The sequence below is a fragment of the Serratia sp. Sp408 genome (assembly GCF_057180665.1).
In genome coordinates this window covers 1-57,671 of record NZ_JBXUFT010000010.1, presented here as the reverse complement: position 1 = coordinate 57,671, position 57,671 = coordinate 1, and the positions used below count along the sequence as shown (strand labels likewise).

Annotated in this window: 42 protein-coding genes, 1 rRNA gene and 1 pseudogene (1 of these 44 running past the window's edge); 20 read left to right on the top strand and 24 right to left on the bottom strand. The window is 55.3% G+C overall.

Going from position 1 to position 57,671, the window contains the following annotated elements:
* The 3 genes from coaBC to slmA form a co-directional block, all read left to right on the top strand.
* On the top strand, positions 1–646 hold the 3' portion of the coding sequence (gene coaBC, locus AC2AXP_RS21130; protein WP_182646430.1) for a bifunctional phosphopantothenoylcysteine decarboxylase/phosphopantothenate--cysteine ligase CoaBC. The gene continues 572 nt to the left of window position 1, outside the view; only the last 646 of its 1,218 coding nucleotides appear in the window; its start codon lies off the left edge, out of view; the stop codon is at positions 644–646.
* Complete coding sequence (gene dut / locus AC2AXP_RS21125; protein WP_004956733.1) at positions 624–1,082, top strand: dUTP diphosphatase; 459 nt, start codon at positions 624–626, stop codon at positions 1,080–1,082. The genes coaBC and dut overlap by 23 nt, the downstream gene beginning before the upstream one ends.
* 252 nt (positions 1,083–1,334) lie before the next feature.
* Positions 1,335–1,931 (top strand): nucleoid occlusion factor SlmA, encoded by a 597-nt coding sequence (gene slmA / locus AC2AXP_RS21120; RefSeq protein WP_004956735.1) that lies wholly within the window; start codon positions 1,335–1,337, stop codon positions 1,929–1,931.
* A gap of 47 nt (positions 1,932–1,978) precedes the next feature.
* On the opposite strand, the gene pyrE is transcribed toward slmA, so the two are convergent.
* On the bottom strand, positions 1,979–2,620 hold the full coding sequence (gene pyrE, locus AC2AXP_RS21115) for an orotate phosphoribosyltransferase (RefSeq protein WP_004956738.1): 642 nt from the start codon (positions 2,618–2,620) through the stop codon (positions 1,979–1,981).
* A gap of 84 nt (positions 2,621–2,704) precedes the next feature.
* Complete coding sequence (gene rph, locus AC2AXP_RS21110; RefSeq protein WP_039991437.1) at positions 2,705–3,421, bottom strand: ribonuclease PH; 717 nt, start codon at positions 3,419–3,421, stop codon at positions 2,705–2,707.
* A gap of 123 nt (positions 3,422–3,544) precedes the next feature.
* On the opposite strand from rph, the gene AC2AXP_RS21105 reads away from it, so the two are divergent.
* A complete protein-coding gene (locus tag AC2AXP_RS21105) occupies positions 3,545–4,408 on the top strand; it encodes a YicC/YloC family endoribonuclease (protein WP_198773847.1) in 864 nt (287 codons plus the stop codon).
* 64 nt (positions 4,409–4,472) lie between these two features.
* Here AC2AXP_RS21105 and AC2AXP_RS21100 read toward each other — a convergent pair whose 3' ends face one another.
* On the bottom strand, positions 4,473–4,871 hold the full coding sequence (locus AC2AXP_RS21100; protein WP_081445061.1) for an SDR family oxidoreductase: 399 nt from the start codon (positions 4,869–4,871) through the stop codon (positions 4,473–4,475).
* Between the two features lie 221 nt (positions 4,872–5,092).
* Here AC2AXP_RS21100 and AC2AXP_RS21095 point away from each other — a divergent pair, with 221 nt between their 5' ends.
* Positions 5,093–6,277 carry a NupC/NupG family nucleoside CNT transporter gene (locus AC2AXP_RS21095; protein WP_004956749.1) on the top strand — a complete coding sequence of 395 codons (1,185 nt, stop codon included), beginning with the start codon at positions 5,093–5,095 and terminating at the stop codon, positions 6,275–6,277.
* A gap of 40 nt (positions 6,278–6,317) precedes the next feature.
* Here AC2AXP_RS21095 and AC2AXP_RS21090 read toward each other — a convergent pair whose 3' ends face one another.
* The gene (locus AC2AXP_RS21090) at positions 6,318–6,758 is read right to left on the bottom strand and encodes a DUF3574 domain-containing protein (RefSeq protein WP_039991438.1); all 441 of its coding nucleotides are present in this window, start codon (positions 6,756–6,758) and stop codon (positions 6,318–6,320) included.
* Positions 6,759–6,942: 184 nt separating this feature from the next.
* On the opposite strand from AC2AXP_RS21090, the gene AC2AXP_RS21085 reads away from it, so the two are divergent.
* On the top strand, positions 6,943–7,560 hold the full coding sequence (locus AC2AXP_RS21085; protein WP_039991440.1) for a trimeric intracellular cation channel family protein: 618 nt from the start codon (positions 6,943–6,945) through the stop codon (positions 7,558–7,560).
* Here the strand turns inward: AC2AXP_RS21085 and ligB are convergent.
* Complete coding sequence (gene ligB / locus AC2AXP_RS21080; protein ID WP_484381915.1) at positions 7,554–9,254, bottom strand: NAD-dependent DNA ligase LigB; 1,701 nt, start codon at positions 9,252–9,254, stop codon at positions 7,554–7,556. The genes AC2AXP_RS21085 and ligB overlap by 7 nt on opposite strands.
* Positions 9,255–9,537: 283 nt before the next feature.
* Between ligB and gmk the strand changes: the two genes are divergently transcribed.
* The 5 genes from gmk to recG are packed head-to-tail and all read left to right on the top strand — an operon-like array spanning position 9,538 to position 15,395.
* Complete coding sequence (gmk, locus tag AC2AXP_RS21075; protein ID WP_004956760.1) at positions 9,538–10,161, top strand: guanylate kinase; 624 nt, start codon at positions 9,538–9,540, stop codon at positions 10,159–10,161.
* Between the two features lie 54 nt (positions 10,162–10,215).
* On the top strand, positions 10,216–10,491 hold the full coding sequence (gene rpoZ, locus AC2AXP_RS21070; protein ID WP_004956763.1) for a DNA-directed RNA polymerase subunit omega: 276 nt from the start codon (positions 10,216–10,218) through the stop codon (positions 10,489–10,491).
* A gap of 19 nt (positions 10,492–10,510) precedes the next feature.
* Positions 10,511–12,616: a bifunctional GTP diphosphokinase/guanosine-3',5'-bis pyrophosphate 3'-pyrophosphohydrolase gene (gene spoT / locus AC2AXP_RS21065; RefSeq protein WP_004956765.1), complete on the top strand. Its 2,106-nt coding sequence runs from the start codon at positions 10,511–10,513 to the stop codon at positions 12,614–12,616.
* Between the two features lie 5 nt (positions 12,617–12,621).
* Complete coding sequence (gene trmH, locus AC2AXP_RS21060) at positions 12,622–13,317, top strand: tRNA (guanosine(18)-2'-O)-methyltransferase TrmH (protein WP_039991442.1); 696 nt, start codon at positions 12,622–12,624, stop codon at positions 13,315–13,317.
* On the top strand, positions 13,314–15,395 hold the full coding sequence (gene recG / locus AC2AXP_RS21055; protein ID WP_371902178.1) for an ATP-dependent DNA helicase RecG: 2,082 nt from the start codon (positions 13,314–13,316) through the stop codon (positions 15,393–15,395). The genes trmH and recG overlap by 4 nt, the downstream gene beginning before the upstream one ends.
* A 63-nt stretch (positions 15,396–15,458) precedes the next feature.
* On the opposite strand, the gene gltS is transcribed toward recG, so the two are convergent.
* A complete protein-coding gene (gltS, locus tag AC2AXP_RS21050; RefSeq protein ID WP_004956770.1) occupies positions 15,459–16,670 on the bottom strand; it encodes a sodium/glutamate symporter in 1,212 nt (403 codons plus the stop codon).
* Positions 16,671–16,911: 241 nt separating this feature from the next.
* Here gltS and AC2AXP_RS21045 point away from each other — a divergent pair, with 241 nt between their 5' ends.
* Together AC2AXP_RS21045 and AC2AXP_RS21040 are read left to right on the top strand one after the other, a co-directional pair.
* Positions 16,912–18,306: a nucleobase:cation symporter-2 family protein gene (locus tag AC2AXP_RS21045; RefSeq protein WP_198773849.1), complete on the top strand. Its 1,395-nt coding sequence runs from the start codon at positions 16,912–16,914 to the stop codon at positions 18,304–18,306.
* A 130-nt stretch (positions 18,307–18,436) separates the two neighbouring features.
* Positions 18,437–20,095 carry an AsmA family protein gene (locus tag AC2AXP_RS21040; protein ID WP_484381914.1) on the top strand — a complete coding sequence of 553 codons (1,659 nt, stop codon included), beginning with the start codon at positions 18,437–18,439 and terminating at the stop codon, positions 20,093–20,095.
* Positions 20,096–20,251: 156 nt separating this feature from the next.
* Here the strand turns inward: AC2AXP_RS21040 and AC2AXP_RS21035 are convergent, their stop codons facing one another.
* The 10 genes and pseudogenes from AC2AXP_RS21035 to typA all read right to left on the bottom strand — a co-directional run bounded on the left by AC2AXP_RS21035 (position 20,252) and on the right by typA (position 41,384).
* Entirely contained in the window at positions 20,252–20,605 is a 354-nt protein-coding gene (locus tag AC2AXP_RS21035) for an immunity 8 family protein (RefSeq protein WP_004956779.1), read from the bottom strand.
* A gap of 403 nt (positions 20,606–21,008) precedes the next feature.
* Positions 21,009–21,515, bottom strand: a pseudogene (locus tag AC2AXP_RS21030) (VENN motif pre-toxin domain-containing protein); the annotation flags it as partial.
* A gap of 223 nt (positions 21,516–21,738) precedes the next feature.
* Entirely contained in the window at positions 21,739–22,293 is a 555-nt protein-coding gene (locus AC2AXP_RS21025; RefSeq protein ID WP_127913635.1) for a hypothetical protein, read from the bottom strand.
* Positions 22,280–34,234: a hemagglutinin repeat-containing protein gene (locus AC2AXP_RS21020; protein ID WP_484381913.1), complete on the bottom strand. Its 11,955-nt coding sequence runs from the start codon at positions 34,232–34,234 to the stop codon at positions 22,280–22,282. Before AC2AXP_RS21020 ends, AC2AXP_RS21025 begins: the two co-directional genes overlap by 14 nt.
* A 28-nt stretch (positions 34,235–34,262) precedes the next feature.
* Entirely contained in the window at positions 34,263–35,933 is a 1,671-nt protein-coding gene (locus AC2AXP_RS21015; protein ID WP_273871833.1) for a ShlB/FhaC/HecB family hemolysin secretion/activation protein, read from the bottom strand.
* Positions 35,934–36,280: 347 nt separating this feature from the next.
* On the bottom strand, positions 36,281–37,228 hold the full coding sequence (fabY, locus tag AC2AXP_RS21010; protein ID WP_004956792.1) for a fatty acid biosynthesis protein FabY: 948 nt from the start codon (positions 37,226–37,228) through the stop codon (positions 36,281–36,283).
* Between the two features lie 155 nt (positions 37,229–37,383).
* The gene (gene dtd / locus AC2AXP_RS21005) at positions 37,384–37,821 is read right to left on the bottom strand and encodes a D-aminoacyl-tRNA deacylase (protein WP_004956796.1); all 438 of its coding nucleotides are present in this window, start codon (positions 37,819–37,821) and stop codon (positions 37,384–37,386) included.
* Complete coding sequence (locus tag AC2AXP_RS21000; protein ID WP_004956799.1) at positions 37,818–38,714, bottom strand: virulence factor BrkB family protein; 897 nt, start codon at positions 38,712–38,714, stop codon at positions 37,818–37,820. Before AC2AXP_RS21000 ends, dtd begins: the two co-directional genes overlap by 4 nt.
* 46 nt (positions 38,715–38,760) lie before the next feature.
* Positions 38,761–39,351: a glucose-1-phosphatase gene (gene yihX / locus AC2AXP_RS20995; protein WP_484381912.1), complete on the bottom strand. Its 591-nt coding sequence runs from the start codon at positions 39,349–39,351 to the stop codon at positions 38,761–38,763.
* A gap of 209 nt (positions 39,352–39,560) precedes the next feature.
* Positions 39,561–41,384 (bottom strand): ribosome-dependent GTPase TypA, encoded by a 1,824-nt coding sequence (gene typA / locus AC2AXP_RS20990; RefSeq protein WP_004956806.1) that lies wholly within the window; start codon positions 41,382–41,384, stop codon positions 39,561–39,563.
* A 371-nt stretch (positions 41,385–41,755) separates the two neighbouring features.
* Between typA and glnA the strand changes: the two genes are divergently transcribed.
* The 3 genes from glnA to glnG all read left to right on the top strand — a co-directional run bounded on the left by glnA (position 41,756) and on the right by glnG (position 45,944).
* Complete coding sequence (gene glnA / locus AC2AXP_RS20985) at positions 41,756–43,165, top strand: glutamate--ammonia ligase (protein WP_039991450.1); 1,410 nt, start codon at positions 41,756–41,758, stop codon at positions 43,163–43,165.
* Between the two features lie 308 nt (positions 43,166–43,473).
* The gene (glnL, locus tag AC2AXP_RS20980) at positions 43,474–44,529 is read left to right on the top strand and encodes a nitrogen regulation protein NR(II) (RefSeq protein WP_004956811.1); all 1,056 of its coding nucleotides are present in this window, start codon (positions 43,474–43,476) and stop codon (positions 44,527–44,529) included.
* Between the two features lie 2 nt (positions 44,530–44,531).
* Positions 44,532–45,944: a nitrogen regulation protein NR(I) gene (gene glnG, locus AC2AXP_RS20975; protein ID WP_004956815.1), complete on the top strand. Its 1,413-nt coding sequence runs from the start codon at positions 44,532–44,534 to the stop codon at positions 45,942–45,944.
* Positions 45,945–46,005: 61 nt separating this feature from the next.
* On the opposite strand, the gene hemN is transcribed toward glnG, so the two are convergent.
* Both hemN and yihI read right to left on the bottom strand, forming a co-directional pair.
* Positions 46,006–47,379: an oxygen-independent coproporphyrinogen III oxidase gene (gene hemN / locus AC2AXP_RS20970; protein ID WP_198773853.1), complete on the bottom strand. Its 1,374-nt coding sequence runs from the start codon at positions 47,377–47,379 to the stop codon at positions 46,006–46,008.
* A 185-nt stretch (positions 47,380–47,564) separates the two neighbouring features.
* A complete protein-coding gene (yihI, locus tag AC2AXP_RS20965) occupies positions 47,565–48,104 on the bottom strand; it encodes a Der GTPase-activating protein YihI (protein ID WP_004956822.1) in 540 nt (179 codons plus the stop codon).
* Positions 48,105–48,847: 743 nt separating this feature from the next.
* On the opposite strand from yihI, the gene yihA reads away from it, so the two are divergent.
* Positions 48,848–49,498, top strand: coding sequence for a ribosome biogenesis GTP-binding protein YihA/YsxC (yihA, locus tag AC2AXP_RS20960; protein WP_039992483.1), 651 nt, complete (start codon positions 48,848–48,850; stop codon positions 49,496–49,498).
* A gap of 268 nt (positions 49,499–49,766) precedes the next feature.
* On the opposite strand, the gene spfP is transcribed toward yihA, so the two are convergent.
* A complete protein-coding gene (gene spfP, locus AC2AXP_RS20955; protein WP_071892919.1) occupies positions 49,767–49,814 on the bottom strand; it encodes a small protein SpfP in 48 nt (15 codons plus the stop codon).
* A 205-nt stretch (positions 49,815–50,019) separates the two neighbouring features.
* Positions 50,020–52,821, bottom strand: a complete 2,802-nt coding sequence (gene polA, locus AC2AXP_RS20950) for a DNA polymerase I (RefSeq protein WP_430300031.1) — start codon at positions 52,819–52,821, stop codon at positions 50,020–50,022.
* A gap of 497 nt (positions 52,822–53,318) precedes the next feature.
* On the opposite strand from polA, the gene AC2AXP_RS20945 reads away from it, so the two are divergent.
* The gene (locus tag AC2AXP_RS20945) at positions 53,319–54,215 is read left to right on the top strand and encodes an acyltransferase (RefSeq protein WP_004956828.1); all 897 of its coding nucleotides are present in this window, start codon (positions 53,319–53,321) and stop codon (positions 54,213–54,215) included.
* 40 nt (positions 54,216–54,255) lie between these two features.
* On the opposite strand, the gene dsbA is transcribed toward AC2AXP_RS20945, so the two are convergent.
* From dsbA to AC2AXP_RS20930, 3 genes are all read right to left on the bottom strand, one after another.
* Positions 54,256–54,879, bottom strand: a complete 624-nt coding sequence (dsbA, locus tag AC2AXP_RS20940; protein ID WP_004956830.1) for a thiol:disulfide interchange protein DsbA — start codon at positions 54,877–54,879, stop codon at positions 54,256–54,258.
* A 29-nt stretch (positions 54,880–54,908) separates the two neighbouring features.
* Positions 54,909–55,895 (bottom strand): serine/threonine protein kinase, encoded by a 987-nt coding sequence (locus AC2AXP_RS20935; RefSeq protein WP_039991451.1) that lies wholly within the window; start codon positions 55,893–55,895, stop codon positions 54,909–54,911.
* Between the two features lie 90 nt (positions 55,896–55,985).
* A complete protein-coding gene (locus tag AC2AXP_RS20930; RefSeq protein WP_004956836.1) occupies positions 55,986–56,255 on the bottom strand; it encodes a YihD family protein in 270 nt (89 codons plus the stop codon).
* A 150-nt stretch (positions 56,256–56,405) separates the two neighbouring features.
* Here AC2AXP_RS20930 and mobA point away from each other — a divergent pair, with 150 nt between their 5' ends.
* Positions 56,406–56,996, top strand: a complete 591-nt coding sequence (mobA, locus tag AC2AXP_RS20925) for a molybdenum cofactor guanylyltransferase MobA (RefSeq protein WP_039991454.1) — start codon at positions 56,406–56,408, stop codon at positions 56,994–56,996.
* Positions 56,993–57,505, top strand: coding sequence for a molybdopterin-guanine dinucleotide biosynthesis protein MobB (gene mobB / locus AC2AXP_RS20920; protein ID WP_484381911.1), 513 nt, complete (start codon positions 56,993–56,995; stop codon positions 57,503–57,505). The genes mobA and mobB overlap by 4 nt, the downstream gene beginning before the upstream one ends.
* An 89-nt stretch (positions 57,506–57,594) precedes the next feature.
* Here the strand turns inward: mobB and rrf are convergent.
* Positions 57,595–57,671 (bottom strand): 5S ribosomal RNA (gene rrf / locus AC2AXP_RS20915); the annotation flags it as partial.

The window sequence follows — 57,671 nt, the reverse complement described above, 5'->3', positions numbered from 1 at the left end:
AAAGGTTATGATCACCGCTGGCCCAACGCGTGAAGCGCTGGATCCGGTACGGTTTATCACCAACCACAGCTCCGGCAAAATGGGTTTTGCCATTGCCGCCGCTGCCGCCGCGCGTGGCGCGCAGGTCACGCTGATTGCCGGGCCGGTCAGCCAACCGACACCGCCGGGAGTGACGCGCATTGACGTCACCAGCGCGCTGGAAATGGAGCTCGCCGTACAGCAACGTGCGGCAGCACAAAACATTTTCATTGGCTGTGCTGCGGTGGCGGATTACCGCGCCGCCCAGATCGCCGACGAAAAAATAAAAAAACAGGGTGATGACATCACCCTCAAGATGGTAAAAAACCCCGACATTGTCGCCGGCGTTGGCGCAATGAACAAAAATCGGCCTTTTGTCGTTGGGTTTGCCGCCGAAACCCAGAATGTGGAAGAATACGCGCGACAAAAACTGGTGCGCAAGAAACTGGATTTAATCTGCGCCAATGATGTATCGCTTGCAGGGCAGGGTTTCAACAGTGATACCAATGCATTGCATCTTTTTTGGCAGGATGGGGAAAAACGCCTGGCGCTCAGCGATAAGGCACTCCTTGGCCAACGTTTAATAGACGAGATAGTCAGCCGTTATGATGAAAAAAATCGACGTTAAAATTCTCGACCCGCGTATCGGTCAGGATTTCCCATTACCGACCTATGCCACGCCTGGCTCCGCCGGTCTTGATCTGCGCGCCTGCCTGGACAGTGCGGTGGAATTGGCTGCCGGTGAAACCACGCTGCTGCCTACCGGGCTGGCAATTCACATCGCCGACGCCAGCCTGGCTGCGGTGATCCTGCCACGCTCCGGTCTGGGCCATAAGCACGGCGTGGTGCTGGGTAATCTGGTGGGCCTGATTGATTCCGATTATCAGGGTCAACTGATGGTTTCCGTTTGGAACCGCGGGCAGAAATCGTTCACTATTGAACCCGGCGAACGCATCGCGCAGATGGTTTTTGTGCCGGTCGTTCAGGCCGAATTCAACCTGGTGGAAGCGTTCGACGACAGTGAGCGCGGCGAAGGCGGCTTCGGCCATTCCGGGCGCCACTAGGCCCCGTTAGCACGTTACCCGGCAGGGAATGTCGCCAGGAACGTTGGCGTCCAGAGAGTACGATCTCCCTGCGACAGACGTCCTCGACAATGCGGCATCGCATGCCGGGCAACGCGGAGAATACCGGCCCAAAAGGGCCGTTGACCCCACACCGTAAAAAAGCTATCACATAAGCCGCACAGAGTTTTCTCTGGCGCGGCCGGTGCCGGGTTTTCGAAAGTCCAAGCCGTTTTAGCAAGGGTCTAATCAGACATGGCAGAAAAAGAAAATACCAAAAGGAATCGGCGCGAGGAGATTTTGCAGGCGTTAGCCCAGATGCTGGAATCCAGCGATGGCAGTCAGCGCATCACCACGGCAAAGCTGGCAGCAAACGTCGGTGTTTCCGAAGCCGCGCTTTACCGGCATTTTCCCAGCAAGACACGAATGTTTGACAGCCTGATCGAGTTTATTGAAGACAGCCTGATTACGCGCATCAACCTGATTCTTCAGGACGAGAAAGAGACTTTCAGTCGCCTGCGTCTGATTCTGCTGCTGGTTCTCGGGTTTGCCGAACGCAATCCTGGGTTGACGCGCATCATGACCGGTCATGCGCTGATGTTTGAACAGGATCGGCTGCAAGGCCGCATCAATCAGCTGTTTGAACGTATCGAGGCGCAGCTGCGCCAGGTACTTAAAGAGCGCAAGCTGCGGGAAGGCAAAGGGTTTATCGTGGACGAAACGCTACTGGCCAGCCAACTGCTGGCATTTTGCGAAGGCATGCTGTCGCGCTACGTACGTTCCGAATTCCGCTACCGCCCAACGGAAGAGTTTGACGGACGCTGGCCGCTGCTGGCGGCTCAATTGCAATAACACAACGCCGGGCATGCCCGGCGTTTTTTATACCGTCAGCGCCTGAATCAAACGCCGTATTGCTCACGATAGGCGCGTACCGCCGCCAGGTGATCGGCCATTTCCGGTTTTTCTTCCAGATAGGCAATCAAATCCTTCAGCGTAACAATCGAAATCACTTTGCAGTGGTAATCACGTTCAACTTCCTGAATGGCAGAAATGTCGCCACGGCCGCGCTCCTGACGATCCAGCGAAATCAGCACCCCGGACAGGCTGGCGCCGCTGGCGCTGATGATTTCCATCGATTCGCGAATAGCGGTACCGGCGGTGATCACGTCATCCACCAGCATCACCCGGCCTTGCAGTGGGCTACCCACCAGCGACCCACCTTCACCATGGGTTTTGGCTTCTTTGCGGTTGAAGCAGTAAGGCACATCGCGCTGGTGGTGTTCAGCCAGCGCCACCGCGGTGGTGGTAGCAATCGGAATGCCCTTGTAGGCCGGGCCAAACAGCAGATCGAAGTCAATCGCGGAATCCACCAGCGCCTCGGCGTAAAAGCGCCCCAACAGCGCCAGATCGCGCCCGGTATTGAACAGGCCGGCGTTAAAGAAATACGGGCTGGTACGGCCGGATTTCAACGTGAACTCACCGAATTTCAATACCTGTTTGTTGAGCGCAAACTCGATAAACTGGCGCTGATAGGCTTTCATTACTGCTTCTCCTCGTTTGGTCTTGATTGATGCTGCGCCCGATCGGCGGGCGTAAAAAAGGCGACCTCTCGGTCGCCTTGAAAATTAGTCTGCCAACGCCGCTTTCTGCGCCTGGAAGATGGTTTCGATGCCTCCTCGAGCCAGCGCCAGCAACGCCAGCAGCTCGTCATGGCTGAACGGCTCGCCCTCGGCGGTGCCTTGCACCTCAATCATACGGCCGTCTTCCATCATCACCACGTTCATGTCGGTTTCGGCGGCGGAATCTTCTACATACTCCAGATCGCACAACGCCTCGCCGTTCACGATACCCACCGACACCGCTGCCACCATGCCTTTCATCGGGTTCGCTTTCAGCTTGCCGGCCGCCACCAGCGCATTCAGCGCATCGGCCAAAGCGACGCAGGCGCCGGTGATCGATGCGGTACGCGTGCCGCCATCCGCCTGCAATACGTCACAGTCGAGGGTAATAGTGAACTCACCGAGCTTTTTCAAATCGACCGCCGCACGCAGCGAACGAGCGATCAGACGCTGGATTTCCAGCGTGCGCCCACCCTGCTTGCCTTTGGCAGCTTCGCGCGCATTACGGCTGTGGGTAGAGCGCGGCAGCATGCCGTATTCCGCGGTGATCCAACCCTGGCCCTGACCTTTCAGAAAGCGCGGAACGCCATCTTCAACCGTGGCGGTGCACAAAACCTTGGTATCGCCAAACTCAACCAGCACTGAACCTTCAGCGTGTTTCGTGTAGTGACGGGTGAGTGTCAGGGGGCGAACGTGTTGTGGTGCTCTGCCAGCAGGACGCATGGGCTTTCTCCGCTTTAATTCATCATTGGCTGCGCATTATACGGGCTTCGTGACGTTATGCCTATCCTGCCTGCGGACGCGACGCTATAATCGATTCATCTTTTCTTCTACGGGTACGCACAAATGATCCGCAGCATGACCGCCTACGCCCGGCGTGAAATCAAGGGTGAATGGGGCAGCGCAGCTTGGGAGCTGCGTTCCGTTAACCAACGCTATCTCGAAACCTATATCCGCTTGCCGGAACAATTTCGCAGCCTGGAGCCAGTGATCCGCGAACGTATTCGCGCCCGGCTGACGCGCGGCAAAGTGGAATGCAACCTGCGTTTTGAACTGGATCCCAGCGCGCAAAGTTCGCTACTGCTCAACGAAAAGCTGGCCAAACAGCTGGTAGAAGCGGCCAACTGGGTAAAAATGCAGAGCGACGAAGGGGAAATCAATCCCATCGACGTACTGCGCTGGCCTGGCGTGATGTCCGCTCAGGAGCAGGATCTGGACGCCATCAGCGCCCAACTGATGCAGGCGCTGGACGGTGCGCTGGATGACTTTATCACCGCACGCGAAAGCGAAGGCACCGCGCTGAAGGCACTGATCGAGCAGCGTCTGGACGGTGTCAGTGGCGAAGTGAGCAAAGTGCGTGCCCAGATGCCCAATATTCTACAATGGCAACGCGAGCGCTTGGTCAGCAAGCTGGAAGAAGCGCAGGTACAGCTGGAAAGCACCCGTCTCGAGCAGGAACTGGTGCTGATGGCACAGCGCATTGACGTCGCCGAAGAGCTGGATCGACTTGACGCGCATGTGAAAGAAACGCACAACATCCTGAAGAAAAAAGAAGCCGTCGGCCGTCGTCTGGACTTTATGATGCAAGAGTTCAACCGCGAATCGAACACCCTGGCGTCTAAATCAATCAATGCCGAGGTCACCACCTCCGCGATTGAACTGAAAGTGCTGATCGAACAGATGCGCGAGCAGATTCAGAACATCGAGTAACCCGCCTCGCGGTTCATATGCCCGCACTGGAAGGTGCGGGCTTTTTATTGCCGCTGGCGCCCCGTCAGAACTCTTGTTGGCTGGGTCGCAATACAATCTCGTTAATATCCACTTCCGCAGGCTGTTCGATCGCATACGCCACGGCACGCGCAACCGAATCCGCCGGGATCGCCTGCTGGTAAAATTCCTGCACGAACTGCGAACTGTCGGCGTCCGAGCTGCCAAACTTCAATTCGGAGTCCACCGCACCCGGGCAAATCGTCGTGGTGCGGATATGCGCCCCTACCTCATGGCGCAACCCTTCAGAAATGGCGCGCACGGCAAATTTGGTGCCGCTGTAAACCGTCCCCCCAGGGCTGAAGACCTTCACGCCGGCCACCGAAGAAACTTTAATGAAATGGCCGCCGTTTTGTCGCTCGAATACCGGCAGCGCCGCCGCGATACCGTACAACACTCCCTTGATGTTGATGGGGATGCCGTTGTCCCTGCCAGGCGGATACCGCGTCGGCTGGGATAACTGGTTTTATTTATGAAAAACCAAAGAATTCGCACCGGCAATGACAAACGGCGCGGCCTGTGGCCCGGCAATAGTATTTTGTTCTAATTATCACTCAGAGTAATGAAAGGCGGCGCAAGCTGTGGCTAAATATCGTTTTTCTAGCCCGCTTGTTGTACGGACTCTGTATGTCGCAAATTTTGCAATTCCTTTTGGCGCTGGTGGTGATTATTGCCCTGGCGCTGCTGGTCAGTCATGACCGCAGAAAAATTCGCCCACGTTATATTCTGCAATTGTTAGCGATCGAAGGCGCTCTGGCCTATTTCTTTCTGCACTCCGCCAGCGGTTTAAGCGTGATTAAATCCATCGCCGGTTTCTTCGAACTGCTGCTGACCTATGCTGCGCAAGGTTCCGAATTCGTGTTTGGCGGTATGAGCAAGGAAGGGCTGTCATTTATCTTCCTGGGCGTGTTGTGCCCAATAATCTTTATTTCCGCACTGATCGGTATTCTGCAGCATTTTCGCATTCTGCCTTTGATTATCCGCCTGGTCGGTACCCTGCTGTCAAAAGTGAACGGCATGGGCAAGTTGGAGTCCTTCAATGCGGTCAGCACCCTGGTGCTAGGCCAGTCGGAAAACTTTATCGCCTATAAAGGCATTATTGGCGATATCTCGCCACGCCGTATGTACACCATGGCCGCCACGGCTATGTCGACGGTGTCGATGTCGATCGTTGGCGCCTATATGGCGATGATCGATGCGCAGTACGTGGTTGCTGCGCTGGTGCTGAACATGTTCAGTACCTTTATTATCCTGTCAATTATCAATCCCTATCAACAGGATGATGAACCCGAACTGAAGCTCAACAAGCTGCATGAAGATCAAAGCTTCTTTGAAATGCTGGGGGAATACATTCTGGCGGGATTCAAGATCGCGATGATTATTGCCGCCATGCTGATCGGCTTTATCGCGCTGATTGCCGCGGTCAACGCCATTTTCGCGGCGATATTCGGCATCAGCTTCCAGCAAATTCTGGGCTATGTGTTCTACCCGTTGGCATGGCTGATTGGCATTCCAGCTCACGACGCCTTACAGGCCGGCAGCATCATGGCGACCAAGCTGGTTGCCAACGAGTTTGTCGCGATGATCGAACTGAAAAAGATTGCGGCGGAAATGAGCCCGCGCGGCGTGGGCATTCTGTCGGTGTTCCTGGTGTCATTTGCCAACTTTGCCTCAATCGGCATCGTCGCCGGCGCCATCAAAGGCCTGAATGAACAACAGGGCAACGTGGTTTCCCGCTTTGGCCTGAAACTGGTTTATGGCTCCACGCTGGTCAGTCTGCTTTCCGCAGCGATTGCCGGGCTGGTGTTGTAACGCGCAAGTGGCCCGTGAACGATTCACGGGCCAAGCTTGATTAAAATGCCACACAAACCGGCGCATCAACGCGCATAACCGAATCCTGCGAGAATTGCTGTTTATAACTCGTGCGCAGCGCCTCGATATCGCCTTCGCTTGCTGTGCCGGGCATATGAATCAACACCAATGCCTTGCTGTTTTCGCGCACCAGTTGTCCCTCGTGACCTAACCATTGACCACGAGCGTCAAATACCGATAACCCCTGCTTGAAGCGCGGCGTCACTTGCCGGTCGACAAAACTCTGCCATTCTTGCCCGCTAAGCGCCGGACCATGCGGTCGGTTGAGACCAAAATACAGCGTGGTTTGCACCATCGGTTCACCCGTTACACAGCGTGCCTGCGAGGAAGGCGCAGACAGCGGCGTGGAGCTGGACGCAACACAGCCAGCAAGTAATAACGCTGCACCGACGGTGGTCAGCCAGGTCAAGGTCTTTACCATCATATTTCCTTATGCGCTAATATTGCTTCACGCGCCATAAAGCACCCTGACAGGGCAGTGCGGCGCAATATAAATAAAATAAACTAATCCGAAATTTAATCAGTTAGAAAAACTCAGTGGCGATATGACGTCGTGCTCGTTACTCTTCAGATTACGACTTACTCTTGTCCTCAGCGAAGCCCTCATGTTATTGAGCATTCTTTATATCATTGGTATCACTGCCGAAGCCATGACCGGTGCACTCGCCGCTGGACGCCGCCAAATGGACATGTTTGGCGTAATCTTTATCGCCTCTGCCACCGCTATCGGCGGCGGTTCGGTACGTGACATGCTGCTCGGTCATTATCCGCTGAGCTGGGTCAAACATCCTGAATACATTGTGATTGTTGCCATCGCCGCGATCGTTACCACCTGGCTTGCCCCGCTGATGCGTCACTTACGCCGCCTGTTCCTGGTGCTGGATGCCGTCGGCTTGATAGTGTTTTCTATCATTGGCGCACAAGTAGCCCTGGATATGGGTCACGGGCCGATCATTGCCGCCATTGCCGCGGTAATCACCGGCGTATTTGGCGGCGTACTGCGTGATATGTTTTGCAATCGCATCCCTTTGGTTTTTCAAAAAGAAATTTATGCCGGCATCGCCTTTGCCGCCGCCTGGCTGTACATCGGCCTGCTTCACCTGAGCCTGCCGCATAATGTGGTGGTGATCATCACGCTGGTCGCCGGTTTAAGCGCCCGTCTGATCGCACTGCGTTTTCGTCTGGGTCTGCCGGTATTCAATTACCAGCATCACGATCACTGAGGCTGGGAAGAAAAGCCGTCAATCTGCTGTTCGGCCAGCGCGTCGGCCAGTTGCCTGACCGACGGATGCTGGAAGAACGCCCTGATATTATTGGCTCGTTTCGCGCCAATCCCGGCATTTTGCTGCCATGCCTGCGTCGTCAGTTGCAGCGCCGGCACCCAATGCTCAACGCCAAGGCTCTGTGACGGCGTCAAGGGCGCACCCAACGCGATCAGCCAGCGCGCAAAAGGTCGTTGCAGCGCCAGCCTGAATTGTTGATAAATGTCTTGTGCACGTTTGTGGCCGATACCCGGTACCGCCATTAGCTGCTGCGGCGTTAACGTTAACCAGTCCGCCAGATTCTTTACCAGCGATTGTTCAATCAGCGCTCGCCAACTCGCCTCATTCACACCGCGCAGATTTAATCCCTGCGCCCCGCTCAGCCAGACCAGTCGCGCAATCAACTGCTGTCGGCAGCCTGGCTGTAATTCAAAGCAGCTCAAAGCATGGTAACGATTGGCATCGGGTACCGTAAGCGGCTGTCGTTCAACCGCACGCCACACCACGTCGCGCAGATACGGAATACCATGCCCTTGCAGGCTGATGGCGACATGATCGCCAGGCAGCGCGTTCAACTGTTGCCACAACGGCAGCGACCCCACGTTGACTCGGCGAACCCACTTGTCATCCAGACGTATCGGATCCAGCGCCAAAACCACCGCAATCTTGCCGGTGCGACCAATGCGGAAAATAACCTTGTTTACTCGCGCCACCTGCTGCACGGCCGGATACTTCCAGGCTACCGCCCACTCCGCCGGCTTATTACGCCAGTAACGCCCTTGCGGCGGGCTGTCTTGATGAATGACCACGCCATCGGTGACGAAAGGCAGCGGGTTTTGATGCCAGTGACTACGCCAGTGTTCAACGCCGTCGACATCATTGACCGACCGCGTGTAAGCCTGCGCCAGCGGGAAGCCGAGCGTGGCAAGTTGCCGCAGCCGCTCGGCCATGGTTGCCGGGCCATCGGGCCATCCCCAGACAAACAGCCCAATCTGCGCTAATAACGGCGACGGCCGCTGGCGCAACAGCGCACCGGCCACCCTTGAGCGCGCATTCACCCCGCCGGTAAGGTTTTGCTGATGATCGGTCATCATCAGAAACAGCTCTCCCTGCAATACCAACCTTTCCGGCGCATCTGGCAAGCTGGACGGTACCGCAGGGATGGACTTCACTTTTTCCAGCCAGTCTTCACCCTGTTTGCCATCGCCACGGCTAATGGCGCCGATCAGCGTGCCCCGCTGGTACACCAGCGTTACCGCAACGCCGTCCACTTTCGGTTGCACCCAAAGCGCGTCGCGGCCGCGCATCCATTGCACCACTGCCTGACGATCCGCCAGTTTGCGCAACCCGGTATGGGCAACGGGATGTGGCGTCTTCCCCACCGGCAACGCCGGTAATGCGTCGCCGTCACCGCTCCCCGCACAAGATTGCCAAAGACGCAGTTTCTGTCGCAGGCTGTCGTAGAGTTCATCGTCAATCAGCCCCTGTCCCTGCTGATAATAGGCGACATCCCAGCGCGTCAGTTGCTGTTCCAGTGCCGTCATTTCCAACGACAGCCGTTCCTGGCGCCACGCGGGACATGTTTCCGCCCCGGCGGCGGCGCAGCACATTGCCCACCACAACGCGAGGACAAGCCAGACCCGATATTTCTGCATGCTGCACCTCCCTGATTGACGTCATTAAACCCCCCATGCGCAAACCAGGCCAGCGACCATAAATAACGCTGCAAAATGTCTTCCAAAAGAAATTGTTGTTTGCAGAAAACTACGGAAATATCGCGATACGTTGCGCAGATTTGTTTTTTGCCGACGTTTTCACACAAAGCAATGGGCAAAATGCGCGCAAACGCTGCAACAAGGGCGTTAGCCGTGTATACTGTGCGGAGAAAATACACATCCGCTGTTATTGGCACATCAACCGCTATCAACGAACATCATCATGGCTCAAGGCACGCTTTATATTGTCTCTGCTCCCAGTGGCGCAGGTAAATCAAGTCTGATTCAGGCTTTGTTAAAGACGCAACCGCTGTACGACACACAGGTTTCGGTTTCGCACACCACGCGCGCAAGTCGCCCGGGTGAACAACATGGCGAGCATTATTTCTTTGTCTCGCACGACGAATTCCGTCACATGATCGCGCAGGATGCGTTTCTTGAGCATGCCGAAGTGTTCGGCAATTATTACGGTACCTCACGCGCCGCCATCGAGCAGGTGCTGTCGACCGGCGTCGATGTTTTCCTTGATATCGACTGGCAGGGGGCGCAGCAGATTCGCGCCAAAATGCCGCAGGCGCGCAGCATCTTCATTCTGCCGCCGTCGAAGGAAGAACTGGGGCGCCGCCTGCGCGGACGCGGTCAGGATTCCGAAGACGTGATCGCCAGGCGCATGGCGCAGGCGGTTGCAGAAATGACGCATTATGCGGAGTATGATTATCTGATTGTGAATGATGATTTCGATCTGGCGCTGTCCGATCTGAAAACCATTATTCGCGCTGAGCGCCTGCGTTTAGGCCGGCAAATGCTGCGGCATGACGCTTTAATCAGCAAACTATTGGCAGACTGAAGTCAGTTTCAGTATTATGCCCAGTCTTTTCGTCACCTGTGGAGTAGCACAAATATGGCACGCGTAACTGTTCAAGACGCTGTAGAGAAAATTGGTAACCGTTTTGACCTGGTGTTGGTCGCTGCTCGTCGGGCACGTCAAATCCAGACCGGCGGTAAAGACGCTCTGGTTCCAGAAGAGAACGACAAGTACACCGTGATCGCCCTGCGCGAAATCGAAGAGGGTCTGATCAATAACCAGATCCTGGATGTGCGTGAGCGCCAAGAGCAGCAAGAGCAGGAAGCCGCAGAAATTCAAGCGGTTACCGCGATTGCTGAAGGTCGTCGTTAATTAGACTGCGAGTCTGCCTTTGTACCTGTTTGAAAGCCTGAATCTGCTGATTCAACGTTACCTGCCTGAGGAGCAGATTAAGCGCCTCAAACAGGCATACCTCGTTGCACGTGATGCTCACGAGGGACAGACACGCTCCAGCGGTGAGCCTTATATTACCCACCCGGTCGCCGTGGCCTGCATTCTGGCGGAAATGCGTCTCGATCATGAGACGCTGATGGCCGCGCTGCTGCATGACGTCATCGAAGACACCCCGGCCACCTACCAGGATATGGAACAGCTGTTTGGCAAAAGCGTTGCCGAACTGGTTGAAGGCGTATCCAAGCTCGACAAACTGAAGTTCCAGGACAAAAAAGAAGCGCAGGCGGAAAACTTCCGCAAAATGATCATGGCGATGGTGCAGGACATCCGCGTGGTACTGATCAAACTGGCCGACCGGACGCACAACATGCGCACCCTCGGTTCGCTGCGGCCGGACAAGCGCCGACGCATCGCGCGTGAAACCCTGGAAATCTACAGCCCACTGGCCCACCGCCTGGGTATTCATCACCTAAAAACCGAGCTTGAAGAGCTGGGTTTCGAAGCGCTTTACCCCAATCGCTACCGCGTGATCAAGGAAGTGGTGAAAGCCGCTCGCGGCAACCGCAAAGAGATGATCCAGAAGATTCTTTCCGAGATCGAAGGGCGGCTGACCGAAGCAGGCATCCCCTGCCGCGTCAGCGGGCGAGAAAAGCACCTGTATTCCATTTACCTCAAGATGCACCTCAAGGAACAGCGCTTCCATTCCATTATGGATATCTATGCGTTCCGGGTGATCGTGAAGGAAGTCGATACCTGCTATCGGGTACTTGGCCAGGCACACAGCCTGTACAAACCGCGTCCGGGCCGGGTAAAAGACTATATCGCCATTCCCAAGGCCAACGGCTATCAATCGTTGCACACCTCGTTGATCGGCCCGCATGGCGTACCGGTAGAAGTGCAGATCCGTACCGAAGACATGGATCAGATGGCGGAAATGGGGGTTGCCGCGCACTGGGCTTACAAAGAACAGGGCGAAACCGGCACCACTGCGCAGATCCGCGCCCAGCGCTGGATGCAAAGCCTGCTGGAGTTGCAGCAAAGCGCCGGCAGCTCGTTTGAATTTATCGAGAGCGTCAAATCCGATCTTTTCCCCGATGAGATTTACGTTTTCACCCCGGAAGGGCGCATTGTCGAACTGCCGGCGGGCGCAACGCCGGTCGATTTCGCCTACGCGGTGCATACCGATATTGGCCACGCCTGCGTTGGCGCGCGTGTCGATCGGCAGCCGTATCCGCTGTCACAGTCGCTGAGCAGCGGTCAAACGGTGGAAATCATCACCGCACCGGGCGCGCGGCCGAACGCCGCATGGCTGAACTTTGTCGTCAGCTCCAAAGCACGTGCGAAGATCCGCCAAATGCTGAAGAACCTCAAACGCGATGATTCCGTCAGTCTGGGCCGTCGCCTGCTTAATCATGCGCTGGGCGGCAGCCGCAAGCTGGCTGAAATTCCACAGGAAAACATCCAGCACGAACTCGAGCGCATGAAGCTGACGTCGCTGGACGATCTGCTGGCGGAAATCGGCCTCGGCAACGCCATGAGCGTGGTGGTCGCGAAGAATCTGCAGGGCGATCGTTCCAGCCTTGGCGCCTCTTCCGGCGTGCGCAACCTGGCCATCAAAGGTGCCGACGGCGTGCTGATCACCTTTGCCAAATGCTGCCGACCGATACCGGGCGATCCGATCATTGCCCACGTCAGCCCAGGCAAAGGGCTGGTTATCCACCATGAATCCTGTCGCAATATCCGCGGCTACCAGAAAGAACCGGAAAAGTTCATGGCGGTAGAGTGGGACAAAGAAACCGAACAGGAATTCATTGCCGAAATTAAAGTGGATATGTTCAACCATCAGGGCGCCTTGGCTAACCTGACGGCGGCGATCAATGCGGCCGAATCGAACATTCAAAGCCTGAATACCGAAGAGAAAGATGGCCGGGTTTACAGCGCCTTTATTCGCTTGACCACTCGTGATCGCATTCATTTGGCGAATATCATGCGTAAAATCCGTATCATGCCGGATGTGATTAAAGTTAACCGTAACCGAAATTAGCGCCTATGAGCCCCGAACGCTATGCGCGGATTTGTGAAATGCTCGCAACCCGCCAGCCAGATCTGACGGTCTGCCTGGAACAGGTTCACAAACCGCATAACGTCTCCGCAATTATCCGTACCGCCGACGCCGTCGGCGTGCACCAGGTGCATGCCGTGTGGCCAACCACTCGCATGCGTACGCTGGTTTCTTCCGCCGCCGGCAGCAACAGCTGGGTCAATGTCAAAACGCACCGCACTATCGGCGAAGCGGTCGGTCATCTGAAAAGCCAGGGCATGCAAATTCTGGCGACCAACCTTTCGGCCCGTGCGGTAGATTTCCGAGACATCGACTATACCCGTCCAACCTGTATTCTGCTGGGCCAGGAGAAATCCGGTATCAGCGAAGAAGCGCTGCAATTGGCCGATCGTGACATCATTATTCCGATGATCGGCATGGTGCAGTCGCTCAACGTATCGGTGGCTTCGGCGCTTATCCTGTATGAAGCACAGCGGCAACGGCAAAATGCCGGCATGTATCGTCGCGAAGCCAGCACGCTGGAACAGGAAGAGCAGCAGCGTCTGCTGTTCGAAGGGGGATATCCGGTGCTGGCCAACGTTGCCAAGCGCAAAGGGCTGCCCCGGCCGCAGATCGATCAACAGGGCCAGGTGGTCGCCAGCGCCGAATGGTGGGCAGCCATGCAGGCAACGGTACAAAAATGAAAGGCCGCCTGCTGGACGCCGTCCCACTGACCACGCTTTCCGGGGTTGGAGCCAGCCAGGCGGGAAAACTGGCCAAAATTGGCCTGGAAACCATCCAGGATCTGCTGCTGCATTTGCCGCTGCGCTATGAAGACCGCACTCGGCTATATCCGATTGGCGAGCTGCTGTCAGGTATTTTCGCCACGGTAGAGGGCGAAGTGCTGCGCACCGACATCAGTTTTGGCCGCCGTCGCATGTTGACCTGTCAGATCAGCGATGGCACCGGCATCCTCACCATGCGTTTCTTCAACTTCAATGCGGCGATGAAAAACAGCCTGGCCACCGGCCGGCGCGTTACCGCCTACGGTGAAGTCAAACGCGGCAATCACGGCGCGGAAATCATCCATCCTGAATACCGCATTCAGGGGGAACACAGCGAGGTGGAGCTGCAGGAATCCCTGACACCGGTGTATCCGACCACCGAGGGCATCCGTCAGGCCACGCTGCGCAAGCTGACCGATCAGGCGCTGACCCTGCTGGATACCTGCGCGATTGCCGAACTGCTGCCAACCGAGTTGAGCGGGGGCTTGATGAGCCTGCCGCAGGCGTTACATACCTTGCATCGTCCAGCGCCGGATATCCAGCTGGCCGATCTGGAACAGGGCCGACACCCGGCGCAGAAACGGCTGATCATGGAGGAGCTGCTGGCGCACAATCTCAGCATGCTGGCAGTCCGCGCCGGAGCGCAAAGTTACCACGCGCAGCCGTTGATGCCGGACGATCGATTGAAAAACCAATTTCTCGCCCAGTTGCCCTTTGCGCCTACCGGAGCGCAACGGCGCGTGGTTGCCGATATTGAAGCCGACCTGCAAAAGAATTTCCCGATGATGCGGCTGGTACAGGGTGACGTTGGCTCTGGAAAAACGCTGGTTGCGGCGCTGGCAGCGTTGCGTGCGATTGCGCATGGCAAACAGGTAGCGCTGATGGCGCCCACCGAACTGCTGGCCGAACAGCATGCCAATAACTTCCGCCAGTGGTTTGAACCGCTGGGCATCGAAGTCGGCTGGCTGGCTGGCAAACAGAAAGGAAAAGCGCGGATTGCGCAGCAAGAAGCCATCGCCAGTGGCCAGGTTTCGATGGTGGTCGGTACTCACGCCATGTTCCAGGAACAGGTTCAGTTTAACGGGCTGGCCCTGGTTATCATTGATGAACAGCATCGTTTTGGCGTGCATCAGCGCCTCGCTCTATGGGAAAAGGGCGAAGAGCAAGGCTACCATGCCCATCAGTTGATCATGACCGCCACGCCCATTCCACGCACGCTGGCGATGACCGCCTATGCCGATCTCGATACCTCGGTAATCGATGAGCTGCCCCCCGGTCGTACGCCGGTGACCACCGTCGCCATCCCTGATACCCGTCGCGCCGATATTATCGAACGGGTCAGAAACGCCTGCCTGCAAGAAGGCCGCCAGGCTTATTGGGTCTGTACGCTGATCGAAGAATCCGAACTGCTGGAAGCACAGGCGGCAGAGGCTACCTGGGAAGAACTGAAAACCGCGCTGCCGGAACTGAAGGTCGCGCTGGTACACGGGCGCATGAAAGCCCAGGAAAAGCAGGCGGTAATGCAGTCGTTCAAACAGGGTGAGCTGCAACTGCTGGTAGCCACTACGGTGATTGAAGTCGGCGTGGACGTGCCAAACGCCAGTCTGATGATTATCGACAACCCGGAACGTCTGGGGCTGGCGCAGTTGCACCAGTTGCGCGGTCGTGTTGGCCGGGGCGCAGTAGCCTCGCACTGCGTGCTGTTGTACAAAACGCCGTTGAGCAAAACGGCGCAAAAGCGCTTACAGGTGTTACGCGACAGCAATGACGGCTTCGTTATTGCCCAGCGCGATCTGGAGATTCGCGGCCCCGGCGAGTTGCTGGGCACCCGACAGACCGGCAGCGCCGAATTCAAAGTGGCGGACTTACTGCGCGATCAGGCAATGATCCCGGAGGTGCAGCGCGTCGCACGCCATATTCACCAAAACTATCCTGAACATGCTCACGCCCTGATCGAACGCTGGCTGCCAGAAAAAGCCCGTTACTCCAACGCATAAAAAATGCCGGCCACCCCAAGGTGGCCGGCATGATGCTCATCTGCCCTTCTCTAGCAATTCGCGTTAGCCAACCGCCGGGAAAACAGGCAGCAGCAGATACAGCTTGATGACGATTGCATTGGCGATATCAATGAAGAATGCGCCAACCATCGGCACTACCAGGAAGGCCAGGTGCGACGGACCAAAGCGATCGGTAATCGCCTGCATATTGGCAATCGCCGTTGGCGTTGCGCCCATGCCAAAACCACAGTGCCCGGCAGCCAGTACCGCCGCGTCGTAGTTTTTGCCCATGATACGATAGGTAACGAAAATGGCGTACAGCGCCATTACCAGCGTCTGAACCGCCAGGATAGCCAGCATCGGCAATGCCAGCGAGGCCAGTTCCCACAGTCGCAGACTCATCAGCGCCATCGCCAGGAACAGCGACAGGCTGACGTTGCCCAATACCGACACCGCACGTTCAAATACGGTATAGAAGCCGGTAAACGCCAGGGTATTGCTGAGGATCACGCCGACAAACAGCACGCAGACGAAGGTCGGCAGTTCAAGCACCGAGCCGAGCAACAGACCGGAAATCAACTGTCCCAGACTCAAACAGATGGCGATCATGGCAATGGTTTCAATCATTACCAATGAGGTGATCAGACGGCCGCTTTCCGGCTTTTCAAAACCGCTCGGTTGCTGACTGTCATCCGGCGAACCTTCCGGGGTAGAGGAGTGTTTTACCAGATAGCGCGCTACCGGCCCGCCAATCAGGCCACCCAATACCAGACCAAAGGTCGCACAGGCCATCGCAACTTCCGTTGCGTTTTCAAAGCCATATCGCTCGATAAACAGCTTACTCCAGGCCGCACCGGTACCGTGACCGCCCGACAGGGTGATCGAACCGGCGATCAGACCCATCAACGGATCCAGCCCCAGCATTTTCGCCATGCCAATGCCGATGGCGTTCTGCACCAGCAGCAAGCCCAGCACCACAAACAGGAACACCACCAGCGCCTTGCCGCCAGCGCGCAACCGTGCCAGATTGGCGTTCAGACCGATAGTGGCGAAGAACGCCAGCATTAACGGATCTTTCAGCGACATATCGAAGCTGATTTCCCAGTTAACGGTCTTTTTCATGATCAGCAGCAACAGAGCAACCAGCAGACCACCGGCAACCGGGGCTGGAATGGTGTATTTTCTGAGCAGGGGGATGGTTCTAACGCATTTGCCCCCAAGGAGCAAAACCAGGGTTGCCGCGACTAGCGTGCCATAAGTATCGAGATGAAACATCTAGCTACTCCATGTGAGGGGAAAAGATCCAATTAAAATAATAAGTTATATAAAACCATATCGTTTTTAAACTTGACGAGTGCAGGATTAGAAGAAAATTCCGCTGAAAAAACAAGAAAAAATGAATAAAAATGCGACATAACATAAAAACAGCCTAACATAATATTTAGGCGCAACCGTTTGCTTTTGCTGCCTGGGCGATTAAAATGCGCTCTTTGCCGTTTCTGGAAAATGCCTCACCATGACCATGCCATCCGCCGAGCTTGATGCCGCAAAGTCCGTCTCAACGACTCCCCGCAACAGTGAACTGATTTATCGACTGGAAGATCGCCCACCGCTGCCGCAAACGCTGTTTGCCGCCGGTCAGCATCTGCTGGCGATGTTTGTCGCCGTCATTACTCCGGCGTTGCTGATCTGTCAGGCGCTGGGCCTGCCGGCACAGGACACGCAACACATTATCAGTATGTCGCTGTTTGCCTCCGGATTGGCATCCATTCTGCAAATCAAAACCTGGGGTCCGGTCGGATCCGGCCTGCTGTCGATTCAGGGCACCAGTTTCAATTTTGTCTCGCCGCTGATTATGGGCGGCCTGGCGCTGAAAAATGGCGGCGCCGATGTGCCGACCATGATGGCTGCGCTGTTCGGTACCCTGATGGTCGCCTCCTGTACCGAAATTCTACTGTCGCGCGTATTGCATCTGGCACGGCGCATTATTACGCCGCTGGTATCCGGTATCGTGGTGATGATTATCGGGCTGTCGCTGATCCAGGTCGGCCTGACGTCGATCGGCGGCGGCTATGCCGCGATGAACGATCACACCTTCGGGACGCCAAAAAATCTGCTCCTGGCCGGCGCGGTACTGGCGGTGATTATCCTGCTTAACCGCCAACGCAACCCGTATCTGCGCGTCGCATCGCTGGTAATCGCCATGGCGGTCGGCTATTTGCTGGCCTGGGCGCTCGACATGTTGCCAGCAACCCAGCCGGTGCCGCCGGGCTCACCGATCACCATCCCGACGCCGCTGTATTATGGATTGGGCTTCGACTGGAACCTGCTGCTGCCGCTAATGCTGATCTTTATGGTCACCTCATTGGAAACCATCGGCGATATCACCGCCACCTCTGACGTCTCCGAGCAGCCGGTCAGTGGCCCGCTGTACATGAAGCGTCTGAAAGGCGGGGTGTTGGCCAATGGCCTGAACTCGATGCTCTCGGCGGTGTTCAATACCTTCCCGAACTCCTGTTTCGGCCAGAACAACGGCGTCATCCAACTGACCGGCGTCGCCAGCCGCTACGTCGGCTTCGTGGTCGCGCTGATGCTGATTGTGCTTGGCCTATTCCCGGCGGTAGCCGGATTCGTACAGCACATTCCCGAACCGGTGCTGGGTGGTGCGACCATCGTCATGTTCGGCACCATCGCCGCGTCGGGCGTACGCATCGTTTCACGTGAAAAGCTCAATCGTCGCGCCATCATGATCATGGCCCTGTCGCTGGCGGTAGGCATGGGGGTTTCACAGCAACCGCTGATTTTGCAGTTTGCGCCAGACTGGCTGAAGACCCTGCTGTCTTCCGGCATCGCCGCCGGCGGCATTACCGCTATCGTGCTGAATCTGCTGTTCCCACAAGAAAAAGAATAATCTCCGCGCGATGTGACAAAACGGCCTCCATCGGCCGTTTTTTTATTGCCTATCAGACCATTGCCCTTGAGATGATGGGCCAATTACGGCATAAACAGGGTATCTTTTTTGACCGACGCAGGTATAGGCGATGAAATTTATCGGGAAACTGTTGCTGACGTTGCTGCTGTTGGTAGTGCTCGCGCTAGTGCTGCTGTATGTCATCGGGCAAACGCGTTGGGCCGCCGAGCGGCTCGGCAACTGGGTAAGCGATAACAGCGACTATCGGCTCAGCATAGGCAAAATCAGCCATGCCTGGCGTCAGCCGGCTCAAATCAGCCTGGAAGAGGTGACGCTGACGCGCCGCAACCAGCCGCAGTCGCTGGCCGCCAAACGGATCGATCTCGGCTTGAGTCTGCGCCAAATTACCAACCCGCGCTATTTCCACAGCGTCACGCTGCGCGACGGTACGCTGAACTTGCAGCCGCAGGCCGCGCTGCCATTGCAGGCGGACGTGCTGCAATTGAGCAATATGGCGCTGCAATCCAGCGATACCGATTGGCAGCTCAACGCGCAGAAGGTCAATGCCGGCATTACGCCATGGCAGCCAAAAGCCGGCTATGTACTGGGTGAAAACAACCAGTTCCAGTTCAGCGCCGGTTCACTGTCGCTGAACGGTATCCCCGCCTCCCAGGTGCTGGTACAGGGAGAAATCAAACAAAATCGGCTGTTGCTGAACGATTTCGGCGCCGACCTGGCGCAGGGTGATCTGACCGGCAAGGCCAGCCGCGCCGCCGATGGCAGTTGGCTGGTGGAACGTCTGCGGTTGAGCAATGTACGGCTGCAAACGCCGCAGACGCTGACCCAGTTTTGGCAACGTTTTACCGTCCTGCCGCCGGTCACCGTAAAACGTTTCGATCTGATTGATGCGCGGCTGGAAGGCAAAGAGTGGGCATTTAACGATCTCGATCTGTCGCTGCAAAACGTCAGCTTCCATCAGGGGGACTGGAGCAGCCAGGACGGCTCACTGAACTTCAACGCCGGCGATATGATCAACGGCCGTGTCCACCTGATCGATCCGATCATCAATATGCGACTGTCGCCAGCGGGCATTGCCATCGAGCAGTTCACTTCGCGCTGGGAAGGCGGGCTGCTGCGCGCCTCCGGCAGTTGGCTGCGCGCCAATCATCGCCTGCAGCTGGACGATGTCGCCGTGGTGGCGCTGGAATACACTCTGCCGCAAAACTGGCGCGAACTGTGGCTGCAACCGCTGCCGGACTGGCTGGCGCAGGTGTACGTCACCAAATTGACCACCAACCGCAACCTGATCATTGATATCAATCCCGAATTCCCATTCCAGCTGACATCGCTGGACGGTTATGGCAGCAATTTGCTGCTGGCGAACGATCATCACTGGGGCATTGGTTCAGGCTCGCTGACCCTGAATGCCAGTGAAGCCACCTTTAACAAGATCGACGTCAGGCGCCCTTCTCTGGCGCTAACGGCAGATCCGCAGCAGATTGCCGTTACCGAACTCAGTGCGTTTATGCCGAATGGCTTGCTGGACGCCAAAGCCAGCGTGTCGCAACTGCCGGGCAAGCCGTTCACCCTGGCACTGAATGGCCGTTCGATACCGTTGAATACCTTGCAGCAATGGGGATGGCAGCCGGTACCGCTGGAGGGCGATGGCAATCTGCAACTGCAATTGAAAGGCTTGTTGAACAGCGATGGGCCGTTTAAGGCGTCTTTGAAGGGCCAGTTGCAGGCTACCAGCAAGAATGGGCAGACTCTGGAGCAGCAGGTGCCGTGATAAGAAGGACCGGATACTCCAGTTTAGCCTGGTACTGTTTTCAGGGGGGAGATCAAGGTCACCGCTGCAACCGGAGTGATCCGGTTACAGCGGCGGGAAGAGGAAGTTTTTAGGGCTTAGAAGCAAAGATCCCGGCCAGTTGGCCGGGATTGTCGTTTAAGGTTGGTAGTCTTCATATTCCCAGGCAAATACGCGAGAGAGCTTTTGTGCTATTTCCATCCAGTCTTTGCCTTCACACTGATCGATATAATCCGTGATGGTTTTGGTGATCTCATCCAGATCGTATTTACGTACCAGCAGTGTGTGGCGCATCAGTTCAGGTAGCCACTGGTGCTTGCAGAGCCATTCCGGGGTGCAGATATTTACTTGGAAATAATCCGAACCTATTTCACTCTCTGGCCCTATCTTAATGTTAACCAATAAGATAAAGCAGTCTTTCTCATCAGGTTGATAACTTTCCAGGCTGAAATCAGCAGAATCAACCCACATACCTCTTAATATCGCTTTCATTGGTTTATATTCATATGTCCGTTACCGACTTACCAGTAGTGGGATTAACCTCTAGCACCTGGAAATTAGCCTGTACACCTGTAGGATTATATTGAGTTGGGGTATTTGGTTTCTCCGTTGGCGGTCTGTATAAACGAGAGCCGTCTGCACTAACCAAACAACCAGGACAATCTTTTTGATTTGTAAACAATTTAGCACCATCCCCTACCCAAATTTTACCTAACCGCTCAGCTTCAGTCGCTGTTCCCATGCCGACAGAGAAATTAGGGTTTATTGTGCCGCTACCCTTAACCGCTGCCGCCAGCCTCGGATCCTGCTTCGCTATATTATTCAGATTCTGCTGCAACAGGTCGTTTTTCAGCTTCGGATAGAGTGCTGCATTCTCAGCTCCGCTGGTTGCTTTTCCTGCATTCACAATCGCTGATTCAGCCTTACCTGCGACCCTCGCAACAACCTTCTCCGTAAGTACCGCACCACCTTTCACAACGCCAGCACCGCCAGCCAACAATCCGGCTATATCCGTGACCAGCTTACCGCCCTCAACACCGGCATTAAACGATCCGCTGGCCCCGGCTCTCTGGTACTCCGCTTCCATTCGATCAATGCGATCAATATAGGATTGCTTCACTGCATCCGAGACATTGCCCAGCACATCACCGCTGTTAAACAGCGATTTCAACGCTGCATAGGTTTCAAGCGGACTGCTGGCTGTTTTCACTATCCCGTCAACGGCATCATACAGCCCTGCCGGAACTCCGGCGATCATTCCTGCTGCGAAGCTGCCATCCTGCCCCAGATCAATCGCCGTCCATTTCGCTTCGGTCTGAGCTTTACAGGCAACAGTCTTACATTCTGCCAGTTCTTCCTTCTTCTGAGCCTTTTGGGCATGACTCAGATAGTTATTCTCCACAACAACTTCATCCAGTGCGAAGCTCGTCGTTGCTCGGGCTTTTTAATAAAAAAATCATAATATTACAAAATTTTTTCCTATGAACTTTAACCTAGGCAACTTTTTTCCCAGACGTGCTTTTTCAGCCCGCTACGCCATTTTCCCCTGTGTGATCTGGCGGGAGAAAAGGGGAATTTAGGGCTTAGGTTTAGGAACCTAGACCTAACTTTGCTGGGATTTGGATTTATAAATCATCTTCTGAGATAACTTCCTCCGCCCCACAGACTTTAAATAACCATTTCAAAGCACCAGACATAAAAGGGGAGTCAAGAGCAGTTACCTCGATTATGAAATGGCTATTATTTAACGGTGCATCAAATAACACTGCATTCCACCAAAACCATTCTCGCTCACCAGGCTCTAGCCAAGATAACCATGATGATAATGTCCATTCATTATCGATGGAAGCTTCAGTAAGCTTTTCTTCATAAGATAACCCTCCCCAGTTTTGAATTTGCTTTTCTCTTTCTGTTTCAGTTGGTTCAGGCAAAAAACCATCAACAAACTGTGATGGAAGAACATTTGACCATTCATCAAGAGAAGGCCAGTTTTGCGTAGAATGATTATTTACAGTGATTAGCACCTCTTTTGCCAAGTCTAATACTGCGCGTACATCATGACAGGACACAATGAATCTGGCGATTCCAACACCAGTAGCTTTTTCTGTTGACTGGGGAGGGTTTTGCAACCTCTCCCTCTCCAGTAATATTTGCCGCAATTTTTCATCACTTACTTGCATCTTTTCCTGTCCCCTGAATGATTTTGCCTTGTAACTCTTTCAGTTTTTCGGGCCTTATTCCATATTGATCCTTAGCTTTCGTTGGATCAGCAATAACAGGTTTTCCTTTATTTTCTGGCAATCGAGCAACACTTTCTTTCACAGCAGTATTTCTTAAATCATCCAGAACAGAGTGAGGTACTTCAAACGTTTTTATCGTTGCACCATCCATATTCTGAGTGCCACGTTTTTCGAAGAATTCCAGCGCCCTGGCTTTATCACCAAAATTTAAATATAACGTTGTACTGCCAGTGATGCTAACCTGCCCGTTGTCTCCAATTAAAATACGAGTGTTTGGTGCTCCCTCAACACGATATACAGTTACAGTACTTGGGCCTTTCAACCCCCATACAGCACCACCTATAGCTGCTGTGGTGTGTGTTATCGCCATTCCGGTATACAGCGCAGACGCTGTTTCGATGCTGACACCCCAGTTACTGGCGATGGTCTGGATGTCTTTGGCTTTCTGGGCTTGAGCGTCTGCGGTTGCGTATTGCCACATCAGACCATCGACTTTATCAGCACCCTCTTTGTATACACTGGCCATCGTGCCAATATACTGACCGTCCATCTGTTCGTCGTAGCTCTTGCCCATCGCGGTCAGTTCCTGACGCAACCCGCTACATTGCGCTGAAGACAAGCTCTTACACGCATCATCAATCGCTGCATCAAACGCCTTATCCTTCGCGTTCAGGTCACTAATTAACTGCTCTGCCTGCTGTTTCTTCTCACCTTCCAAGTACGGCAGCAACCATTTCGCATCCTGACGTTGCTTCTCGTCAGTTGCATTCAGCGCATTATTCTCCACCGCATTCTTGCCGGCCTGAGCACCCGCCAGAGCATTCGCGGTGCTATCGCCCGTCACACCGCCTGCCAAACCCGCTGCCAGCGTCGACAGCGCACTGAGACTCTGCTTCTGCTCCTCACTCAGTTTAGCAATTTTTCCTGGCGTGTCTGCTCCATATAACTTCTCTGCCAGATAACGCGCGGCCAATTCACCACCAGCAGCACCCGCTGCCCCTGCCGCAGCGCTGTTGCCGCTCACCTGCGCCGCTATCGCGCCCCACACCGCATGGGCAAGCGCGTTGGCCGTTTCATTCGTGCCGGTATACTTCTTGATTTGCTCTGCCGCGTACGGGCTCAGACCACCAGCAAGTGCCTGGGAGATATTTCCTCCTGCCAGCCCCTGCAACGCCGCCGTCACGGCTTGTGCCGCTTTCTGCACGTCACTGCCCGTACCATACTGCTTCATGGCCCCTTTATACGCAGCGGTGTCTTTCAGGATGTTGACGTACCGGTCAATCTCTTCCTGCTTGGCATTTTTTCCCGGCTCCGGCGGCAGTTTGCCATCTTTCGCCAGATCGGCCTTCGCCGCATTCAGCCCGTTTATCTCACCCTGCGTGCGGATGATATCCGCTGCCTGCCCACCGATCTCACCGATCAACTGCGCCTGTTTCAACCGCTTCTGCTCTTTCTCCTTGTCAAAGATCGGCGCAATGCTGCCGTTGGCATTCGCCGTATCCCGGCTCAGGTCGGCGACATTTTGTTGCTGCTTGTCCTGGTCACGAACAGTGATGTTACCTTCGCTCACCGCCGCCTGCGTGGTGCCGCTGGCATGGCCGCTGCCGTTCAGGCCCGATAGCATCCCGCCCGCCAGGTTGCCCTGGAACGCCTTACCACCAAAGTCGCCACCGCCGCTTATCCCGACCCCGACATGTTCAACGTTGTAGTCCGCCTTATTGTGCAGGTCACTGAAGCCCAGCGTCCCGGTATCCAGGCTGTTTTTGTCCGCCGTGCCCGTTGAACTGATTACCGCGCCATCCAGTTGGGTATGCTCGCCGACCTTAACGTCAAAGCCGCCCTTGCCTGCAAAGATCCCGGTCTGCTCCTGCACCGAGTCGTAGTTGCTGTGCATCTTGTCCTGGCTCAGGTTCAGGTAGCCGGAACCGCTCATCGAGCCCCAGGTGAAGCTGCCACCCGCACTGGCGTTCTGCTGCTTCATGTCGTAGAGATCGCTGTCCTGCTGGCTGGAGAGTGTCAGATTACGTCCGACGTCAACATCCACCTTGTCACCGCTGACCTGTGCACCGGCCAGGGTGGTATCGCGCCCGCTGTTCATGGCAAGCGTCTTACCGCTGTCGATGGTTGTCTCTGTCCACTGCGTACCGGTGCCTTTCTCGCTGCCTTTGCCAGCGTTGACGTTGGCGAACACCTTGATACCCGTGTCTTTACCCAGGCTCAGGCCGATACCGATTTCACCGCCGATGCTCTTGTTGCTCCCCGTCTGCTGCTGGGAATTGGCAGCCCCGGCCAGCAAAATGTCGCGAGAGGCATCGATGGTGGTATCGCCACCCGCCTTCAACTGACTACCCGCAATCACCACATCGCCACTGTTGGCACCGCTGCCTTTGCCGCTTGCGGTCACCGACAGATTATTACCCGTCGTCAACGTCGAACCGGTGACATTGTCAGAGACCTGTTTTTGCGTGGATGACGACTTTTGGGCCCCCAGAGAAAGGCTGATACCAATCGCATTACCCGCATCGCCCTTGGTATTATCCAACACTGCGGCCTGCCCTGCCTGCACCCCAGACAACGCGGCTTTGGTGCCTTGCAGGGCGGCCAAACGGCCATCGCTTTCATTTTTGGTACTCTGCGCTGCCGCTATTGCTGAGTTGGCCGCTGCACCTGCCGCACCGGACAACGCCACCGTCAGGCCACTCTGCTTCTGCTCAAACCGCTCTTCTACCGTACGCAGGTCATGTCCCGGTTCGATAACGACGCTGTCGCCAGTAACGCTGAGATTTTTACCGGCAATCAGATCCGCACCGTCGATATGTGCCTTGCCGCCCGCAACGATATTCACATCGCCACCGGTCGAGCCGATAGTGCTGACACTCTGGCTCTGCGTGGTACCGCCTTCGTTCACCTGATGGCGAGAGCTGGAGCTACCAATCGTCACCCCGATACCACCGGTGCCCATCAGCCCGCTCTTTTTCTTCTCATCCAACCGGTAGCTGGACTGCTCTTCCGTCGCCGCCACGATCTCGACGTTGTTACCCGCTTGCAGGTTAACCTTGCCGTCACCCACAACCGAAGACCCCTTCACCGTCAGATCGTTACCCGCAGACAGCGACACGTTGTCGCCGCTCAGCAGCGTGCCTTTTTCCTGCGTGGCGTAATCTTCCCGCACCGTGTGGGTGGTGGTCTTTGACAGGAACCTTTTCTTGGTTTTGGTTTCTTCGAAGAAGGAGTAGTCGCTTTCGGTGGCGCTGTTGAGCGTCAGATCGCGCCCGGCGCTTACCGCCACATCACCGCTGGCCTGCACCTGTGCCGCATTCAAGGTGGTATCTCGATCGGCGCGAATGGTGGTGTTGCCCCCGCTGGCGATCTCCGTTCCTTGCTGACGTATAGACTCATCCACCTGCTGGCGTTTACCTTCCTTGCTTTCGCGGTATTCACTGGTTTGCTGGGTGTTGAGGTTCACGTCACGCCCGGCGTTCAGGTTGACGTTGTTATCCGCCACTATCGCCGCTGCCTGCGAGTTCACATCCCGGCCTGCATCCAGCGTTAAATCGCCGCCGCTAGTGAGGGTGGTGCGCGTGGCATCGTTACTGCGCTGTTCGGTGCCGTTATCTTTCTGCCGGGTGCTCGCTTCCTGCGTTTGCAGGTTGATATCGCGCCCAGCCATCAGGGCAGTATCACTCTGGCTGCCAACCTGGCTGGCCTTCACGTTGACATCACGGCCTGCATCGGCCGTCAGCGGCCCACCAGCGCTAATTTCGCTGCCCTGGCTGCTGTGAGTTTCGCTCTCTCTTACGTTCCGCCAGCCCTGATATTTATCGGCTCTGTAGGTGGTGTTGGCCAGGACGTTGATATCGCCCCCCGCCAGCAGATCCATTGCACCGCCGGAAGTCAATTTGGCTCCCAGAATATCGATGTTGTTGCCAGCGCTCAGGCTCAAGCTGTCCAAGGCCTGGATGGTGCCGATATCACCGATTTCCGTACGTGACAGCGACAGGCTTTGTGGCATCCAGCCGCCCAGAGAACCCTGGGTATTCCACTGATTCGTCAGCGTCTGGTTGATGATGCTGCCATCAAGGCTTTCCAACCGTACCGTTTTGCCGCTGATGATTGAGCCGATATTGTTGATATCGCCAATCGCGCTCAGTTGCAGGTTACCGCCCGCATTGAGCAGGCCAGCATTGAGGTTGCTGATGCTGTTCTGGCTTTCGAGCGTCAGCGCGTTCTGTGCGGTCAGCGTACTGCCACTGTTGGTGATGTTACCGGCGGTGAGCGAGACATTTTTCCCTGAAATCACGCTGCCGTTATTGATCGTCACATCTTTTGGTGACAGGTAGAGCTTCGGCACCATTACCGTCTGGCCATTGATGCTGGTCGCTTCCCACCACAAGATGCTGTGATCCAACGAGGCGATCTGCTCCGCCGTTAACGCGACCCCGAACTTCAGTCCCAGCGACTGTTGCGCCCTGGCGGCGTTGTCCATCAGGGTTTGCATCTGCTCCAGATCTGAACCCACGCCGTTCAGATAACGGCTCCCCGTTTGATTGAGCATGGCATTGCTGACGTAACGGGTATCAAAGGCCGCATCCCCCAGGAAACGGTAGTCGTAATCCGGGTGGAGGTTCAGGCGGTTCAGGAAATAGGAGGAGCCGATAAATTTGTCTTCTACCGTGAACTGTTCGTTGGTTTCACGTGGGCTCTGACCTGGGTTGCTCCCCAGTAACGCGTAGAGATCGCCAAACAGGTTCGGATCGAGTTGCCCCAGGCCGTTCAGTTTCGGGTTGGTGGCGATCAGATACGGGCTGTCCGGATCGGTGGACGCCACAAAATAGCCGTTCTCGCCCGTAGGCAGAGGATACGCGCTGGTATCGACCGTTTTGCCTTGATACCGGTTTAAGCCTTTGCCATCCGTGCCGACCAGATCTTGGCCATCGGTGGCAGTATTTTGTAACTGGGTTCCATCCCCCAGATTGGCACTGCCCTGGCCAGCGTCGCTATATTTTTCTAATCCGGTGAGCTCAGGCGTGACGCTATCCAGGCCGCTGCCCCCGTTAATCTGCTGCAGGGCATTCTGTAGGCTGTCTTGCCATTCAGGGGAATTGACCGCCGCTTTATCACCGGCTGACAGCGACTGTTTCTCTACGGCACCGCCAATAGTCTGTTGGCTCAGGGTACTGAGCGTCGGGGTATTGAGAGTGTGACTTACACCACCTGCGTTGGGTGAGGTGGTGGTATTACTCAGATCGTTGGCAAAGTTGGCCACAACGTTACCACCCGCCTGAATAACAGCGCGGTAGAGTGTGATATCACGGCTCTCATACTCCGGCTGTCCGGTTAAGTAATATTGAACAATCGTGTCCACGTCCTGTCGTATATAACCGTTTTTATGTGGCTTCTTAAAGAAATCCAAGCCTAGTGTCTTGCTAAATTCTCCCTTTGCCGTTTTACCATCATAATGATAAGTAAGATATTTTCCCTGAGTCCCTGCCGTTGCACTGACGTTATTGAGCGTTTCACCCGTCAGCGACACATTGCCACCAGCCAGAATATTGCTGGCAATATTATCCAACCGAGCAATTCCCCCTGTCATATCACGCCCAGCAGCAATCTGGCCCGCACCACCACCAGCACTTACGGTTACAGTAGAGGATGAAACCAGGATCTTTTTGTCGACTGCAGAAACCTTGGGAGCCAGATAGTAGTAATAATCAATTGAGCCGTTACCGTGCCCAAAACTGCCGCCAGTCCGTACCGTCTTTACGTAATATCCCAGCTCATCCACTGGCAAGTCACCCAGTTTAAGTGCGACAACCGAACGGCCATTCCAAAGCGTATCCTGCGTTACGGCCTGTTGTTCTTCATTGACCAACCACCCATCGCGCTGATTCAGCAAATGGGCGGTGTTAATGGTGATATCACCATTTTGTGTCTCGATGGTGCCGGAACTGTTCACCACTTCAGCGTTGGCATGGCCTGCCATATCACGCTGCATCCACAGGCTGTTGCCCGCCAGGATGTCACCGCGCAGGTTTGTGATGCTGTTGGCCAGCAGGTACAGGTTGTTACCGGCATACAGCAAGGCAGTATTAATCAGGCTGCCAGCCGCATTCAGCGTCATTGAGCCCAGCGTGCCGGTAAACCCGTCAACGGTGATATCGCTCTGGCTGTTCAGGGTCACGTCGCCCCCTGATTGCAGGGTTCCGGCCGCGTTCATGGCAATGGCGTTGCCACTGAGGATGCTGGCCCCACTTCCGCCGGTGATTTGCCCGTTGTTGGTCAAGATGCCGTACGCCGTGAGGTTGATGCTCTGCCCCTGCAGAGTGCCTTGGTTGGTCAACGCCCCTTGGCTGTCAAGGTTCAGGCTCTGGCCTGCGGCAATCACGTTCTGGTTAGTAAAGGCGTTCACCAGTTGCAGCGTCAGGTTGCCCAACGCCACGACCTGGCCACGCTGGTCAAAATCGCCACTGCTCAGCAGTAAATCGCCCCCGCTGAACATTTTCCCTGTCTCTTGAAGCGCCACCTGACCGGCATTGATGCCAAGCCCGGAGGTACCAAGCAGCGTGCCACCGTTAGTCAGTTGCTGGGTATTCAACGCCAGGTTGCTTCCCTGGATCGTGCCCTGAGTGTTCAGGCTACCTGCGGTCAAGGTTCCCTGCAGTTCTGCCAGCAAGGTACCGCTGTTGTCCAACGCATCCGCATTCAGTAACAGGGATCCTGCCTGTAGCCAACCGGTGTTGGTAAATTGCGAGCCATGGAGTGACAGATCGGAGCCAGCAAGCAGGCTACCGTCATTACGCCCTGATATCGTCCCTTTGAACCGGGTGTCAGCACCGCTTTGCATCAAGCCGCTGTTGACCCAGTACGGCGAGGTAATGGTGAGTGCGTTCTGGCTGAGAAGGGTACCCGTGGCGTTATTGGTCAACCCACCGCTAAGGTTCAGCGCTAAGCCTGTTTCACCTTGTACGCGTCCGCTGTTGGTTAGCGTACCGCTGTTAACCCATACGCCGTTCCCCTGGATACGCCCAAGGTTGGTGACCGAGGCCGCATCCAGTTTCAGGTCCCCCGCCGTCAGCAGGGTTTTATCTTGCTGCTGGGTGAAATCTCCGGTTAGCGCGACCATCAGGCCGTCAACGCCGCTGATTTCGCCCTGATTATTCAGGGTGTCAGCGCGTAGGGTGAGATTTTTTGCCAGCCACTGCCCGGCGTTGGTCAACGACTTTGCCTGTAAAACAGCTGCACCATTGGCGGTAATTTTGCTGCCAGCCGTCGAACTCAACGCCCCAGACAGAGCCATTTGCAGCGCATCCGCACTGTGGATTGAGCCGCTGTTATTCAACGTCTGAGCATTCAGCAGAACCTGTTGCCCCTGCCAGCGACCGTCATTGGTCACCGTTCTGCCATTAACAGAAAGCGTTCCCTGCGTCAGAAGTGAGCCCTGACTGCGGTTCACCAGCGTCAATAACGGGACGGAGAATGCCTGAATGCCTAACGTCAGCGACTGCAGGCCGATCAGCGTACCGGCGTTATTCACCAAGTTCTGCGTCAGGTTGAGGATGTTACCCTGTACGGCACCTTGGTTGTTCAACGTAGCGCCCACCAAAGACAGATTTCCATCGCTCAGAACGGCACCGTCATTGGTCAGCGTCTGCGTCTGTATTTCACTGTTACCCTGGCTAAGCAGTGACCCTTCATTCACCAGTTCATCGGTGACGTTGACGGCCAGAGAATCACTCCCCAGCAGGCTGCCACTGTTCATCCAGCCCGTGGCCGTGACGTGGGTTTGTCCCCCCTGAACCAACCCTTCTGAGGTCAGTTGCCCAGCCTTCAGCGACAACGCGCCCCCTGCCAACGTACGGCTTGACGCCCCCAGCGTCAGCGCATCACCGTGGGCATTCAGCCACTCGCTACCTTGCCATAATCCCGTGTTATTCAGCGTGGCGGCATCCAGCGTCAACCGGTTGGCAACCAGCTTGCCGCTGTTGGTTAGATAGTCGCCGCTCAGGTTCAGCGTCCCCAGGCTGCCCATCTGCCCGCTATTTTGCATCGTGTTAGCCACGGTGCCGGTCAGGCCCGTAACCGCGTTTATCGATCCGCTGTTATCCAGGCTATCGACGCCAAAGGTCAGGCTATTCCCCTGCCAGGATCCAGCGTTGGTAACTGCGCCACCGTTGAGTGTCAGTTCACCACCGCTCAACAGTTGTGCACCGGCCAGCACGTTCAGCGCGGTGCTGTTCAGAGTCAGCCCGGCATTGCCCTGCATGATGCCGCTGTGAGTCACGGTGCCGCTGTCCACCGCCAGCGTATTACCCGCCAACACCCCGGCATTGTTCACCGATTGGCTGCGGAAGGTGGCATTTTCACGGGCCACCAGTTGGCCGCCTTGCTGGTTTACCAAGCCTCCCTGTACATCAAGGTTCAGGTTGTTCGCCAGGATGCTGCCCTGGTTGGTGAATTGCAGGCCGGTGAGAGACAAATCATCATTCACCTGCAATAGGCCAGCGTTATCCAGTTGTTCGAGCGCCAGCTCCAGCGCACCTCCGCTGACCAGCTTCCCGCTGGCAAGGTTACTGATATTGGGGATAGCCAGTTGCAGATGGCTGTTGCCCTGTAGCAAACCACTGTTGGTCAGCTGTGGCGCGGTCAATACCACCTTGTTTGCCGCCAGAGTGCCCTGATTGAGAATCTGGGCCGCCGTGAGATCAAAACGATCCTGGCTCAGTAACTGGCCACTGTTGAGCATGTCCCCGATCAGGTCTGCCGTCAGGCGATCTTGCGCCTGGGCACTGCCCCTGTTCTGCCAGGTCTGGGCTTTCACCGCCAGTTGTTGCCCCTGCAGAGCACCCTGGTTGACCAACTGTTGGCCTTCAAGGTGCAACGTCCCACTCGATAACATCTGGCCTGTGGCTGCGTTATTGAGATGAGTGCCGGAAAGTTGCAGGGATTGGCTACCCTGCACCAGCCCCTTGTTGATAACGTCGCCCACGACGGCGAGCAGGTTGGCCGCCAGCCATCCCGCGTTGTCCACTGAGCCCGCAGAGACGGTCATCTCTTGCTGGCCGAGGATCTTCCCTTGGTTGGTCAACGTATTGGCGACTGTCAGGCTCGCCGTTTGTTCACTCAGCGCATTGCCGTTGTTAAGCCATTCTTGGGTGGACAGATCCAGTGTCTGGCCCTGAAGCAATCCGCTATTGGTCAGCGAATCTGTCCGTAATGTCAGTGCTCCGCCACTGAGTAAAGCGCCACCGAGCTGGTTGTCTAACGTGGAGGTGCCGAGATTGAGTTGACGGCTGCCTTGTAGAGTTCCCGTATTGAACAGGGCCGTGGTATCCAAGGTCAGCGTCGTTGCAGCCAGCAGGCCGTCATTACTAAACTGAGGGGTGGTCAGCACCAGGGAGCCGCTCGCGTTGACGGAGCCGTTTTGCTGGTTGCTGAACTGTTTGGCCAGTGACAGGACCATCATGACCGCCTGCATCGTCCCGGCGTTAGTCAAGGTGTCTGCAATCAGGTTTAGTGAACCGCCGGTGAGTACACGCCCACGGTTGGTGGCTTCCGCAGCCTTGATAGCAAGAGCGCTGTCGCCCTGCACCGTGCCGCTATTGGCGATGCTGTTGGTGTTCAGGGTCAGTTGATCGGCAGCCAGTTGCCCGGCATTGGACAACCCCATACCGTTTAGTGAAAGCTTATCTTTCGCCAGCAGTAAACCGTTCTGCTGGTTATCGACCCGCTGGATTTTGGCCGTCAGGTTCACGGCATTGATTTCACCGCTGTTGAGCAGTTGATCGCCGCTGAGCACCAAATCCCGATCGGTGGTGATCAGCCCGGCGTTTTTCAGCGTCGGGATGGCCAGCGACAGGGCGTTGGCCGTATACACGGTGCCGCCCTTCTGGTTGTCCATCAGGCGGGCAATAAGCTCCAGGGTCTGGCTGCCTTGTAGCAAGCCGCTGTTGGTCAGCGTCTGGCTGTTAATCTTCAAGACGGGAGCGACCAGCGTGCCCTGGTTGGTCAGGGTGTCCGCCTTCAGGGCCAGGGTTGCGGCATGGCTTTTACCCCTGTGCAGCAGTGAGCCAGCCTCTACCGTTAATGCCCCTTTCGCCGTTTGGGTACCCGCCAGCGTGGCTTGTTGTGCCTGGAGGGTGAGATTGCCCCCGCTTTGTATCTGAGTACCCGGCTGCGTGTTCAACGTCGTGCCATGCCAGGCCAGATCGCCACCCGCATTCCATTCCCCGCCTAACGTGGCGTTACCCGCGTTAACCGCGATCCTGCCTTGGCTGGTGGTGAGGGAATCTGCCGCCGTGGCCAGCGTATCGCTGTTGAGGGTTAACCCCGTCGCGCCGGAGATCAGGCCATTCTGTTGCAGGGTTCCAGCCCACAGCATCAGGCTGTCGTCGCTCAGCAACTCGCCGTAGCGGCCATTTCGCAACGTATCTTTAACGGTAAGATCGGCTTTGCCTTTGGCGCTCAAGGTGCCGTCTTGATCCAACGTCTGGCTGGTAAGGGCCAGCGCTCCTCCACTCAGTATCCTGCCGCCGTTGGCGAGTGACTGGCCGCTCAACGACAGGTTGCCCTGGCTCTGAACGGTTCCACTGTTTGCCAGGTTGGAAAGGGTGCTTTGTATCGCCCCATTGGCCGCCAGCGTGCCGCTGTTGACCAAGCTAGCGCCGCTGAGGGTGAGGTTTTGCCCGGCGGTCACTTGCCCCTGCGTCATACCGCTGTTGAAAAACGTCATGTCGACATGGCGGGCAGCATCAATCTGGCTCGAACTGTCCACCCGCGCGTCACGAGCCCGCAGGCTGACATCGTTGCCAGAGATCAGCTTGCCGCTGCTCATCTGCAACGTACCACCGCTGGTGAGAGCGATATTCTGGTCACTGACCAGCCTCCCCCCCTGCTGGGAAAGGTCCCCCTGGCTGTTTAACGTGATGGAGCCGGTGGCCTTGTGGTCACCCAACATGCTGATACTTTGCCCTGTCGCCGTTAATGTACCGCCTTGCGCCAGCGAATTATTGAGCGTCAATTTGCCGTTGGCATCCAGGGTGATATCCCCGGCACGGGCATTGAGGTTACCGAGGTTGACGCCTACGCCTTTGTCGCTGGAAACCAGATGAATACGGTTGGCATACATGCCGCCCAGCGCACCGGCATCGACCGCCACTTTAGGCTCCTCTCCCTGGCCCGCGATCGGGGTCGCATTGCCCTGCGCATCCACACGGTTGGCCCCCAGCGTGAGGGTGGCATCCTGGGCATACAGCTGGGCGTTGATCTCGGTAGCACGGGCGATCAGGGCAAATTTCCCGCTCTGGCTGGCATCCAGTCCTTTGCCCTGAATGCTGATGGCCCCTTGCGTGACTTCCAGCGCCTGCAGTTTGCCGTCCGGCCCTAACACCGGTTTACCGGTGGTCAGCGTCGCATTCGGGGTGTTGATGAAGCCGCAGCCGGCGCAGGTGATGCCGTAAGGGTTGGCAACCATCACGTTGGCCTGTTTGCCCGCCACCTCCATATAGCCTTGCAGCTGGGAGCGGTTCGGGGCGACAACCTCGTTGATGATGCCTTGGGCTTCCTGCCCGGCCTTCAGATTGGGGTTGTTCTGGATCAGGCCGCCAAGCTGGGTCTGATTGAGCTGCCCGGTGGCGTTGTTGAGGATTAGCCCCTGTTTGCCCACGTTGAATTCATTGTATTTATTGTGGGAAATGCCCGCCTGATTAGGCGTGGCGATGTTGACCACCGGCACACCATTACCAGCCTGATCGAGTCGGGTATTCCCTTCGGCAACGTTAACACCGTTCGCCAAGGCGGGCAGCAACGGCTGCCAGGCCAACAGGCTGCACAGGGTATAGCTCAGCCAACGCTGGCCAGCATGAACGGGTCTATCCTCTTTCATCGTCATCCTTGAAATCCTTCCCTGTGAATTAAAGAACGATGTTAATACGGTAGTAAATCGATACCCGGTCCGGCTCTAACCAGCTCGGATGCGCCAGCGGCCAGCCAACGGTAAATTGGCTGCTGAAATAGCGATTGCGGCTGCCCAGTCCCACCGCGCCGCCCCATAACGTGCCGGAAGCGTAGGTATCCACAGAGTCGTGGCGCAGATAACCGCCATCTACGGCAGCCAATACGGAAATATCGCCCAGATACGGCAGGCTGAACGGCGACCAGTTGACCTCGTTACGCCAGTAGCCGCCTTTATCGCCGGAGAGATACTGTTCCTTGAAGCCACGCACCGAACTTTCGCCACCGAGGGTCAGGCGTTCACTGCCGTAAAGGCGATCGGGTGTCCACTGGCCGTACAGGCTGGTGAGGTAGTTCCAGTTTGGTGTCAACGGCAGATAATAGCTGCCGGAGAGAGTGTATTTATTAAACTCCGCCCTAGGTGCTTCGCTGGCTTTACCGCTGTCATCTTCCGCGCCTAACCAGGGAACGCCACGGCTGTAGGAAGGATTGAGCGTGGCAAACCCTCCCCACAGTTTTTGGCTATGGCTCATACCCAGAGATACGCTGGTCAGTTTGCGGCTGCTACTGTCCAACCGGGTGTCATTAAGATAGTTGCGGTTGATGCGGTGGGTCAGGCCCAGCGTCAGGCCGGTTTTCATGTCACTGTTACGGAACAATACGCGCGAAACGTTGAAGCGATGGGTTTGACTGTCGCCGGTGGATCGCCAATCAAAGCCCTGATTGTCGATCGTCGAGAGATAGTCGCTGTAAGAATAGTTGTAATCCACCAGCCAATAACCATAAGGCAGGCTGACACCGGCCTGTACGCTGCGGGCATCGTGATCGTTGGCGAAATCGCTGCTGCGCGCGCCGGTCACAAACCACTGATCCGCCAGCCCCAGCAGGTTATTGCCGGTCAATGAGCCGTTGATCTGCCCGGTGCCGGTACTCTTTTGCCCGCTATTATCAAAACCCAGCCCCAGCATCACCGGGAACTCGGGTTTGGCGGTCAAATTGACCACCGAATAACCCGGTTGGCTGCCGGGCAGGATTTCAATCTGCACCGGTTGTTGGCGCAGGCGGTTGATCTGCTCCATGCCCTGTTCGATATCGCGCAGATTAAGGATGTGGCCCACCAGGCCTGGGAACGCCATCTTCAGCATTCTGTCATCCCGTTGGTCCAGCCAGATCTTCTCCAGTTGCCCTTCCAGTACCAGCAGCTTCAGTTCCCCATGGGACAGGTCTTGCTCGGTCAGGAAAGCGCGGCTGGTGATATAGCCCCGTTCGATATACCAGTCGGAAACCTGCTGCACCAGGGTGTTGATCTGGGCCAGATTCAGGCAGCGTTGCAGATAGGGCTGCGTCAAGGCTTGCCGCGCACGGGCGGGCAGATGGCTGGCACCTTCAAGGTGAATGGTCGTAATGGTGAAGCACGGCCCGCCGGGGGCTGTGGCTGCTGGCGTTTGTGGCAGCACCGGGGACAGGCTGCGTTGCAACTCCTGTCGTTGCTGTTGGTTTTGCTGCAACAATTCGCGTTGTTGCTGTTGGATAGTATCTCGATCCGCCGGGCTGAGCATATTGGCGCCAGCAGCCGAACTGAGGGAAAGAAATAACAATGATACTGCCAATCGCTGAGTTACTGAGTCCATTCAGATAAACCGCCTTAATGATTTTGCGGCATTCTAACGACAGGATTCAGCATCAGACAAGCAGGAGATCGTGACTTTGCGGGACCTGATGTCATCAATATTAGGATAAATCTCAAGATTAGACGGGGTAAATATCCTTAACCCGATTTAATCCATTCAATTTATTTGTTGAGTGCAAATTAAATAGTCAATTATGCCAATTAAGCAAAGATATTTCTGATTAAACAAAAAATCGGCAACTACGTCACATATCTACGATAGATTAAGCCATCAATTAAGCCCAACCCGTTAAGTGGGCGCAGCATGCAGCACCCATCTGGCCAGATGCCCTATGCTGCGCTTGATGCTCAGTTCGCTAACGCCTCTGAACCGCCTTTGTCCAACGGCTCTTCCGGTTCGGCTGGCAGCACCATATAGGTGCCCTCAAATACGGCCCCTTTGTCATCGTCACCGAATAAATGTACTTCTGCCTGCACGCGCGCCCGGCGGCCACGTGCCAAACGGGCCAGATCGCCACTCAGTGAACTCAGATCGGCAACGGCTCTCGGCCTGCCGGTGATCGGTTTACTGTAGCGGATATGCGCATCCGCCAGAATGATGGTGCCGCCCAGATGACGCTCACGCAACAGCAGCCAGATCAATCCCCAGGCCGTCAGCGTGGCCAGCGAAAACAGGCTACCGGCAAACAGCGTATGGTGCGGATTCTGGTTGCCGACTTCCGGCATGGTGGTCACAAAACGCTGGCCGGTATATTGGCTGATGCGTACGCCCATCTTTTCGCTCAGCGGAATATGATCGTACCACGCCTGCTGCAATTGCCCGCACCAGTCAGGGCGGTGCAAAATATCGTCCAGCGTCGCTACCGGCTTGATCATCAGGAAGTGGCGTATCGGCGTGGTTTGCGGCGCGGTGATCTCCCCCTGGCTTTCAAACCCCAGCTTGGCGAAGAATTCGACCGCATCCTCACGCGCGCTGCACACGACGCGCTTGACGCCTTCCTGTCGCGCCACCGATTCCAGCGTCATCGCCACCAGCGTCCCCAGCCCTTTATCCTGCACTGAAGGGTCAACCGCCAGAAAACGTATCGCGGCCTCGTTGTCGGCATTGATATACAGTCGCCCGATAGCGACGATATTGCCACTCTCGTCCACCACCATCTGGTGATGGGCCATGGCGTCATAGGCATCCTTTTCCGAACCCACCGGCTGGTGCAGCGGTTTGCGCAGCATTTCCCAGCGAAACTGGTAATAATCCTTCAGTTCTTGCTCTGTTACGGGTACTCGTAGGTGATACATAGACGCCTTCTCTCCAAATCATGTTTCCTGCGGAGCCATTCAATAGGCGTGCCGTTGCCGTCAATTCGGGCCGGGTTGTGACTGACCCCACGCCTCGGTGGGATGAGCACGGCTTCGGCCCAACAGGGCAAGTCAGTTAGCCTATTGGGTGGTTCCTAAACTTGCAGCCAGAAAGTCACCGGCCCATCGTTCACCAGCGCCACTTTCATGTCCGCAGCGAACTGTCCGGTCTGCGTTTCCACGCCGCGTTTACGGCACTGCTCGGCAAAATAGTGATATAGCCGCTCAGCCTCGAGGGGCGAGGCTCCGCGCGAAAAACCCGGCCGCATGCCTTTTTGCGTATCCGCCGCCAGGGTAAACTGTGAAACTACCAGTACGCTACCGCCGGCCTGTTGCACGTTGAGGTTCATCTTGTCGTTCTCGTCGCCGAAAATGCGGTATCCCAATACCCGCTCACACAGGCGGTCGGCTTTCTTTTGGTCATCGTCTTGTTCTACGCCCAATAACACTAACAAACCCGGGCCAATTTTGCCTATCGTCTCGCCGTCAACCGTGACGCTGGCGTTTGATACCCGTTGAATCAATGCAATCATGACTGCCCTTCCTGCTGATTATCCTGTTGTTGCTGCTCGACTTTATGTTGCCGGTACGCGCGATATTCTCCCAGAGTGACGGTGATCTCGGCACCCAATAACACGATACACCAGCTCCAGTAGACCCACAGAAATAAAATCGGGATCACCGCCAGCACGCCGTAAATCAGCTGGTATGACGGAAACATGGTGACGTACAACGCAAACCCCTTCTTGCCCAGTTCAAACAGCAGGCCAGCCACCAGCGCGCCGATCAACGCATCTTTCGACGGTACGCGCACCGTCGGTACCACGCTATACAGCAGCCAGAATGAAACCCACGACAGTATCAACGGGAAGATGCGCAGAAGCTGCTCGACCAGACTGTTGACGCCGGTTTGCGCCAACCAGTTCAACGACAGCAAATAGGAACTGATCGCCATGCTGGCACCCACCAGCAGCGGCCCCAGCGTCAGTACCATCCAGTACACTGCGAACGAATACACCATCGGCCGCTTGTTTTTGCTGCGCCAAATGGTGTTCAGCACGCTGTCCACCGACGACATCAGCAACAGCGCGGTGACTATCAGGCCGCAGGTACCGACGGCGGTCATTTTGTTGGAGTTGGCGACGAACTGTTCCAGATAGCGCTGGATGACATTGCCGGCAGCCGGCATGAAGTTGTTAAAGATAAAGCTCTTAAGCTGCATGCTGACGTCGGAAAACATCGGGAAGACCGAAAACAGCGCAAATACCACGGTGATCAGCGGCACCAGAGACAGTAGGGAAACGTAAGCCAGGTGGCCTGCCAGCATGGTCAGGCCATCGCTGTCGATGCGCTTTATCAGCAGGCGGCTAAAGGTCACGCCCGGTTTGATCGATGACGGCAGCGCCTTGCTGCGGAATAACGACATACTCACTCCTTGTCAGTTCGTATGCCTTGAGCTTAACCTGCCTGACTCAACCGGCAAAATAGGCCGGCACCACGTCGCGGTCGGTGACGTGCACCGCCTTGATGCCCACCGCCTGCGCTGCGCTGACGTTAACGGGATGATCGTCAAAAAATACCGCCTGCTCGGCCGGGGTGTGTTCCGCCTCCAGTACGTATTGGTAAATAGCCGGATCCGGTTTGCGCAGGCCGATGTCCTGCGACAGATACATCGCGTCAGCCGCCGCCGCCACTTCAGGATAATGCTGCGGCCAGTAGTTGCAGTGCAAGCGGTTGGTATTGGACAGCACCACGACGCGGTGTCCTTCATTGCGCAGCCGCTGCATGATGGCGATCACTTCCGGGCGCAGAGCCACGAAAACCGCCTGCCAGCCGGTAGAAAACTGTTCAAAGCTGAGGGCAATGCCCATTTCTTCACACAGGCTGGCGGCAAATTGCTGGTCGCTGATTTCCCCGCGCTCATGCTGCTGGAACACGTCGCCCATGGTGAAACGTTCATTCAGCACCGCCAGTGGCGTGCCGCTCAAATTGCTCCATACACCCAGTACGCGTTTGAAATCGATATCGACGATCACATTACCTAAATCAAAGATGTACAGCATAGTCCTCTCCTGGCGGGCCGGTGAGAGTTCACTGTAGCGGGAAAAGTAAAGGCTGAACAGAGAGCGAACGGAAAAGCGCATAGCGCGCCGCAGAAACGGGGGAAAGCAGAGGAAAAAACTCAGGGCGCCGAACGCGCCCTGGGAATGCGGCATCGATACCGGTCAGCGCTCAGGCCGCAGCCTGACGCTCACCGGATATCAATAGGCAATTACACGTCTTTAGGACCGCGGCTTGCACGCTTACGATCGTTTTCCGTCAGGTGACGCTTACGGATACGGACCGAGGTTGGCGTCACTTCTACCAGCTCGTCATCATCGATGAATTCCAGCGCTTGTTCCAGAGTCATCTTGATGGCCGGAACCAGGGTAGTCGCTTCGTCAGTACCGGAAGCTCGCATGTTGGTCAGCTTCTTACCGGTCAGGCAGTTCACAGTCAGGTCGTTGGAACGTGAGTGAATACCGATAATCTGGCCTTCGTACACTTCCGCACCGTGGCCCAGGAACAGCTTGCCGCGATCCTGCAGACCGTACAGGGCGAACGCTACCGCCTTGCCCTGACCGTTGGAGATCAGCACGCCGTTCTGACGCTGGCCGACTTCGCCCGGACGCACGTCGTCGTAGTGGCTGAAGGTGGAGTACAGCAAACCGGTACCCGAGGTCATGGTCATGAACTCGTTACGGAAACCGATCAAGCCACGACTTGGGATCACGTAGTCGAGACGCACACGACCTTTACCGTCTGGATCCATGTTTTTCAGGTCAGCTTTACGCTCACCCATGGCTTGCATCACGGAACCCTGGTGCTGTTCTTCGATGTCCAGCGTAACGTTTTCGAATGGCTCTTGTTTACGGCCATCGATTTCACGGAAGATAACTTTCGGACGGGATACCGCCAGTTCGAAACCTTCACGACGCATGTTTTCGATCAGTACCGACAGGTGAAGCTCACCACGGCCAGATACGCGGAATGCGTCAGCATCTTCGGTTTCTTCAACGCGCAGTGCCACGTTGTGCACCAGTTCCTTGTTCAGACGCTCAAGGATTTGACGCGAAGTCACGAACTTACCTTCTTTACCACAGAATGGTGAGGTGTTGACGTTGAAGAACATGGTGACGGTCGGCTCATCAACAGACAGCGCCGGCAGTGCTTCCACCGCAGAGGTGTCACAGATGGTGTCGGAGATGTTCAGTTCGCCCAAACCGGTGATAGCGATGATGTCGCCCGCTTCAGCCAGGGTGGACTCGATACGCTCCAGACCCATGTGGCCCAGCACTTTGCCCACTTTACCGTTGCGAGTTTTACCTTCGCTATCGATGATGGTGACCTGCTGGTTTGGCTTCACTTTGCCACGCTTGATACGGCCGATACCGATTACGCCCAGATAGTTGTTGTAGTCCAACTGGGAGATTTGCATCTGGAACGGTGCTTCCAGCTCAACCTGCGGTGCAGACACGTGGTCGACGATAGCCTGATACAGCGGGGTCATGTCTTCCGCCATGTCGTTGTGGTCAGTACCGGCGATCCCCATCAATGCAGAAGCATAGATGATTGGGAAGTCGAGCTGCTCGTCGGTAGCGTCGAGGTTAACGAACAGGTCGAAGACCTGATCAACAACCCAATCTGGACGCGCGCCAGGGCGGTCAACCTTGTTGATTACCACGATCGGCTTCAGACCGTTGGCAAATGCCTTTTTGGTCACGAAGCGGGTTTGCGGCATTGGGCCATCCATTGCATCCACAACCAGCAGCACCGAGTCAACCATTGACATCACACGCTCAACCTCGCCGCCGAAGTCGGCGTGTCCTGGGGTATCCACGATGTTGATGCGGTAGTCTTTCCAATTAATGGCGGTGTTTTTTGCGAGGATGGTAATCCCACGCTCTTTCTCCAAATCGTTGGAGTCCATTACGCGTTCGGTGGCTTCTACACGCTCTCCGAAAGTACCGGATTGTTGCAGCAGTTTGTCAACCAGGGTGGTCTTACCATGGTCAACGTGGGCAATAATGGCGATGTTACGCAAATTTTCGATCACAGCTTTGCCTCAGGCATTAGAAATAGCGCGCTATTGTACACGTATTAAGCGAGGTACTAAACAAGATCACAACCATCTCTTATAAACAACTGTGTCCAGGTCAGTTTGTGATCCCTTTCACGGTGCAAAAAGCACCAGCAGGTGCACTTTTGCACCATCTTGGTGCTTAACGGCGCTGCTTTTGCACTTCAATGGTGCAATGCATCACTAATGGTGCATACTCAGATTGGGTAAAAGCCGCACAGAATGGTGATTACCCCGCTTTTATAAAGTTGGCACAGTTTTCGCTTTAGTCTATACAGGGCGAAAAAAAGCCAGAACCACAGATTCGTTCCACGACGACGACAATGATAAATCCGGGAGAGTTAAGTATGTCCGCTGAACACGTTTTGACGATGCTGAATGAGCATGAAGTGAAATTCGTAGACCTGCGTTTCACTGACACCAAGGGTAAAGAACAGCACGTCACCATTCCTGCGCATCAGGTAAATGCCGACTTCTTCGAAGAAGGCAAGATGTTTGACGGCTCCTCGATCGGCGGCTGGAAAGGCATTAACGAATCTGACATGGTACTGATGCCAGACGCCAGCACCGCGGTGCTGGATCCGTTCTACGAAGAATCCACGCTGATTATTCGCTGCGACATTCTTGAGCCAGGCACCATGCAGGGCTACGATCGCGACCCGCGTTCCATTTCCAAGCGTGCAGAAGATTTCCTGCGCTCTTCCGGCATTGCCGACACCGTACTGTTCGGGCCAGAACCTGAGTTCTTCCTGTTTGACGATATCCGTTTCGGCAGCAGCATCCGCGGTTCCCATGTTGCCATCGACGACATCGAAGGCGCATGGAACTCCGGCACCAAATACGAAGGCGGCAACAAAGGCCACCGTCCAGCGGTGAAGGGCGGCTACTTCCCGGTTCCACCGGTCGACTCATCACAGGATCTGCGTTCAACCATGTGTCTGACCATGGAAGAAATGGGTCTGGTGGTTGAAGCGCACCACCATGAAGTGGCAACCGCCGGTCAGAACGAAGTGGCAACCCGCTTCAACACCATGACCAAGAAAGCCGACGAAATCCAGATTTACAAATACGTGGTGCACAACGTGGCTCACGCATTTGGCAAAACCGCGACCTTTATGCCAAAACCTATGTTCGGCGACAACGGTTCCGGCATGCACTGCCACATGTCGCTGTCCAAGAACGGCACCAACCTGTTCGCTGGCGACAAATACGGCGGCCTGTCCGAAACTGCCCTGTTCTACATTGGCGGCATCATCAAGCACGCAAAAGCCATCAACGCCCTGGCCAACCCGACCACCAACTCTTACAAGCGTCTGGTCCCAGGCTACGAAGCACCGGTTATGCTGGCTTATTCTGCCCGTAACCGCTCCGCATCCATCCGTATTCCAGTGGTTGCCAGCCCGAAAGCACGCCGTATCGAAGCTCGCTTCCCGGATCCGGCTGCCAACCCGTACCTGTGCTTCGCTGCCCTGCTGATGGCAGGCCTGGACGGTATCATCAACAAGATCCACCCTGGTGATGCCATGGATAAAAACCTGTACGACCTGCCGCCGGAAGAAGAAGCCGAGATTCCAAAAGTGGCCGGTTCACTGGACGAAGCGCTGGCTGCACTGAGCGAAGACCGCGAGTTCCTGACCCGTGGCGGCGTGTTCACCGACGATGCGATCGATGCCTACATCGATTTGCGTAAAGAAGAAATGGACCGCGTGCGCATGACGCCACACCCGGTTGAGTTCGAACTGTACTACAGCGTTTAAAGCATCATCTGCGCCACCGCGCGTGGCGCAACCAATTTTAGTTGTCGTTTTTTTGTTGCCGTGGAAACTTTCAGCCCATCTTCGGATGGGCTTTTTTCACCACGCTATTATCGGTAACACTACGCCATTCCGTGCTTATCAAGGATGGAGTAGGATAGATGCACCAAAAAAGTGCAGAGCGTCTGCTATACCCACAAGATCTCAAGGTGCAGCGAGACGGCAACCGTGCCGATACGGCGGGGTCTGCCAGATGACCGGGTAAGCAAGGACAGCCATTGCCGCTGTACCTTGAAAGATGAAGGGCATATATGGCAACTGACAAATTGCCCGACGCAGGGCAAATCCTCAATTCACTGATCAACAGCATTCTGCTGTTGGATGACTCACTGGCGGTACACTACGCCAACCCAGCGGCTCAACAACTGCTGGCGCAAAGCTCCCGTAAACTTTTCGGCACGCCGCTGCCCGATTTGCTCGGCTATTTTTCGCTGAACGTCGATCTGATGCGAGAAAGCCTCAAGGCCGGCCAGGGTTTCACCGACAACGAAGTGACGCTGGTGGTCGACGGGCGGGCGCATATCCTTTCCCTGACCGCTCAGGCGCTGCCTGAAGGCTTTATTCTGCTGGAGCTGGCGCCGATGGATAATCAGCGCCGTCTCAGCCAGGAACAGTTGCAGCACGCCCAGCAAGTCGCAGCACGCGATCTGGTGCGCGGCCTGGCGCATGAAATCAAGAACCCGCTCGGCGGTCTGCGCGGCGCGGCGCAGCTGCTGGCCAAGGCGCTGCCCGATCCGTCGCTGACCGAATACACCAAAGTGATCATCGAACAGGCCGATCGCCTGCGCAATCTGGTCGATCGCCTGCTGGGGCCACAGCGGCCAGGCCAGCACATTACGCAGAGCATCCATCAGGTGGCTGAACGGGTTTGTCAGTTGGTGTCGCTGGAAATGCCAGACAACGTCACGCTGGTGCGCGATTACGATCCCAGCCTGCCGGAACTGGCACACGATCCGGACCAAATCGAGCAGGTACTACTGAACATCACCCGCAATGCGCTACAGGCATTGGGGGAAGCCGGCGGCACCATCACGCTGCGCACCCGTACCGCGTTCCAGATCACGCTGCATGGCACCCGCTATCGGCTGGCGGCGCGTATCGATATTGAAGATGACGGCCCTGGCGTGCCGGCGCAGCTGCAAGACACATTATTCTACCCGATGGTCAGTGGTCGCGAAGGCGGCACCGGCCTGGGACTATCCATTGCCCGCAATCTGATCGATCAGCATTGCGGTAAAATTGAATTCAACAGTTGGCCGGGACATACCGAATTTTCGGTTTACCTGCCCATTCGCAAGTCGAGGTAGCTATGCAACGAGGGATAGTCTGGATCGTCGATGACGATAGCTCCATCCGCTGGGTGCTTGAACGCGCGCTTACCGGAGCGGGCATGAGCTGCGCCACCTTCGACAGCGGTAACGACGTGCTGGAAGCGTTATCGACGCAAACGCCAGACGTGTTGCTGTCTGATATTCGCATGCCGGGTATGGACGGTTTGGCGCTGCTCAAACAAATTAAACAGCGTCATCCGATGCTGCCGGTCATCATCATGACCGCCCATTCGGATCTCGACGCGGCGGTCAGCGCCTATCAACAAGGGGCGTTCGATTATTTGCCGAAGCCTTTCGACATTGATGAAGCGGTGGCACTGGTGGAACGCGCCATCAGCCATTATCAGGAACAGCAGCAACCGGCACGCAGCCAACCGGCCAGTGGCCCAACCGCCGACATTATCGGCGAAGCGCCGGCGATGCAGGACGTGTTCCGCATCATCGGTCGCCTGTCGCGTTCGTCGATAAGCGTCCTGATCAACGGCGAATCCGGCACCGGCAAGGAGCTGGTGGCACATGCCTTGCACCGGCACAGCCCACGCGTCAAATCGCCGTTTATCGCGTTGAACATGGCCGCGATCCCGAAAGACCTGATCGAGTCCGAGCTGTTTGGCCACGAAAAAGGCGCATTTACCGGCGCCAACCAGATCCGCCAGGGCCGTTTTGAACAGGCCGACGGTGGCACCCTGTTCCTGGATGAAATTGGCGATATGCCACTGGATGTTCAGACTCGCTTACTGCGCGTACTGGCGGATGGCCAATTCTATCGGGTCGGTGGCTATGCGCCGGTGAAGGTCGACGTGCGGATTATCGCCGCCACGCACCAGAACCTGGAACTGCGCGTGCAGGAAGGCAAATTCCGTGAGGATCTGTTTCACCGTCTGAACGTCATCCGCGTCCATCTGCCGCCGCTGCGCGAGCGCCGTGAAGATATCCCGCGCCTGGCGCGTTATTTCCTGCAGGTGGCGGCCAAAGAGCTGGGGGTGGAAGCAAAGAATCTGCATCCGGAAACGGAAACCGCCCTGACGCGCCTGCCCTGGCCGGGCAACGTACGTCAGTTGGAAAATACCTGCCGCTGGCTGACGGTGATGGCTGCCGGACAGGAAGTGTTGATCCAGGATTTGCCCGGCGAACTGTTCGAAACCGCCGCGCCAGAAACCGGCGGACACAGTTTGCCGGACAGCTGGGCGACGCTGCTGGCACAATGGGCCGACCGCGCGCTACGTTCCGGTCATCAAAATCTGCTGTCGGAAGCCCAGCCGGAAATGGAGCGCACCCTGCTCACCACCGCGCTGCGCCATACCCAAGGGCACAAGCAGGAAGCCGCCCGTCTGTTGGGATGGGGACGCAATACGCTGACGCGCAAGTTGAAAGAGCTGGGAATGGAATAATTACCGCATTGCCGCGTTGAGACAACTAATAGCCGCCACGCCTGGCGGCCGTTTTTTTACGCTAGATAACCCGCGAAAATTGCTGGGTGCGCGCCTGTTTGCGCAGGTAGACATCAAAGCACATGCAAATGTTGCGGATCAGCAGGCGGCCACGCGGCGTCACGCGAATCCCCAGCGCATCCCTCTCCACCAGCCCGTCACGCTCAAATGGCGCCAACAGGTGCAGATCTTCCGCAAAGTAATCCGTAAAATCAATCCCATACCGTTGCTCAATCGGCTGATAAGCCAACTGGAAATTGCAGATTAGCGTTTTGATGACATCGCGACGCAGGCAGTCATCTTCGCTCATCGCCAAACCGCGCCACAGCGCGCTACCCTGCTGTTCAACGCTGTCGTAATAGGTCTTCAGCAGTTTCTGGTTTTGTGCATAGCTGTCACCCAACATGCTGATAGCGGAAACGCCCAACCCCAGCAGATCGCTATCGCCCTGAGTGGTGTAACCCTGGAAATTGCGGTGCAGCTTGCCTTCGCGCTGCGCCACCGCCAGTTCATCCTCTGGTCGGGCAAAGTGGTCCATGCCGATAAACTGATAACCGGATTGTGTTAACGAGGCGATGGTCTGTTGCAGGATATCCAGCTTCTGCTGCGCATCGGGCAAGTCAGCATCCTTGATTTTACGCTGGGCGGCGAACAGATCGGGCAGATGGGCATAGTTGAACACGCTGAGCCGGTCCGGGTTCAGCTCAGCCACTCGAGCCAAGGTGAAAGCAAAGCTTTCTGGCGTTTGTCTGGGCAGACCATAAATAAGATCAATATTGGTGGAGTTAAAACCCAGCGCCTTGGCGCGCGCTATCAAGGCGAAAATAAAATCTTCATCCTGCTCGCGGTTAACCAGCCGCTGCACGTCCTTGTTGAAATCCTGTACGCCCATGCTCAGGCGATTGAAGCCTTCGTGGCGTAAATGATCGAGCACGTCCAGCTCAATTTCGCGCGGATCGACCTCGATCGACATTTCCGCGTCGGGCAGGAAATCAAAATGCTGGCGCAGCATCGCCACCAGCCGGCTGATCTGCGCTTTGTCGAGGTAGGTAGGCGTACCGCCACCCCAATGCATCTGGCTGACCTGACGCCCGGCAAACAGTGGCGCCCGTGCGGCGATCTCACGCGCCAGCGCCACCAGATAATCATCCGCCTTGTGGGTCTGCCGCGTCACCAGCTTGTTGCAGCCGCAGAAATAGCAGAGCTTGTGGCAAAACGGAATATGCACGTACAGCGACAGCGGTCGCTCGGGATAGCGCGCAGCAGCGCGTTGGAACGCCGCTTCGTCATAGCTCTGGTTGAATTCCAGCGCAGTGGGGTATGAGGTGTAACGTGGCCCTGAGTAATTGTACTTTTGGATCAGGGCCAAATCCCAGACAATCGCCTGTTCTGACATTGCTTACTCCTTTTCCGTACTCGTTTCTGCCGGGGCCGGGAAAGGGGCATTGCTCTACGCTGTCTGGCCACGGAAGCGCTGCGCAAGCGCGCTTTGCGCCGCGACAGCCGCCATAGTTTACCGAATAACCACAGCAGATAACATGTTAACAGTAAGGTTATTGCCAGAATCGGCCACATGACGCGTTAAAATACGTCTTTCGGGTTACCGCTCTTGAGCAACTTCAGGATATCTTCCTGCTTTTCTTCTTCTTCGTCGTCATCGTCATCGCCCAGCTCAATGCCTAGCTGTTCCATCAACGCATCGATACGATCCAGAGTTTGGTCGACGTAAGCCTGATCTTCAGCGCTCAGCGTTTCACCATCGTCGATACGATCCAGCAACGCATCCAGACGTTCGTCGTTTTCCAGCTTCGCCAGTTCTTCTTCCGGCGTCAGGCGCGGCTTGGCGACGGCTTTTGGCTTGATCTGCGGCTTGGCCTTCACCTTGCCTTCCACCAGCAATGGTACCGGCGTTTTGCTACCGATACGTGGGTCTTTCGCCTCGCCTGACGCTGAGTGTTTCTGTTTGCCGCTCTCTACCTGAGTACGAGAACCGGAGGCCAGGCCACGGCGCTTTTTCAAACGCTTGCGCTCGCGGGCTTCCTGATCGAGTTCCACACGACTTTTCTTTTTGGTTTTTGGCGTCGCCGCTTTACCGCGGGGCGCTTTTGAAGGCTGGTTCATAGCGTTATGCTCTTGAGTATTAGATTCTTCAGTATAGAGGAGCTATACGATTGGGCGGAATCTAGCAGAAAGCAGACAAATAAAAAAGGCGACAGGTTAAACCTGCCGCCTTTTTCAGTCCTTCGTTTGAAGGATATGGCTGCTACGCGCTCCATGCGCACATTCAACATCCCAGTTTTTCCATCTGCTATAAATGCAATCCCTGCCACTACGTCCTTCATCCTGAAAGAAAAATCATCCTTGGGCGCAATCCATTCGCTACCACTCATCCTGAGTGCGCTTCCCGCCAGCATCCAATTGCAAATACTTCACCATCCGTGTGCTGCCAACCCTTCCGCGGTTAACAGGCCAATTCCATCTGAAAACATCCTGGCACTCATTGCACATCCGGTGCGTTCCCTGAGATTTATCGTTCTTCCCGAACGTTCCTGATCCTTCGCGTCCTGCGATGAAGCTACTTTACGCGTATTCAACTCTCGCTCAAGGTACTTACTGACGCCAGGTGGTAATATTATGCAGTTCGAAGAATTAACACATTGTTTTAACTAAAAAAGAACAATAAGCACTTTCGAATAAAGCGACATATCCCCATGTTCGAATGGTCAATGTCTTACACCAAGCCGCCGGGCAAAGGGCAAAAAACCGCACGCCAAGCGGTTAAAAATCAGAAAGCGGCCCATTTTCGCGCTGATGCAGTTATAATCGCCCCCCAGAAAGCCATGCTCATTCGGAGACGAAAAATTTTGACCAGCAAGAATTACAATTATCATATGACCCATTTCGTCACCAGCGCGCCCGATATCCGCCATTTGCCGGCAGATGCGGGTATTGAGGTGGCGTTTGCCGGCCGCTCCAATGCCGGTAAATCTAGTGCACTGAATACGCTAACCAATCAGAAAAGCCTGGCGCGTACCAGTAAAACACCGGGTCGCACCCAGCTGATTAACCTGTTCGAAGTGGAAGACGGCATTCGCCTGGTCGACCTGCCGGGTTACGGCTACGCCGAAGTTCCTGAAGAAATGAAACGCAAGTGGCAACGCGCCCTGGGCGAATATTTGCAAATGCGCAACTGCCTGAAGGGATTGGTGGTGTTGATGGACATCCGCCATCCGCTGAAAGATCTCGATCAGCAAATGATCCAATGGGCGGTCGACGTGGGCACGCCGGTATTGGTGTTGCTGACCAAGGCCGACAAACTGGCGTCAGGTGCGCGCAAGGCTCAGGTTAATATGGTGCGCGAAGCAGTATTGGCATTTATGGGTGACATTCAGGTTGAACCGTTCTCTTCACCGAAGAAAATCGGCGTCGACAAGCTGAGCCAAAAGCTGAATACCTGGTTCAATGAAATCCCACCGGAAGTGCTGCCAGAAGAAGATGACATCGGCGGTGAATAACGCCCGCGCAGCGTGCCGTCGGTCAGGGTCCATGCAAATGGGCCCTTTTTTCTGTCTGTTGCCTGGCGTTTTGTTATCTAATTACAGTTTTGACAAGAAACCATCATAAACACTTATGGCCAAGTCATGCCCGAGCGAGCGAATATGTGAATGTATCAAGGAAATAACGTGCTGGCACCGCTGACGAGGTGATAGGAAAAACTGATGTTTTGCTTTTGTTTTTACAATAAAAAACGCCCCAGTCAATACTGACTGGGGCGGCTAATATTCAGCCAAATCCGATTACGTGAAGTAAAAGGTCTGAAAGATAGAACATCTTACCTCTGTACCCTACATCTGTAACTCTACATCATTTTTTCGCAGGGCAAAAGAATTTTTTGTTGTTTACTTACACAGTTTGCACCGCTATTAGCGTAATATTGCGGAAACAATCACCGCTTGATGTAGCTAAATTACGAAAAAAGCTTGGTTTTTCGCCTGTTACCGTTAACAGCGAGCAGCAAAGGCTGAAGCGGCGCCGATCAATGCGCCTCATCCCAGTTCTTACCCACACCGATATCCACCTTCAACGGTACCGCCAACTCCATGCTCCCTTCCATCAAGCTACGGATACGCAGGCAGGCGTCGTCCATCGCCGACTCATGCACCTCAAACACCAATTCATCGTGAACCTGCATGATCATGCGCACCAGCGGCTGTTGTTGGCCTTGTAACCAGGCATCGACGGCAATCATTGCCCGCTTGATAATATCCGCCGCCGTGCCCTGCATCGGCGCATTAATTGCCGCACGCTCTGCCGCCTTGCGACGCATACCATTACTGGAGCGAACGTCTGGCAGATACAGACGACGCCCATCCAGGGTGCTGACATACCCCTGCTCCGACGCCTGCTGGCGAGTACGTTCCATATATTCCAGCACGCCCGGATAACGTTCAAAATACAGATCCATATAACGCTGTGCTTCACCACGCGGGATCCCCAACTGACGAGCCAGACCAAAGGCGCTCATGCCGTAAATCAGGCCGAAGTTGATCGCCTTGGCGCTGCGACGCTGTTCGTTGGTGACTTTGTCCAGCGGCAGGCCAAAGACTTCGCCAGCGGTGGCGCGGTGAATGTCTTTGCCGGCGGCAAACGCGTTAAGCAGGCCCCGATCTTGCGACAGGTGTGCCATGATACGTAATTCAATCTGCGAGTAGTCGGCCGCCACAATACGGTAACCAGCCGGCGCGATAAACGCCTGACGAATACGCCGCCCTTCATCATTGCGAACCGGAATGTTTTGCAGGTTAGGATCGCTGGAAGACAAGCGACCGGTCGCCGTGACCGCCTGATGATAAGAGGTATGCACACGCCCGCTGACCGGATTGATCATCAGCGGCAGCTTGTCGGTGTAGGTGGTTTTCAGCTTCGCCAAGCCGCGATATTCAAGGATCACTTTTGGCAATGGATAGTCCAGTGCCAGCTCCGCCAACACTTCTTCGTTGGTCGACGGCGCGCCGCCCGGCGTCTTCTTCAATACCGGCAGCTTTTGTTTTTCATACAGAATTGCCTGCAACTGCTTGGTGGACGCCAGATTGAACGGCTCTTCGGCCAGCTCATGCGCCTGAATTTCCAGTTCGCCAAGCCGTTTGCTCAGCTCTTTGGAGTGCGCCGCCAGAATATGCTGATCGATCAACACCCCGGTGCGCTCAATGTGCGACAGCACGGGCAGCAGTGGCATTTCGATCTCGTTGAACACCTTCAACTGCCCGGCGCTTTCCTTTAGCTTCGGCCACATCGCCAGGTGTAACTGTAGCGTCACGTCGGCGTCTTCCGCCGCATAAGGTGCGGCCTGCTCCAAGGCAATCTGGTTGAACGTCAGCTGGTTTTTCCCTTTGCCGGCGATTTCTTCAAAGGTGATGGTTTTATGATCGAGATAGCGATCGGACAGGCTATCCATATCATGGCGGCCGCTGACGCTGTCGAGCACATACGATTCCAGCATGGTGTCATAGGCAATGCCGCGCAGGTCAATGTCGTAACGCGCCAGCAGGCTTTTATCAAACTTAAGGTTCTGGCCCACCTTCAGAGCTTTTTCGTCTTCCAGCAGCGGTTTCAGCGTTTCCAGCACGTATGCGCGATCCAGCTGTACCGGCGCATCCAGGTAGTCATGCGCGACCGGCAAATAGGCGGCAACCCCAGGTTCGATGGCAAAAGACAGGCCGATCAGATTGGCGGTCAGCGTATCCAGCCCGTCGGTTTCGGTGTCAAAGGCAAAAACATCGGCCTTTTTCAGACGTTCAAGCCACTCGGCAAAGGTGCTTTCTTCCAGAATGGTGACATACCCCTCCTGCGACAGTTTGGCTTCCGCCACCGCTTTGGGGGTTTCAGCCGTCACGCTGGACGGTTTTGGCCCATTGGCCACTTTGGCACCGTTACCCTTTTTGTTCTGCAACCAGGTGCCGGCCTCGACGTCTGCCAGCCAGCGTTTGAATTCATAATGCTTGAACAGCTGTTGCAGTTGATCGGCATCTTGTTCGGCAACGGTAAGATCGGCGCAGGTGATCTCCAGTTCGACGTCGGTTTTAATGGTGGCCAGCTGATAAGACAGGTACGCCACCTCTTTATTCTGTTCCAGCTTGGCCGCCATGGTCTTGGCGCCGCGGAAACTCAGAGCCGCAATGCCGTCAAGATTGCCATACAGAGTATCCAGGCCACCCAAGCCTTGCAGCAACGCCTGTGCGGTCTTCTCACCGACACCAGGCACGCCCGGAATGTTATCTGAAGAATCGCCCATCAGCGCCAGAAAATCGATGATAAGCTCCGGCGGCACGCCGTACTTGTCACACACTTCCTGTGGACCGAGGATGGTGTTGTTCATGGTATTTATCAGGGTGATATTCGGCGTTACCAACTGCGCCATGTCTTTATCACCGGTGCTGATCAATACCGCATGACCGGCCTTTTCCGCCTCTTGCGCCAGCGTGCCGATAACGTCATCGGCCTCAACGCCCGGCGTAACCAGCAGCGGCAGCCCCATCGCCTTCACCATGCGATGCAGCGGCTCGATCTGCGCACGCAAATCGTCGGGCATCGGAGGCCGGTGGGACTTATATTCTGCAAACAGTTCATCACGGAAGGTTTTGCCTTTGGCGTCAAAAACCACCGCCACATGGCTCGGCTGGTACTGCAACAGCAGGCTGCGCAACATGTTCAGCACACCGTACATCGCCCCGGTAGGTTCACCTGCCGAGTTGGTCAGCGGCGGGAAGGCGTGATAGGCGCGATAGAGGTAAGAGGAACCGTCTACCAGGATCAATGGGTTTTCTGCAATCTGGGCCATAGCGTTTCTTTTTTCGTGAGAAGACTACGCTAAGGATGCCATAGCTGGCCGTCAGAGACGAACCTTAGCGTGCATTACGGCTAAAAATGATCGGATTTTGCTAAGCGATCCGCACGATCCTGCCTGTGGATAACTTTGTGTATAGAAAAAAGAATGGATTATAAAATAGAAGGCAGGCCGTTAAATGAAGATAAAATCCCCAGACAAATCATTGCACTAGAATTTATCCTAATGGCTAAGCGTATTAATTGGCGTTTTTTGATTTTGTGGATATTACTGGCGCGCAATTTTAATCGCACAATAAATCAAATTTGGCGCCTCAATTACCATAGCACAAGATAAGAGAGTTGCACGAAATCCCACCAAATAATCCGTGGTGCCGAGAAAAAAACAGCTACTTTTTGGTAACGCTTTCTCTAGGTGGTTTCTGGTAAAATCTGTCTTCGCGCCTACCCCGGCATACCTAATCCTGTTTTTTCAAGCACCAGCCTATAACCATGCCAAAAGTGTTAGCCCCTGTTGTTTTCATCATTTCTACGCTATTGACCATACTGCTGACGGTATTATGCTCAATCCCTATCGCTGCGGCCGGTATCGTCAAGCTGCTGGTGCCCATTCCTGTTATATGGCGACGTATTTCCGCCTTTGCCGATGCCATGATGTGGTGCTGGTGCCAGGGATTGGCGGTGCTATTACGCCTTAACCGGCAATTAGAATGGGATATTGAAGGACTTGCCGGGCTGGAGCGTAAAAATTGGTACCTGCTGATCAGTAATCATGAAAGCTGGTCGGATATTGTGGTGCTGTGCGTATTGTTCCGTAACCGTATTCCCATGAACAAGTATTTTCTGAAACAACAGCTCGCCTGGGTCCCTTTTGTCGGCCTGGCTTGCTGGGCGCTCGACATGCCGTTCATGAAACGCTATTCGCGTGCCTATTTGCTTAAGCATCCGGAAAAACGCGGCAAGGATATTGAAACCACCCGCCGTTCCTGTGAGAAGTTTCGCCAGCGCCCCACGACCATCGTCAATTTCGTTGAAGGCTCACGCTTCACCGAAAGCAAAAAGATAAAAACCCATTCGCCCTATCGCAATTTACTGGCACCAAAGGCCGCGGGTATTGCTTTTACACTCAGTGCATTAGGTAACCAATTTGACCGGGTATTGAATGTTACGCTGCATTATCCCGATAATAACCAACGGCCATTCCTGGATATGTTGTGCGGGCGGTTAAAACGCGTGGTGGTACGTATCGATATGCTGCCTATCGATGAAACACTGCACGGCGATTACTTTAACGACAAGCATTTCAAACGGCAGTTTCAACTATGGCTGAATGCGCTGTGGCAGGAAAAAGATCGCTTGCTGGATAAAATCAAACGACAATACCAATAAAAAACGCCGGTTATCCCGGCGTTTTTATCTGCAATGGTACTTACTTTTGCTGGCTGAGGAATTTAACCACGTCAGCAAATTGTTTCACGTACGCGTCCATTGAGCTGGTGTCCAGGCCGTCGTTTTTCACCATGTATTTGCCATTAACAAATACCGCTGGCACACCGCGCAGCTGAAGATCTTCTGCCGCCTTTTCCTGCTGAACAACCAGCGATTTAACCACGAAGCTGTTCAACGCAGCATCGTAATCTTCCGCTTTCACCCCGGCCTTAATAAAGACGTTGCGAATGTCATCCGGCGTTTGAACGGTTTGAGTTTTCTGTACCGCTTCAAACATTGGCTGCGTGATTTTATCTTCCACGCCCAGTGCCATGGCGACAGCCCATGCCTGCGTCAGTTGCTTGCCCATCGGACCCAGGAATTCAACGTGGTATTTGGTCATTTTGGTTCCGACCGGCAACGCTTTTTTCACCGCGTCAGAAACGTGATAAACCTCTTCGAACTGATAGCAATGCGGGCAGTAGAAGGAGAAGAACTCCAGCACCTGCGGTTCGCCGGTCACCGGTTTGTCTAACGTAACATATTGGGATCCATCGCTATACTGTGCGGCTGAGGCACCGAATGCCATCATCATGCCAACAAGTGCCAACCATACTTTCTTCATAAGAATAAACTCTCCGTTGTGTTAAAGCTTCAATACATTGGCATCAGCTGCAGAGGAGGTTCCTGCAACAGCTTAACCTGTTCAGTAAATGCCGCGGTCTGAGACAGCCAGAAATCAGACTCTGCCATCCAGGGAAAACTTCGCGGAAATGCCGGATCCTGCCAACGGCGTGCTACCCAGGCGAGGTAATACACCATGCGCATTGCGCGTAGCGGTTCGATAAGCGCCAATTCCCCCTGATCGAACTCGGTAAATTCGCCGTAGGCTTCCAGCAAAATATCCAACTGCATTAATTGATCATGACGTTCACCGTGTAACAGCATCCAGAGATCCTGCACCGCCGGCCCATTACGTGCGTCATCAAGATCGACGAATAACGGTCCGTCACGCCACAGGATATTGCCTGGATGGCAGTCACCGTGCAGGCGCAGCGGTTGCCAATCGAGATGCCAACGGGGTTTTATCGCCTCAATCAGCCTATCCGTCGCCGCCAGGAAGCCCGCCCGCTGGGCCTTGGGCACCAGATCGCAGTTTGCCAGCACGGTTCGCGGTGCGGTGAGATATTCATCGATACCGATAGTGGGACGTTCAATAAAGCGCTTCTCAGCACCAACCTGATGTATGCGTCCCAGAAAACGACCGACCCACTCCAGGTGATCCAGATTGTCTATTTCGTATTGCCGTCCCCCGACGCTCGGGAATACGGTAAAGAAAAAGCCGCCGTGCTGATGCAGCGTTTTACCTTGCAACATCAAGGGCGCTACCGCAGGAATTTCAGCGTCGGCCAAATCATGCGCAAATTGATGTTCTTCACCAATCTGTGCCGCACTCCAACGTTCAGGGCGGTAAAACTTCACCACATAGCGCTGACGGGCTTCATCCATAAACTGGTAGACGCGGTTTTCGTAACTGTTTAATGCCGTCAGGCCAGAATCGACGCGCAGGCCAACCCCTTCCAGCGCATCCATAATCAGGTCGGGGGAAAGGGTGTCAAAATTAAACGCAGAGTTGTTCATAACAACATTCATTTTAGCTTGGCGACAACACTGTGCCGGGAATGAAAATAGTAGCATCGATCGTGCACAGGCTCATATTGCTCACCCGAACTAGTCTTTTATCACGCCACGCGCACGCAACAGCGCCGTTTTGAAGTCTTCTTCATAGTCTTTCTTCAAACCCGGGATTTGTTCTGTACCGGCAGTGCCGCGCATCTTCAAATGGTAGATCAGAACATCATCGCTCAGTTCGGTGAGCTCGCCTTTAAAACCCGCTTCCTGCGCCAGCTTGTGTAAAAACTGCACCAGATTAAGATCGGGATCTTGCTGCCAGGCTGGCTGCAGTAGCTCAATCAGCTCGTTGACACGATGCGTTTTCATTTTAGATTCGTCCAGTGAAATACATAAACCCACAAAGTAACAGGCTTGACTACTCAGTGAAAGAAGCAGCTTGTCAATAAAGGTAAATCCTGATGTCTGGGTAGCTTTAGCGCTACAATCAGGGCGTTAGCCTTTAGTGGAATGACGATTATGCATGCAGAAATTACCGGTGTGATCCTGGCCGGCGGCCGGGCGCGCCGAATGGGTGGCGAAGACAAGGGATTGGTGCAAATAGGCGACAAGGCGTTGTATCAGTATACGCTGGCGCGTTTGCAGCCCCAGGTGGGCAAGGTATTGATCAGCGCCAACCGTAACCTGGCGCAGTACCAGCGCAGCGGTTGGCCGGTGATCGGCGATCTGCAGCCTGGTTTTGCCGGGCCGTTGGCGGGAATGCTAGCGGGATTGCAACATGCCACCACCGAGTGGGTGGTGTTCGTTCCTTGTGATGTTCCAGATTTCCCTGAGTCGCTGGTAGAAGCGCTATGGCAAGGCAGACAAGGTGCGCTGGCGGTCTATGCCAGTGATGATCAACGCGCGCATCCCACGCTGGCATTACTGCATAACAGCCTGGCAGCGCGTTTGGCGCAATATCTGGCCCAGGGCGAACGCAAGTTAATGCTGTTTTTAGACGCCGTTGGCGCAAAAGAGGTGGTGTTCAGCAATCAATCGTCCGCTTTTCATAATTTGAATACCCGAGAAGATTGCCTGTCATGGCAACGAGCAAGAGGAATCAGCCAATGAGTAGCCGTTTACCCCCAATGCTGGCCATTGCCGCCTATAGTGGTACAGGTAAAACCACGCTACTCAAGCAGGTGATTCCTGCTTTAAGGCAGCAGCAGATACGCGTAGGTCTGATTAAGCATACGCATCATGATATGGATGTGGATACGCCGGGCAAAGACAGCTACGAACTGCGTAAAGCGGGAGCTGACCAGACGCTGGTCGCCAGCGATCGCCGTTGGGCATTGATGACGGAAACGCCGGAGCAGCAATCGTTGGATCTGGCCTTTCTGGCAAGCCGTTTTGACACCGCCAACGTGGATATTATTTTGGTGGAAGGCTTTAAACATGAGCAGATCGACAAAATCATTCTTTATCGTGCCAGCGTCGGCAGGCCGTTGGAGGAAATATTGGATGAATACGTTATTGCGGTTGCCAGCGATCGGCCCGTGGGCTATCCCGGCCTGCAACTAGATATCAACGATCCGCAGGCGGTTGCTGATTTTATTGCCGGTTGGCTGAAGCAGTAATGAACAAGCGGTAGAAATACCGCTTTATTTTCGTCATCCCAAAACAAAAAGCCCTACGTTTTCACGTAGGGCTTGTTGCTTTATTTGATGCCTGGCAGTGTCCTACTCTCGCATGGGGAGACCCCACACTACCATCGGCGCTACGGCGTTTCACTTCTGAGTTCGG

What these genes read in the sequence shown, in the direction of transcription:
- dut (WP_004956733.1), top strand. Translation starts at nt 624, where the DNA reads ATGATGAAAAAAATCGACGTTAAAATTCTCGACCCGCGTATCGGTCAG.
- slmA (WP_004956735.1), top strand. Translation starts at nt 1,335, where the DNA reads ATGGCAGAAAAAGAAAATACCAAAAGGAATCGGCGCGAGGAGATTTTG.
- pyrE (WP_004956738.1), bottom strand. Translation starts at nt 2,620, where the DNA reads ATGAAAGCCTATCAGCGCCAGTTTATCGAGTTTGCGCTCAACAAACAG.
- rph (WP_039991437.1), bottom strand. Translation starts at nt 3,421, where the DNA reads ATGCGTCCTGCTGGCAGAGCACCACAACACGTTCGCCCCCTGACACTC.
- AC2AXP_RS21105 (WP_198773847.1), top strand. Translation starts at nt 3,545, where the DNA reads ATGATCCGCAGCATGACCGCCTACGCCCGGCGTGAAATCAAGGGTGAA.
- AC2AXP_RS21095 (WP_004956749.1), top strand. Translation starts at nt 5,093, where the DNA reads ATGTCGCAAATTTTGCAATTCCTTTTGGCGCTGGTGGTGATTATTGCC.
- AC2AXP_RS21090 (WP_039991438.1), bottom strand. Translation starts at nt 6,758, where the DNA reads ATGGTAAAGACCTTGACCTGGCTGACCACCGTCGGTGCAGCGTTATTA.
- AC2AXP_RS21085 (WP_039991440.1), top strand. Translation starts at nt 6,943, where the DNA reads ATGTTATTGAGCATTCTTTATATCATTGGTATCACTGCCGAAGCCATG.
- ligB (WP_484381915.1), bottom strand. Translation starts at nt 9,254, where the DNA reads ATGCAGAAATATCGGGTCTGGCTTGTCCTCGCGTTGTGGTGGGCAATG.
- gmk (WP_004956760.1), top strand. Translation starts at nt 9,538, where the DNA reads ATGGCTCAAGGCACGCTTTATATTGTCTCTGCTCCCAGTGGCGCAGGT.
- rpoZ (WP_004956763.1), top strand. Translation starts at nt 10,216, where the DNA reads ATGGCACGCGTAACTGTTCAAGACGCTGTAGAGAAAATTGGTAACCGT.
- trmH (WP_039991442.1), top strand. Translation starts at nt 12,622, where the DNA reads ATGAGCCCCGAACGCTATGCGCGGATTTGTGAAATGCTCGCAACCCGC.
- recG (WP_371902178.1), top strand. Translation starts at nt 13,314, where the DNA reads ATGAAAGGCCGCCTGCTGGACGCCGTCCCACTGACCACGCTTTCCGGG.
- gltS (WP_004956770.1), bottom strand. Translation starts at nt 16,670, where the DNA reads ATGTTTCATCTCGATACTTATGGCACGCTAGTCGCGGCAACCCTGGTT.
- AC2AXP_RS21045 (WP_198773849.1), top strand. Translation starts at nt 16,912, where the DNA reads ATGACCATGCCATCCGCCGAGCTTGATGCCGCAAAGTCCGTCTCAACG.
- AC2AXP_RS21040 (WP_484381914.1), top strand. Translation starts at nt 18,437, where the DNA reads ATGAAATTTATCGGGAAACTGTTGCTGACGTTGCTGCTGTTGGTAGTG.
- AC2AXP_RS21035 (WP_004956779.1), bottom strand. Translation starts at nt 20,605, where the DNA reads ATGAAAGCGATATTAAGAGGTATGTGGGTTGATTCTGCTGATTTCAGC.
- AC2AXP_RS21025 (WP_127913635.1), bottom strand. Translation starts at nt 22,293, where the DNA reads ATGCAAGTAAGTGATGAAAAATTGCGGCAAATATTACTGGAGAGGGAG.
- AC2AXP_RS21020 (WP_484381913.1), bottom strand. Translation starts at nt 34,234, where the DNA reads ATGAAAGAGGATAGACCCGTTCATGCTGGCCAGCGTTGGCTGAGCTAT.
- AC2AXP_RS21015 (WP_273871833.1), bottom strand. Translation starts at nt 35,933, where the DNA reads ATGGACTCAGTAACTCAGCGATTGGCAGTATCATTGTTATTTCTTTCC.
- fabY (WP_004956792.1), bottom strand. Translation starts at nt 37,228, where the DNA reads ATGTATCACCTACGAGTACCCGTAACAGAGCAAGAACTGAAGGATTAT.
- dtd (WP_004956796.1), bottom strand. Translation starts at nt 37,821, where the DNA reads ATGATTGCATTGATTCAACGGGTATCAAACGCCAGCGTCACGGTTGAC.
- AC2AXP_RS21000 (WP_004956799.1), bottom strand. Translation starts at nt 38,714, where the DNA reads ATGTCGTTATTCCGCAGCAAGGCGCTGCCGTCATCGATCAAACCGGGC.
- yihX (WP_484381912.1), bottom strand. Translation starts at nt 39,351, where the DNA reads ATGCTGTACATCTTTGATTTAGGTAATGTGATCGTCGATATCGATTTC.
- glnA (WP_039991450.1), top strand. Translation starts at nt 41,756, where the DNA reads ATGTCCGCTGAACACGTTTTGACGATGCTGAATGAGCATGAAGTGAAA.
- glnL (WP_004956811.1), top strand. Translation starts at nt 43,474, where the DNA reads ATGGCAACTGACAAATTGCCCGACGCAGGGCAAATCCTCAATTCACTG.
- glnG (WP_004956815.1), top strand. Translation starts at nt 44,532, where the DNA reads ATGCAACGAGGGATAGTCTGGATCGTCGATGACGATAGCTCCATCCGC.
- hemN (WP_198773853.1), bottom strand. Translation starts at nt 47,379, where the DNA reads ATGTCAGAACAGGCGATTGTCTGGGATTTGGCCCTGATCCAAAAGTAC.
- yihI (WP_004956822.1), bottom strand. Translation starts at nt 48,104, where the DNA reads ATGAACCAGCCTTCAAAAGCGCCCCGCGGTAAAGCGGCGACGCCAAAA.
- polA (WP_430300031.1), bottom strand. Translation starts at nt 52,821, where the DNA reads ATGGCCCAGATTGCAGAAAACCCATTGATCCTGGTAGACGGTTCCTCT.
- AC2AXP_RS20945 (WP_004956828.1), top strand. Translation starts at nt 53,319, where the DNA reads ATGCCAAAAGTGTTAGCCCCTGTTGTTTTCATCATTTCTACGCTATTG.
- dsbA (WP_004956830.1), bottom strand. Translation starts at nt 54,879, where the DNA reads ATGAAGAAAGTATGGTTGGCACTTGTTGGCATGATGATGGCATTCGGT.
- AC2AXP_RS20935 (WP_039991451.1), bottom strand. Translation starts at nt 55,895, where the DNA reads ATGAACAACTCTGCGTTTAATTTTGACACCCTTTCCCCCGACCTGATT.
- AC2AXP_RS20930 (WP_004956836.1), bottom strand. Translation starts at nt 56,255, where the DNA reads ATGAAAACGCATCGTGTCAACGAGCTGATTGAGCTACTGCAGCCAGCC.
- mobA (WP_039991454.1), top strand. Translation starts at nt 56,406, where the DNA reads ATGCATGCAGAAATTACCGGTGTGATCCTGGCCGGCGGCCGGGCGCGC.
- mobB (WP_484381911.1), top strand. Translation starts at nt 56,993, where the DNA reads ATGAGTAGCCGTTTACCCCCAATGCTGGCCATTGCCGCCTATAGTGGT.